Raw genomic sequence first — 56,553 nt, forward strand, 5'->3', positions numbered from 1 at the left:
ATGGTGAGTGAATCAATATCGATCTACAACCACGAGCGTCCGCACCAGTCTTTGAAATACAAAACGCCCGATGCGATGCATCGGGCGCTGGGATGAAACAGGTGTAAACCTATTTCAGGACTAGACAATTGCGCAGAGATGTGGTGTCTGGGCGGACGCCTTCGCGGGCAAGCCTCGCTCCTACAAATCATGCGCGCCCCCTGTAGGAGCGAGGCTTGCCCGCGAAGGGGCCCGTCAGAGCAACCCATCACTCTCGGGTAACTCATACTCAGCCGCGACCTTGCCTGCCACACCGGGTTTACCCGGCTTGCTCAACGTCGGCTCCTTCCCAAGACATTCCACCAGATAGTCGATCAACACCCGCAGCTTCGGCGGCATGTAACGCGTCGGCGAATGCAGCAACCAGGCCCCGCCGTGGTACGACGCCAGAAACGTCCAGTCCGGCAACACCTGCACAATCAAGCCCTGCTCCAGCGCATAACGCGCGGTGAAGTACGGCAGGCTGCCAATCCCGATGTGCTGCAACACCGCGCCCAGTCGCACACCGGTGTGATTGGCGGCATATCGCCCACGCACACCGACGGTGACGGCCTTGGTGCCTTTCTTGAATTTCCAGCGCGCATCGCTCGGGGTCTCGCCCAGGTAGATGCAACTGTGGTTGAGCAAGTCATGGGGATGGGTCGGCGTGCCGTGTTCGGCCAGGTACTGCGGGGTAGCACAGAGCAAATGGTCGATGGTCAGCAATTGCCGCCCGACCAGCCCGGCAGGCGGCCGATCAGTGATACGAATCGCCAGATCGACGTTGTCGTCGATCAAATCCACCTGACGGTCTTCAAGTAACAACTCCACATCCACTTTGGGATAACGCCGCAGAAATTCCGGCATATGCGGGTGAATCACGAATCGTCCTACGGCTTTGGGCACGCTGACTCGCACCAGCCCTTCCGCTTCATGGGTGAACTGACCGCTGATTTCCATCACCGACTTGGCTGCGCTGACCATCTCCTGGCAACGCTTGAATACTTCCTCGCCACCGTCGCTCAGCCGCAGTTTGCGCGTAGTGCGTTGCAACAGGCGCGTGGCGAGTGCCTTCTCCAGACGCGAGATGCTGCGACTGACCGCCGACGGTGAAGAGCCCAGTTGACGCGCCGCTTCGGAGAAACTGCCGGTCTCGACAACCTTGACGAATATCGCCATTTCACCGAGCAACGGCAGAGGAAGATTTATGCTCACAGCGCAACAGTCCTTTGATGTTTGAACGGATTATCACGCAATTCCACGCTTCATATAATAAAAAACAAAATTTTTAATGAGGACATGGAATATGACGCTTCGCCTCTTTTTCCATAGTGATGACCTCAAGGCTAACGTGGAAGTCCTCGATTGCACGCCGCACGAGAACGAATTCGCCGTGGTGCTACGCGCCACACTCTTCCACCCTCAGGGCGGTGGACAACCCTTTGACACCGGCTGGATCGGCGAAAGCCAGGTACTGCGCGTGGTCCAGGACCCGGACCGGATCATCCATTTCGTCGACCGCCCCGTCCCTCTCGGCATGACCCAGATTCGCATCGATGAGCAACGTCGCCAGTTCAACGCACGGATGCATTCCGCCGGCCATTTGATCGGCCATTTCGTCCAGGCCATGGGCTGGATGCCGATCAAGGCGCATCACTGGCCGGGCGAGGGACGCGTGCAGTTCAAACCGGTGGATTGCGCGCAGGAGATTGACGCCCGGACCATCGAGTCCGGCATAGAACAATGGATCGCCCACGACCTGCCGCGCCTGACATCGTTGCGCGAAGGCGCCCGGGAAATCGGTTTCGGTGAACTGCCCGCCTATGGCTGCGGCGGCACCCATGTACGTAGCCTGAAGGAATTGGGCACGGTCACGATCGCTTCCGTTTCGCAGAAGAAAGGAACGCTGTCAGTCCACTACAGCGTGGACTGAGCATTTGGGCGATGCCGACTCCGGCATCGCCTGGCGCCGGGGGGGCCTGCATTCGCGGGTTCCGTTGACTATCCGATAGATGGACCTGAACCATGATGCTTGACGTCGAGCGTCTCGATGAGACGTGCATAAAAAAACTGGCCAACGAAGAAGTCCTCGCCATCCGGGTCAAAAGTTTCCTGGCCCCGCCGCTGGCGATTCAGATCGGCGACAAGATTCTCGAGCCCGGTTTCGAAGGCTATATCAACGCACCGAGCATCGGTCGTATCGGCATGGCGTTTTATGAGGCCGAAAACCAGCCACTGCTGATCGAAGACTATTTCGAACGCGCCACGCGCAACATCGCGGAATTGCGCAACCGTTGCGCGCCCTACTCGTCCCCGGTCGACACCCTGCGCTGCATGCTCGATGAGTCCTGGCCGGCGGGTGCGCATCTGGAAAACCTCTACGGCCGCAAGATGTATGTCGGCTTGTCCCGAGTGGTGAAACCCGGCGTGTGCTTTCTGGCCCACCACGACATCTTCGCCAAGGACGCTCCCGACAGTTACCAGGCCAGAAGCCTCGATGCGCAATTCGCCTGCAATGTTTACCTGAACATGCCCACCGAAGGCGGCGCGCTGCAGATGTGGGACCACGACATTTCTCCCGACCAGTTCGACGAAATGCGTGGCGACAGTTACGGCATCGATCCGGCGTTGCTCGGCGCTCCGATCCTGGAGGTCCTTCCGCAACCCGGTGACTTCATCATGTTCAATTCGCGCTGCATGCACTCGGTGACACCGGGCGTGGCCGATCCGCGCCTGAGCCTTTCTTTCTTTGTCGGCTATCGCGGCAATGCTTCACCCCTTACTTTCTGGAGTTGAGATGCAGTTTTCGAATTACCTGGGCGAATTCCTGGCGCTGGCGACAATTCACTTTCTGGCCGTGGTCGCCCCCGGACCGGACTTTGCGGTCACCATCCGCCAGAGCGTGCGTTTCGGTCGGTGGGTAGGCATCTGTACGGCGCTGGGCATTGGCGCTGGCATTTCCGTGCACGTGCTTTACACCCTGCTTGGCGTCGGCGCGCTGATGCACACCACGCCCTGGCTGCTGGCTGTGGCCAAGGTGATCGGCGGTGCCTACATTTTGTACCTGGGTGTGAGCCTGTTGCGCAGCAAGCCCAAATCCGCGCTGGAGGGTGATAAAGAAGCCGACGAGCCGGTCGTCGAACAAACACTGCTGAAGGCGTTCACCACCGGGTTTCTGACCAACGCGACCAATCCCAAGGCCACGCTGTTTTTCCTGGCGATCTTCACCACCCTCATCAGCGCCACGACCCCGCTGAACATTCAGGCGCTTTACGGCCTCTGGATGTGTTTCGTGAACGCACTGTGGTTTGTCATCGTTGCCCTGTTCTTCTCCAGCAGCCGGGTGCGCGTGCTGTTCATGCGCATGGGGCATTGGTTCGAACGCACCATGGGGGTGATTCTGATCCTGTTCGCCGGGCGCCTGATTCTGTCGATGTAAAAACCCGCCCACGCAAAAGGCCCGCTCAGTCTGACTGGCGGGCCTTTTTTTTGGCTTGGATATAAATTTTGCACAAACAAAAACGCCGCTCAATGAGCGGCGTTTTTGTGAATTTGGAGCGGGAAACGAGACTCGAACTCGCGACCCCGACCTTGGCAAGGTCGTGCTCTACCAACTGAGCTATTCCCGCAAATGGCGTCCCCTAGGGGACTCGAACCCCTGTTACCGCCGTGAAAGGGCGGTGTCCTAGGCCACTAGACGAAGGGGACACGCTGCCCGGAACACATGGTGTGTGTTTCGGTGCCCAGACCCGCATCCGAAGACTTGGTTCTGGTTTCACTCAGCCCTGCCCGAAAGCAACGCTGTTTAAAATTGGAGCGGGAAACGAGACTCGAACTCGCGACCCCGACCTTGGCAAGGTCGTGCTCTACCAACTGAGCTATTCCCGCATATTGGCGTCCCCTAGGGGACTCGAACCCCTGTTACCGCCGTGAAAGGGCGGTGTCCTAGGCCACTAGACGAAGGGGACACACGTACAACATTCACTCCCTACCGCGTTTCGCTGTGTGCTTTACGCTGTAAGTGGCGCGCATTCTATGGATGGATTGAGGGGTCGTCAACCCCCAGATATAAATTTATTTAAATCAATGACTTCGCCCTGCTTTAAGCAGCGAATACGGCTTTTTGCTCGCCCTGTGTTTGACGCCTATATTCTGACACCCGCCAAGACGTTATAGTCCACCCACGCAACAGATGATGGCAATGTGCACCAAGCACACTATTACTTATATAAGCAGGTTTGCGGTCGATACAGGCATAAGCCTGTTCGTTTCAACCCGTCGAGCGGCCCTATGCGCTCCCCTGCCAAGCCACTACACTCGCACGCGAATCCCATAAAGAGGTCTTACCGGTGACACCACTCATGATCACCCTGCTAGTCGTAGCCGGGATCGCACTATTGATCGCCATTGGGTACATGAACCATGTGGTGGAAAACAACAAACTGGAAAAGGCCCGCACCAAGGTTGAGCTTAACGACCGCCTGCGTCGCTGTGGCGAAATTACCGAAACGTTCCCTGGCCAGCTGATGACTCCGGCTCTCAAGCTGTTGTTGACTCGCCTGGAACTGAACGTCTGCCAGCGCCTGTTGAATCTGGAAAAATCCAGCGCCAACCTCAAGGTGCGGATCAGCGAACTGAACACCCTGGTCGCGCAGGGCGAATCGATCCCGGTCAACAACCCGCCGGCACCGATCCAGACCGAAGCCAAGGCCAAGGATGTACGCTTCCTGCTCGAGGCCCTGCACGGTCAGATCACCCGCGCGGCACAGGACGGTTTCCTGCCAACCAACGAAGCCAAACGCTGGATCCGCGAAGTTCGCCACATCCTGGTTCTGTTGCACATCGAATTCTTCAACAACCTCGGCCAGCACGCCCTGCAACAAAACCAGCCTGGCCAGGCTCGCCTGGCGTTCGAACGTGGTGTGCAATACCTGCGCAAACAACAGGAACCTCAGGTCTACGCCGAACAACTCGAATACCTGGAAAAACTCCTGGCCCGCGCGAATGCACAAGTCATGGACAAAACTGCGCCGGCTGAAGGCGAAGTGAACCAATTGACCGAAGGCCTCAAAGACGTCGAGGCGGATGCGGACTGGAAGAAGAGAGTGATTTACGACTGATCACGCAAAGATGAAGAGCCACCGACAAGGTGGCTTTTTTTTGCGTTGGGTTTTAGCGGCGGGTACATCCGGGGAAGATTGGGCGGCTGTCAGGCCGTCATCGCCGGCAAGCCGCCCGCAGCAAGCCGGCTCCTACAAAGGGCGTGGTATATCCGCGAGAATCAGGTCGGTTGTCAGGCCGCCATCGCCAGCAAGCCGGCTCCTACAAGGGCGTGGTACATCCGCGAGAATCAGGTCGGTTGTCAGGCCGCCATCGCCGGCAAGCCGGCTCCTACAGGGGATCGCGTTTGCTTTCGCTTCTCACCACTCATCAGGCCGAGCGTTAGCTCGCCTTGCGCTTTTGATTTTGATCTGCCCGCCCCTTCGGGAGGCTGAGTGGAGGTTCTGCGCAGTGGGCAACCCGGCATGGATGCCGGGTTAGCCGCGCACGGCCAGGGATGGCCGATCGCGGCGGGCCCACGGAGCAGGACCGGAGCGAGGGAACGCCGAGCCTTAGCGAGGGGCCGGACGCCGGGGCGAGACCTTTTGGTTCCTTTTGGGGCGTTTGCCAAAAGGGACTCGCCGTAAGGGCGAAACCGTGAGCGGCCGTTACACCAAGAATGGATATGTACACCAACAAGAGAAGGTCGGCTGTCAGGCCGCCATCGCCGGCAAGCCAGCTCCTACAAGGGCCAGACCGATCAGAGCCGGAAATGCCCGACCATCCCCTTCAACTCAACCCCCAACTGCGCCAACTCGATACTCGACGTCGCATTCCCCTGCATCGCCAACGAAGACTGATCCGCACTCGCACGAATACTGGTCACACTGCGATTGATCTCCTCCGCCACGGAACTCTGCTCCTCGGCAGCCGCTGCAATCTGCTGGTTCATCTGCTGAATCAACGACACCGCCGCAGCAATACTGCCCAAGGCACTTTCGGTCTGAAGCGCATCACTGACCGCCAGCTTCACCAATTCGCCACTGCTCTGAATCTGATGCACCGACGACTGCGCCGCCGAACGCAAGGCGCTGACCAGACGTTCAATCTCCTCGGTCGATTGCTGGGTCCGCTTCGCCAGCGCCCGCACTTCATCGGCAACCACCGCAAACCCCCTGCCCTGCTCGCCGGCCCGTGCCGCCTCGATGGCCGCGTTCAGCGCCAACAGGTTGGTCTGCTCGGCCACACTCTTGATCACGCTGAGCACCGTGCCAATATTCTGAATCTCCGCACTCAGGCTCTCGATGCTGGAACTGGCCGAGGACGCCGAGTCGGCCAGCTGCTCGATCCGCGCCATGCTCTGGCGCACCACCACCTGGCCACTTTCAACCTTGTCGTCCGCCGTCTGCGCAGCCTGGGCAGCTTCTTCCGCGTTACGTGCAACATCGTGCACGGTGGCGGTCATCTGGTTCATTGCGGTTGCGACCTGCTCGGTTTCTTCTTTCTGACTGCTGACTTCAAGATTGGTCTGTTCGGTCACCGCCGACAGCGATTGCGCGGAACTGGCCAATTGCTCGATGCCCGCCTGCAAACCGCTGACAATGCTGCTGAGCCCCGCGCCCATTTGCTGCATGGCCTGCATCAGCTGGCCGATCTCGTCCCGGCGGGTCACTTCAACCGTCGCACTCAAATCGCCCGCGGCAATCTGCTGAGCCACACGGATCACACTGCGCAACGGCCCCACGATCAATCGGGTAATCACCCACGCTGCGATCAGCCCGACCAGCAAGGCCAGGGCCGATGAACCGATAATCAGCAGCGAATTCTTTTTCAGCTCGGCCTGCATCGACTGGTCTTCGGCAACATAGGCCTGATCCACCCGCTCCACCACCTGCGCGGCACGCTGATGCAGCTGTTCATAGACGGTTTTTTCCTGGGCCAGCAGGCCGGTGTACTCGGCAAGTTTTTCGCTGAAACCGCCAATGTGCCCAACCACCTCATTGAGGACCGTCTGATAGCCCTCATCCTTGACCGTGGTTTTCAACTGCTCGGCCTGAGCCAGCGCCTGGTCGGCCTGCTCGATCTTGCCTTGGCTGGCACTGTCATCGCCCTTGCGGCTCTGGTCCAGACGCACGCGCGCCTCGTTCATGGCTTGCAACATCAGCCGCGATACCTGGCTGACTTGATTGGCCTGTTCGATGAACTGGCTGCCGTCCTTGCCCTCGGAGTCCTTCAAGGTATAAGCGCCATCGTCGGCGAGACCGGCCTGCAACACATCAAGGTTGTTGGCGACGCTGGACACCGACCAACTGGCCATTTCCAGCGCCAGGTCCTTGGCCTGACTCAGCGAGACAAATTCGTCAAACGCCTTGCGGTAAGCTCCCAGCGATTGCTCGACGTCGTTCATCACCGGAACGTTGGCCGGTGATTGCGCCTTGAGCTGATTCGCCAAGACAACCAGGCCTTCAACGCCCTCGTGCAACGCAGTGACGATTTTCGGGTTGCCGTGCAAGGCGTATTCCTGCTCAAGCAACCGCACCTTGAGCAGGCCACTGTTGAGCGACGACATCTGTTTGAGCCCGTCGAAGCGCTGGCTGATGGTTTGCAGGGACCATACGCCGATGGCCGCCACCAGGGCTGTCAACAGCAGCACCAGCAGAAACCCGACACCCAGTTTTTTTGCCATACCGAGGTTGGCAAAACGTCCTTGCACGGCCGAAATCATTGCACTTAGTCCCCTGACATAGTCTGTTAACGCAGATTCGCAACGGGCCTGTGTCAACACAAGTCTCTGGCGTCGGAATAATGGCAAAAAGCTACGCCAACGTCGTTTTCAGAACGCTTGAGGTCGATTCAAAGCGGTGGCCTGAAAAAACGCCCGGGCTCGCGGATCACAGGCATAGGCCACATTGATACGCTGCCAGTCACCGGCCTCGCCGGCGGGACTGAAGGCTGTCGCGCAAGACAGCAGGACACCGTGGCGTCGAGCCTGAATCCGCAGGTGAGCGTAGTCGGACTTGCGCGATCGCGCCCAGATGAACAGGCCCCCGACGGGTTTGCCGAAGACCTCCCACTCGGCGTCTTCCAGCATCTGCAATGCGGCCTCTCGGTCACCGCTCAAACGCTGTCGCAGGCGCAGCACCAACTTGCGATAGGCACCGCTCGCCAACAGGCAGGCCAGCACCGACTCGCAAAACCCGGAAGTACCCAGGCTGCTGATCCTCTTGACCTCGGCCAGCCTCGATATGACATCCGCGCCAGCCACTACAAAGCCGACCCGCAACGAACTGCTGAGAATCTTGGAGTAGCTGCCGAGGTAAATCACATTGTCATCGGTCTCCAGGGCAGCGAGTCGCACGCCCGGGCCACTGTGCAAATCCGCGTACACATCGTCTTCGATCACCAGCGCGCCATGGGTTTTCGCCAGTTGCAGGACCCGCTCCGCCACCGCCGGCGCCAGGCTGCTGCCCGTCGGGTTGTGATAGAAGCTGTTGATGAACAATGCCCGGGGCTTGTTCTCCCGCAGCAGTACCGTGAGCGCTTCGATGTCCGGCCCGCGCGGCGTGCGCGGTACCTCGAGCATGTTGACACCGCGCAGCCTGAGCAACTCGAACAGCAAGGAATAACCGGGGCTTTCCACCACCACGCAATCACCCGGCTTGAGCAAGGTGCGCACGATCAGGTCAAGCCCCTGACTGGCGCCCGCCGTTGTCATGATTCGACTTTCTTCTGCGGCGATATCCAGCAGCCTCAGGCGCTTGAGGATTTGCTGACGCAACGCCCGCAAACCCAACGGCGTGCTGTAGCTGAACAGCGCAGCCATGTCCGTGCGACTGACCTCACGGATCGCGTAGCTCAGGTCGTCGGTTTCACGCCAGCTTTCGGGAAGCCCGCCACTCCCCAGCGGCAGCTCACTCTCCCTGCTGCGTGAATTGACCTCTGTACCTTCTGACCACGGCGAGTCCGCAGCGACCAACGCCGGGGTTGCGACGACGAACCCCGCGCCATGACGTGGCGCCAGCATGCCTTGGGCCACCAGCCGCTCACAGGCCTCAACGACGCTGGTCTGACTGAGCAAGTTGACCCGTGCGATTTGCCGCGCAGAAGGCAAACGCGTCCCCGGCTCTATTTCGCTCTGACGCAGCCAGCAAGCCAGCGCGTCGACGATTTGCTGTACGACCGGCACCATTGCCTGTCGATCGATTCTCAATTCCATGAGCAAGCAAACTCCTGTTTGTTTCGCGGAAAACAGTTAATCACAGCAACGCGGGATGGGCTGTGCGACAACGCCGCCAAAACTCACGGATCTAACCATTTGAAACACATTGCCCGAGCCATTCCCCAGGCAAAAAAAAACCCGCACACGTGGCGGGTTTTCTTGCGGTGCATGGCCCGGCTTCAGAACGCCGTGACGCCACCGTCCACCGCCAGCGAATGACCGGTGGTGAACGCGGCACCGTCGCTACACAGGTACAGCACGGCACTGGCGATTTCTTCGACCTTGCCGATGCGACCCACCGGGTGCATGGCGCTGGCGAACTCGCCCTTCTTCGGATCCGCTTCATAGGCGCGGCGGAACATGTCGGTGTCGATCACCGCCGGGCACACCGCGTTCACGCGAATCTTTTTCTTGGCGTATTCGATTGCCGCCGATTTGGTCAGGCCGATCACCGCGTGCTTCGACGCCGCATAGATGCTCATCTTCGGCGCGGCACCGAGGCCTGCCACCGAAGCCGTGTTGACGATCGCACCACCGCCCTGAGCCAGCAACAACGGCAGCTGATACTTCATGCACAGCCAGACGCCTTTGACGTTGACGCCCATGATCGCGTCGAATTCGTCGACCGTGCCTTCGGCCAGTTTGCCTTTCTCGATTTCAATGCCCGCGTTATTGAAGGCGTAGTCGAGACGGCCGTAGGTATTCACCACTTCGTCCATCAGATTTTTTACATCGCTTTCCAGGGTGACGTTGCAACGCACGAAGGTCGCTTCGCCGCCCGCCGTACGAATCAGCGCCACGGTGCCTTCACCGCCTGCGGTGTCCATGTCGGCCACCACCACTTTCAACCCTTCGGCGGCGAACGCTTGGGCGGTCGCGCGGCCGATACCATTGGCGGCGCCCGTGACTACAGCGACCTGGCCGGAAAACGTCATGCTCATTGTGATGCCCTCGAAGTGAAGAATGTGCAGGTTAGCGTGCGACCAGTCTAGCCACAGGCACGACCCGCGCGGCAGCACTATCAGAAGCCCGGTTAAGCGACCATGAGTTGCAGTGATAAAACCACCGGACCGACTATCACTGCACTGGATCGATGTGCATTCGCCGCATCAGCCAAACTTGCGGGGTCGTCCATGAAGGTCTATCAACAAGGCTTCATTCATCTTGAGTGCCTGTCATGACTACCCAGACCAATCGCCAGTTCCTGCTCGCCAAACGTCCGGTGGGCGCGGCGACCCGCGAGACATTTACCTATCAGCAAGTCCCGGTCGGCGAACCGGCCGCGGGTCAGATCCTGGTCAAAAACGAATACCTGTCCCTGGACCCGGCCATGCGTGGCTGGATGAACGAGGGCAAGTCCTACATCCCGCCGGTCGGTATCGGCGAAGTCATGCGCGCACTGGGCGTAGGCAAAGTCGTGGCGTCCAGCCATCCGGGGTTTGCGGTCGGGGACTACGTCAACGGCGCCCTGGGTGTGCAGGATTACTTCCTCGGCGAGCCGCGCGGCTTCTATAAAGTCGATCCGAAACTGGCACCGCTGCCACGTTACTTGTCCGCGCTGGGCATGACCGGGATGACGGCCTACTTCGCTCTGCTCGATGTCGGCGCACCGAAGGAAGGTGACACCGTGGTGCTTTCCGGCGCGGCCGGTGCGGTAGGCAGCATCGCCGGGCAGATCGCCAAGATCAAAGGCTGCCGCGTGATCGGCATCGCGGGCGGCGCGGACAAGTGCAAGTTCCTGATCGACGAACTGGGTTTTGACGGTGCCATCGATTACAAGAGCGAAGACGTCGTCGCCGGCCTCAAGCGCGAATGCCCGAAAGGTGTGGACGTGTATTTCGATAACGTCGGCGGCGATATTCTCGACGCCGTGCTGAGCCGTCTCAACTTGAAGGCACGGGTGGTGATTTGCGGCGCCATCAGCCAGTACAACAACAAGGAAGCGGTCAAAGGGCCGGCCAACTATTTGTCGCTGCTGGTTAACCGCGCACGCATGGAAGGCTTTGTGGTGATGGACTACGCCGCGCAGTTCGCAGCGGCCGGGCAGGAAATGGCCGGGTGGATGGCCAAGGGGCAGCTCAAGAGCAAGGAAGACATTGTCGAAGGGCTGGAGACGTTCCCGGAGACGCTGATGAAGTTATTCAGCGGCGAGAATTTCGGCAAGTTGGTGCTGAAGGTATAAAAAGCTTCGCGGGCAAGCCTCGCTCCTACAGGTCAGTGTCGTTCGCGGAGTACGTGCACGACGTGATACCTGTAGGAGCGAGGCTTGCCCGCGAATGGTTTTAGCAGGCGCCGCTTAAGCGATTTCGGCTACGACGTCAGCCAACGCCTTGGCCGGATCCGCCGCCTGGCTGATCGGACGGCCGATCACCAGGTAATCGGAACCGGCATTCAGCGCCTGACGCGGCGTCAGAATGCGGCGTTGATCGTCCTGGGCGCTGCCCGCCGGACGAATCCCCGGAGTCACCAGTTGCAACGACGGGTGAGCCGATTTCAAGGCCTGGGCTTCCAGCGCCGAGCACACCAGACCGTCCATCCCGGCTTTTTCCGCCAGCGCAGCCAGGCGCAACACTTGCTCCTGCGGTTCGATGTCCAGACCGATGCCGGCCAGATCTTCACGCTCCATGCTGGTCAGCACGGTCACGCCAATCAGCAGCGGTTTCGGACCGGTACGCTGATCGAGCACTTCACGGCAAGCCGCCATCATGCGCAGACCACCGGAGCAGTGCACGTTGACCATCCACACGCCCATTTCCGCCGCGGCTTTTACCGCCATGGCGGTGGTGTTCGGGATGTCGTGGAACTTGAGGTCCAGGAACACTTCGAAACCCTTGTCGCGCAAGGTGCCGACGATTTCCGACGCGCAGCTGGTGAACAGTTCCTTGCCGACTTTGACCCGGCACAGTTTCGGGTCCAACTGGTCGGCCAGCTTCAGTGCGGCGTCACGGGTGGGGAAATCCAGGGCGACGATGATAGGAGTCTGGCAGACGGACATGTGCGGGCTCTCAGGCAGGACGAAATCGGCGCGCATTGTAGCGGAACCAGCGCGGCTGCGGGACCCGATGATCGGTAAATCGTCGTCGGCGCTCAGCCAAGCCTAGCCCTTTCGCCGATTGTGTCGAGACCGATACACTCACGACACGCCCACAACACCCTTCCCCGCTACCCTCGGCAGCCGCAACACGTCCTTACAGCACTTCCCGCCTCCGGGCCGGACGCCTATGCTGAAGCCACAACCTCGCAGCCCATCTTTGTGGTTGGCAGCCTACCTGGCAGATGAACGCACGCATGCACAACACCCACGCACCTGTGAACGACGATCAAAAAGCGCCCGGCGATGACAAACGCTGGAGCATTCGCGCCCTGATCGTCGACGATGACGTCCCGATCCGCGAACTGATGATCGACTACCTGGCCCGTTTCAACATCCACGCCAGCGGCGTCACCGATGGCGCGGCCATGCGCCTGGCGCTGCAAGCGGAGCATTTCGACGTGGTGGTGCTCGACCTGATGCTGCCCGGCGAAGACGGTCTGTCGCTGTGCCGCTGGTTGCGCGCCGAATCGGACATTCCGATCCTGATGCTCACCGCGCGTTGCGAACCCACCGACCGGATCATCGGCCTGGAACTGGGCGCCGACGATTACATGGCCAAACCGTTCGAACCACGGGAGCTGGTCGCACGGATTCAGACCATTCTGCGTCGGGTGCGCGACGATCGCACCGAACAGCGTGCGAATATTCGCTTCGATAACTGGCGCCTGAACAGCGTGCTGCGCCAGTTGATCGCGGCGGATGGCCTGGTGGTGCCGCTGTCCAACGCCGAGTTCCGCTTGCTCTGGGTGTTCATCGAACGTCCGCGCCGGGTGCTCAGCCGTGAACAATTGCTGGATGCGGCGCGCGGTCGTTCGATAGAAGCCTTTGATCGCAGCATCGACCTGCTGGTTTCGCGTCTGCGCCAGAAACTCGGGGACGACCCGAAAGCCCCACAGTTGATCAAAACCGTTCGCGGCGAGGGTTACCTGTTCGACGCACGAGACATCGGCTGATGCGTGCGCGCTTCGATACGCTGTTCGGTCGCCTGTTTGGCGTGCTGCTGGTGGCGATCATCCTGGCGCATCTGCTGGCGTTTGCCTGGTTTCATCATTACGGCCCACCTCCGCCGCCGCCCCCGCCCGAGTTCGCCCAAGGCTTCGACGGACCACGCCCGCCGCCGGACCCGCGTTTCGAAAACCGGCCACCACGGCCATGGTTCGGCGGGCCGCTGGTGCCACTTACCTTCCAGCTGATTTCGCTGATCATCGCCGCCTGGTACGGCGCCAAACTGTTGAGTCGGCCGATCCAGCGCCTGAGCGACGCCGCCGAGCGCCTGAGCGAGAACCTCGACAGCCCGCCGCTGGATGAGTCCGGCCCACGGGAGGCCCGGCAAGCGGCCTACACCTTCAACCTGATGCAAAAACGCATCATCGAACAGATGCAGCAGCGTTCGCGGATGCTCGGCGCGGTGTCCCACGACCTGCGCACGCCGCTGTCACGCCTCAAGCTGCGGCTGGAACAGATCGACGACGACAAGCTGCAAGGCCAGATGCGCCAGGATCTGGACGACATGATCAGCATGCTCGACGCCACCCTCACCTATCTGCACGAGCAGCGCACCAGTGAGGCACCGCAGTGGATGGACGTGCAGGCGCTGGTCGAATCCTTGAGCGAAAACGCCCAGGACCAGGGCTCCGATGTCCAGGCCAGCGGCCATTGCGCACCACTGCAGGTTCAACCGATGGCCCTGCGTTCATGCATCAACAATCTGCTGGATAACGCGCTGCGTTATGCCGGGCAGGCGCAGGTCGTGCTTGAGGACAATCGCGAGCACCTGGTGATCCGGGTCATCGACCATGGGCCGGGGATTGCGGCAGATAAACGTGAAGCCGTGTTTGAACCGTTCTTCCGCCTGGAAGGTTCGCGCAACCGCAACTCCGGCGGTGTCGGTCTGGGCATGACCATTGCCCGTGAAGCGGCTGAACGATTGGGTGGGCAATTGAATCTGGAAGAAACGCCTGGTGGCGGTTTGACCGCCGTTATCTGGTTGCCCCGCACCTGAATCCCCACATAAATCCACTGTGGGAGCGGGCTTGCTCGCTCCCACAGGTTCTGAGTCTGACCCGAGACCTGTGTGTACCAATCGGTACAAACCCCACATACCCACGACAACTTGCTCCTTGAGGCTGCATAAGCCGGTGCACCCACCGGTTTTCCATTCCAGGGAGTGAGCCCAATGATCGGTAGCGTCAGCAACTACACGAGCTATACCAGCACCAGCAGCACCACAACCAGCAATGCTCGCAGCCAGCAATTCCAGAAAGAACTGCTCTCCAGGCTCGACACCAACAGCGACGGTTCGGTGGATCAGGACGAGCTCACCAGCGCTCTGTCACAGAAAACCGAGGACGGCCTGCTGGTCAGCCTGAGCAAGAACTTCGCCGATCTGGACAGTGACGACAGTGGCAGCCTGAGCAGCGAAGAAATGGCTGCGATGGCACCACCGCCACCACCACCGCGTGATCAGGCACCCAACACCGAACTGGCCGACGCGCTGATCAGCGCACTGGACACCGACAGTGACGGCGCCATCAGCAGCGATGAGCTGAGCAGCGGCCTGACCAACGCCGGCAGCAGTGCCGACAGCACAAAGATTTTTTCGGCGCTGGATAAAAACGAAGACGGCGTCGTCAGCAAGGACGAACTCGCCGCCAGCCTCGCCCCGCCGCCGCCACCGCCGCAACAGGTGTCCAGTGACGAATTGTTCAGCCAACTCGACGCGGACAGCGATGGCAGTGTCAGCGCCGGCGAATTGAGCAGTGCGTTGCAGGCCAGCAGCACTTCAACCACCAGCAGCGACACCAGCGCCGCGTTGCTCAAGGTGCTGGACAGTGACAGCAGTGGCGGCGTCAGCAGCGACGAATTGGAAGCCGCGCTGCAGGCCGGTCGCGAGAAAAACAGCAACAGCGCCACCGATCAGGCGAACGTGACTGAAGCGCTGAATAAAATGATCGCCAACCTGAGCAAGCAGTACTCGCTCGACAAGGTGGCGACGGTGGGCAAGTACCTGAACGTTACAAGCTAAGGCAAAGGCTTCGCGGGCAAGCCTCGCTCCTACAGGTTTTGTGTCGCTCACAAATGCCCCGAACGACACAATACTTGTAGGAGCGAGGCTTGCCCGCGAAGGGGTCATTCGCCTCAACACAAAAACTCACGGCCGGCGATCTTCCACCCGCGCCTGACTCTTGCTCCAGTCGGTCAACAGGCTGTACGCCACGGCCAGCAACGTCGGTCCGATAAACAGGCCGATGAACCCGAACGCAATCAACCCGCCAAACACGCCCAACAGCACGATCACCAACGGTAAATTACCGCCACGACTGATCAGGTAAGGCTTGAGCACGTTGTCGACCCCACTGATGATGAACGTCCCCCACATTCCAAGGAACACCGCCATCCCGTATTCGCCCTTCCAGGCGAGCCACGCCGTGGCCGGAATCCACACCAGCGGTGGCCCCATGGGAATCAGGCTCAGCAAGAAGGTGACGATGCCCAGCACCAGCGCCCCCGGCACCCCGGCAATCAGGAAGCCGATCAGCGCCAGCACCGCTTGCGCCGCCGCAGTCCCGATCACGCCGTTCACCACCCGTTGCACCGTACCCGCCACCAGTTCGATGTAATAACCGGCGCGGTCACCGATCAACCGTTGCAGCAGCCCATGGACAAACGCCGCCAAACGCGGTCCGTCCCGGTAGAAAAAGAACACGAACACAATGCTGAGCGTCAGCTCGAGAATGCCGCCGCCAATCTGCGCACTGCGCGCCAGCAACCAGTTGCCGACCTGCCCCAGATAAGGTTTGAGCGACACCATCATCGCCGCGCCCTGCTGATCGATGCTGTTCCAGATCACCACCAGACGCGCACCCACCAAAGGAATACTGCCCAGCCATGTCGGCGCCTCGGGCAGGCCATCCATCTGCACGTCCTTGATGAACGCCGTGGCATCACGCACATGGTCCGCGAGGTTGAAACCCAGCCACACCAGCGGCACCGCCACCAGCAACATCCAGCCGAGGGTCAGCAATGCCGCCGCCAGGGACTCTCGCCCATTGAGCCAACGGGTCAGCAAGCGCATCAGCGGCCAACTGGCGAACGCAAGCACCGCGCCCCAGAACATGGCCGACCAGAACGGCGCCATCACCCAGAAGCTCGCGCCAAACAGCACCAGCAGCAGGATCTGCACCAACAGTCGATCGTTATTGATCATCCACGTCTCGAAAAAAGTCAGTCAGCCAATAAGAGTAGGCGAACGTGGCAAGCACGTCCGCCTGCCACAGCTTATCGCAACAGTTCGATGTGCAGGCCAGAGCCTTCGACGCTGCCGGTTTCCATCCTGGCCGTACGCACACCCTGGCCGATCAGGGCCTGGCGCCAGGCTTCGGCCTTCGGCCCGGACACACTGACCCGCAACGTGGTGTCCAGGTTCAGCCCACGGGAGATCAGACGCAGCCAGGTATCGTCAGGGTCGCCGGTCAGCTTGGGGAAATCGAGCTCGCCGGTGCTCTTGAGCTCTCGAAGCAAGGTGGCGGAAGTCGGCAGCAAATCACCCAGCGGTGCTGCGGCGTCGAACTGCTCGACGTGCAAATAGGCTTTGCGATTGCCGCGAGTGATGCTGTAAAGCGCCACCAGGGTGTTGTCCCGCGGCGCCGCCAGACGCAACAACAGGTAGGCCTGCTGATCGTCGGCCCCATAGAGCTTGGCATTGCCGAAGACCTCATTGGCCCACAGGCTGCTCTCGCCGCAATCGCGGGCCTGGCACCAGAACAGCAACTGGGCGTCCTGCTTCTGCAAGGCTTCGCGAGCGGCAGTGAAGGCTTCGGTGGAGGAATGCTCCGCAGGCAGCTCGTAGGTCACCGAGGTGGTTTGGCCGCGGGCGCTGACCTGACCGTCGAAACGTAACTGCCCACTGATCTTGCGGATCGAGCCCAACGGGTAGATCCGTTCGAGTTCAGCCGTGGGGCGATAGTCGACGATCTGCGAATCGGCCAGGCGCGGCACGATCGGCAGGTCCTGACTGCCCGGCACATCGGCGGCAAACAGAGAAGGACTGAAACAACACAGCATTAGCAGACTGAGTGATCGCATGGACAGGCTCATCGGATCAGCATGGCCTGGGCACCCTTGACGACACTGGCGTCGTCGATGCGCTCGGGCACCAGCAAACCGCGCTGCACCGCCGGACGCGCCGCCATCGTCGCCATCCAGCGTTGCAAGGCCGACAAGCCGTCCACTGCCACACCGGACCACTCGTGACCACGGACCCACGGATAGGTCGCGATGTCGGCAATGCTGTATTCGTCCGCCAGAAACTCTACGTCTTGCAGGCGCGTGTCGAGCACTTCATACAGGCGTCGGGTTTCATGCTGATAACGGTCGATGGCGCCCTGGAGCTTTTCCGGAAAGTAACGGAAAAACACGTTGGCCTGGCCCTGCATCGGACCGATTCCACCCATCTGGAACATCAGCCACTGCAGCACCACCGAGCGCCCCTTCGGGTCCTTGGGCAACAGTTTGCCGCTCAGTTCTGCCAGATAAATCAGGATGGCGCCGGATTCGAACACGGCAAAATCGCCGTTGGCGCGGTCGACAATCGCCGGGATCCGGCCATTGGGGTTGATCTTGAGGAAGTCCGCGGACTTCTGTTCCTTTTTGTCGAAACTCAACGCATGCACCGTGTAGGGCAGGCCGAGTTCCTCGAGCACGATAGAGACCTTGTGGCCATTCGGGGTCGCAGCGGTGTAGAGATCTATCATGGTTGTCTCCCATTTCAACCCGCCCAGCCTCGACAGTTGCCCGGCGCAAGTCAAGGAACGGCGAAGAACCGATTGAAACAGTCTGCGACAAGGTCGGCACCGGATTCGTCATTCAGGTGCAAATGATGACCGCCAGGCAGCTGTTCACGGCTAAAGGGTAGACGCTCCAGCAACTCGGGATGTTTGGCGAGCATGCCGTCGGCCGCAACGACCAGCAGCGCAGGACAACTGACGCGCTGGACGAAGGCCATGGCTTGTTCGGTGGTCAGACGCAGCGGCGATGGCAGCGTCAGACGGCTATCGGTGCGCCAGGTGTAACCGCCCGGCACTGGCATCAAACCGCGTTGCGCCAGCAATTCGGCGGCCTCGCGACTGACCGCCACCAAACCTTTCATACGCGCTTCGATGGCGCGATCCAGGGTGTTGTAGACCGGTTTGCTTTTCTCTCGCAGGTCCAGTTGCGCTTGCAGGGCCATGCCCATGCGCTCGGCAGCATTTTCGCCTTTGTCTGTAGGAGGAATGATGCCGTCGATCAAGGCCAGGTGCGTAACCCGCTCCGGCAGCGACCCGGCGATGATCAGCGAAGCGATCGCCCCCATGGAGTGCCCCATCAGCGCAAAACGCTTCAAGCCCAGCTGTTCGGCGACTTGCAGCACATCATGGGCGTAGTCCCACATCGCGTAGCCGGCCCCCGTCGGGCGATGCCCGGAATGACCGTGACCGGCCATGTCCAGCGCGATGATGCGCAGCCCTTTGAGCTTCGGCGCCAACCGGGCAAAGCTGTTGGCGTTGTCCAGCCAGCCGTGCAAGGCAATCACCGGCAAACCGTCTTCGGGGCCGAACAGGTGCGCCGCCAGCTCAATGTGCGGCAGGCTCAGGCGGACTTCTTCGACGGCATGGTTCATGCGCAATCCTGCTGATGACGAGCGTCCCAGCGGCTGAACAGGTTTTTCAGCAGCGTGGCGGTGTCCTGGGGACGTTCGAGGGGAAACATGTGGCCGCCAGGCATGGTCAGGGATTCGCCCAACGGCATGCGCCCGACAGAATTGGCGTGATGGCGCATCACCACGCGGCTTTTGTGCCCACGCACCACCGCCAGCGGCACTTTCAGTTGCCGTGCGCGACCGGGACTGGTGTGGGGAACGCCCCGGTAGATGCTGATTTCCGTGGCGGGGTCGAAACGCAGACGCAGTTTGTCGCCGACCTGATGCAGGCCGTGTTGCAGGTAAGCGTCGAAACACTCAGGGTCGAAACCGCGGAACAGCGTTTTACCGGCGAAATAACGGCGGGCACTCTCGATATCGGCGAACTCTTCGCGACGCCCCAATGTGCGGCCGGCCGGGGTCAGGCGGTCGATAAAACCGAAACGCTTGGCCGCGAGGATCACCCATTGATCGGCGCGGGTCAGCACCGGTGAATCGAGCATCACCACGCCGCGATACAGCTCGGGACAACGCAATGCCGCATGCAGGTGCAGCACGCCGCCGAAGGAATGGCCGACGCCCCACACCGGTTCCGCCTGTTGCTTGAGGTGATGAATCAGCTCGTCCACCAGGTTGTGCCAGTTGTCATCCGCCGGGAAACGCGGGTCATGGGCGTGCTGCTCCAGATGCGTCACCTGATACTCGGGCGCCAGCGCCGCGAACAACTTGCCGTAGGTCCCGGAGGGGAACCCATTGGCGTGGGCGAAAAATATCTGCTGCGACATACCGGTCGTTCCATCAAACGAAAAACAGAACCTGATTGTCCGCAAGCCCACCGGGAACCGCAATGACCGTAACTGCCAGGAATGATGACAGTCGTGCCGTGGCTATGAGCGGCACGTTAGGTCGGACCTGTTATTTATGACAGTTGACAGTCAATCCTCATGACGCGGATAAGAGCACTGTCGCCAAGCTTCGGGCAATGCCTGTCATGACCCACGCCAACACGCCCGCTATTGCAGTGATCGACTCCCGCGGTCTGGGCGTGCGTGCCGTGGCGTATCACCGCCGCGACAACTCTGCAGCCGAAAGCTGCATCACCCAGCAGGTCCACGATGTTGCCGGGCGTGCCGTGCTGAGCCGCGATCCACGGTTGTTTCGTTTACATCAGGCAGGCCAGAGCGCCGCCAATCAAATCAGCGTGTTCAGCCTGTCGGGCGCCCTGTTGTTGTCCGAAAACAGTGATGCCGGCTGGCGCCTGGGCTTGCTCGGCGAGGACGGACAAGGCGTCGAAGGATGGGATCAGAAGCTCACCCATAGCCGCCTGCACTTCGACGGGCAGCGCCGGCCGATCGCTTCATTCGAGAACGCCCACGGTGAAGCGCAACGCTGCATCGCAAGGTTTGCCTACGCCGCTGCCAGCGCCGATGAAAGCCTTAACCTGTGTGGCCAACTGATTCGCCAGGACGACACCGCAGGCACTTTGCACTACCTCTCGTTCGGCATTGGCGGCACACCGCTGCAACACAGCCGAACTTTTGTCGAAGATCCGCAATGGTCCGTGGATTGGCCCGCGACGGAGAGCGAACGCGATGGTTTTCTGGAGGATGATCCAGCGATCACTCGCCTTCACTGCAACGCCGTGGGCGACCCCATCAGGCAGACCGATGCAAAAGGTAATACTCAAGCGTTCATTCAGACCCGTGCAGCCGAGCTGAAAGAAGTTCGCCTGACACTGGCCGGGCAGACCGAGGAAAAAACCCTGGTCAGTGACATCCGGTACAACGCTTTCGGTCAGGTCGAGCGGCAACGTGCAGGGAATGGCGTTGTTTCGTGTGCGACTTTTCGCCCTGAAGACGGACGCCTGGAACATCTGAAGGCTTACGTGCCAGATCAACCTGCCTTCCAGGACCTGACTTACGAGTACGATGCAGCAGGCAATATCACTGGCCTGACCGACACTGCCGACCCGACTCGCTATCACCGCAATCAGCGGATCGAACACACCCATCGCTACCGTTATGACAGCCTCTACCGACTGATAGCCGCCACCGGCCGACAGCTTCGCAATGCTTCCGGCGGGCCGCAGTTACCGGTGTTCCAATGTGCGCCCGACCCCGGACAACTGGAAAATTACTCGCGCATTTACACCTACGATGCTGCCGGCAACCTGGAGGTCATGCAGCATCAGGCCGACAGTGCCAGCCGCACCGAACGTACAGCCATCGCCGCTTCCAGCAATCGCAGCCTGCCTCAAAAGACCAATGGCGAGTTACCCGACGACAACGACATTGCCGCCGGTTACGACCTGAACGGCAACCGCATGACCCTGCAACCGGGACAAGACTTGCTGTGGAATCTGCGCAATCAATTGCGCCAGGTCGATCGAGTGGTTCGCGAGGACAAGCCTCACGACACCGAGATTTACCTCTATGACGGCAGCGGCCAACGCCTGCGAAAGATCCGTCAGGCCTACACCGGCACGTTGACCCGCATCCACGAAACCCGCTACCTGCCGGGTGTGGAAATTCGCTCGTGCGCTGACGAAATCCTTCATGTCATCACGGTGGAGGCCGGGCGCGGCAAGGTGCAGGTACTTCATTGGGAGAAAAAACCTGCGTCAGGCATTCCCCAGGACCCGCATCGCTACAGCTTCACCGATCATCTGAAGTCCAGCACCGTCGAGCTGGATGAAGCTGCGCGATTGATCACGTGGGAAAGCTACTACCCGTACGGTGGAACCTGCTGGTGGGCGGGACGCAGCAAGCTGGAAGCCAGTTACAAAACCATTCGTTATTCAGGGCAGGAACGGGATGCCACGGGTTTGTATTACTACGGATTTCGCTACTACATGCCTTGGTGCCAGCGGTGGCTCAGTGCGGATCCTGCGGGAGTGTCAGCCGGGTTGAACCTGTATGCCATGGTCAGTGGTAATCCGATACGTCACGTCGATATGCAAGGTTTGGTAGAAGTAGACCCCAACCGTCTAAGCGCAGCGTCGGCGGCCGGCATGCACAGATTTGCAGCTGCGGCTGCCAGTTTTACGGTGCAATTGGCAGTGCGCTATGCGCTCGAACTGATTGAACCGAACCACGAGTACAACCTGGCCTTACATGTGCTCGCTTCATCTCTGGAAGGAGCAGCAGCCGGCTACACGGGCTACGGACTGACAAAAAGCGCTGGTGCACATGACGGTGTCGCCTCCATGGTTGCCGCGACAGCAGGTATCGGTTTCACAATCCCTGTATGGATGAGTGAACAAGGGCTTCCACCTCCAGGTACAGATCCGGAACTCCATCGAGATGCCATCGGACGCATCGCATCCGTTATCGGTGGATTGACTTACCAATTGACAATGGACGCGTTCACGGCGGGCCCCGAGATCAAATTCAACGCCTCTGCCAGCTTCTCTGACAAATTCAAAACGGCTGCAAAGGCATCGATTGGGTATGCGGGTGCTAGAGCAGGCATAGGCGCACTCAACTCCTTTTTGCCCGCGCCGATCAGCGGAATTCTGAACCCGGTGGGAGAATACGCGGACGGGTTTCTGGAGACCTACATGAAGCCCTACCCTTCAGAAACAACCGATTACTCCGAAAATACCCAAGCAGCCCTGCCAAGCAGTTGGAAGAGCACCTTTCAAGGTGCAGTAACACGTTCGGTAGGGGGATCCATCAACCGTTTTTTGGGCGGACTCATATCCTCTGATATGTCTTCCGTGGCACGGGGAGCGCTCGGTAACGCAATAGGATTTTTCACTGAGTTCCGCGCTCTGGCCACGAATCAGATGAAGAAAGGATTCATCAAGGACTCTCTGTCCCCGGCTTTCGACATTGAATCTCCGTCTTCAAGACGAAGCAGTACCACAAAACCTTCGGGCCGAGGATATTGGGAAGGGAGCTTGCATCTGGATCGGTTGTTTCGTGAAGCTTGATATGAAGCGGACCGGCGCGCGCCCTGTTTCATCAGTCCGCCGTCCATGTCTTCACTGCCTTGGCGGTGCTTCCCCCAACGGCACCACCGCCATGGTCAACCGTGACACACAACTGGCCTTGCCCTCATCGCTGGTCAACCGAATGTCCCAGACATGGGTCGTGCGCCCGATGTGAATCGGTTTGGCCACCGCCGTCACCCGTCCGCTGCGCAGCCCCCGCAAATGGTTGGCGTTGATCTCAAGGCCTACGCAGTAAAACCTGCTGGCATCGATGCACAGATAACTGGCCATGGAGCCGACAGTTTCGGCTAACACCACCGAGGCACCACCGTGCAGCAAACCATAAGGCTGGTGAGTGCGGTGGTCGATGACCATGCTCGCGGTCAGGGACTCTTCGTCGAAGGCTTCGAAGCGGATATCCAGCACTTCGCCGATGGTGTTTTTCTGAGTTGCGTTCAACTGCTCGATGTTGGGAGTGGTACGCCACAAACTCATTGCACACATCCTTTGTTGGTTTTATTCGTGGCTCAATCCTGCCACAGCACCGCTTCGTTATGCTCGCTCCATTCTTCGAACCGGGGGCCGTAAGCCGCTTCGATCACGTTGCGCTTGATCTTCAGGGTTGGCGTCAGGAAGCCGTTTTCCACGGCCCAGCTGTCTTTGACGACAACGAGCCGGCGCAGGCGCTCATGTTTGTCGAGGGCGCCGTTGACCTCTTCGAGAAGTTTTTCCAGGCTTGAATGCAGGCCTGCACGCGCGGTTCCGCCGGCGTCCTGCTGCCCGACCGCCGAAAGCACGCACAACCCCAGCGGCGCACTCAACCCATCGCCGACCACGCACACTTGCTCGATGCGTGAATGCACCGCCAAACGATTTTCGATTGGCGCCGGTGCCACGTATTTGCCTTTACTGGTCTTGAAGATTTCCTTCAGGCGGCCGGTCAGGCGCAGGTTGCCTTCGGCGTCCTGTTCGCCCTTGTCACCGGTGCGCAGGAAGCCGTCCTCGGTGATGGTGTCGGCGGTTTTTTCCGGTTCCTTGAAATACCCGAGCATGGTTGCGCCACTGCGCACCAAGACCTCGCCCGATTCGGCGATCTGCACTTCAACGTCGGGGCAAGGCTTGCCGATCCAGCCCGGTTTGTTGTCGCCGGGCCGGCCGATGTGGGAATACCCGCAGCTTTCGGTCATGCCGTAGACCTCCAGCACGTCCAGCCCGAGTTTGCGGTACCACAGCAACAACGTCTGCGGCACGGGCGCGGCGCCGGACAACGCGACGCGCAAGGCGTCCAGCCCCAGCCCGGCGAGCACTTTGTGCCCTACCCGTTTGCCGATGAAGGGCAGCCCGAGCAGGAAGTCGAGGCGTTTTGCCGGGATCTTGCCGTACACGCCCATCTGGAATTTGGTCCAGATGCGCGGCACGCCGAACAGCGCAGTCGGCCGCGCACGCTGCAAATCAGTCAGGAAGGTGTCGAGGCTCTCGGCAAAGAACACGGTTTGCCCGGTGTAGATAGACGCCAGTTCGACGAACATGCGTTCGGCGACGTGGCACAGCGGCAGGTAAGACAGCAATCGATCCGACTCATTGAGGCCGAACAACTGCGTGCCACGGGTGGTGGCGAACCCCAGATTACCGAAGCTGTGCATGACGCCTTTGGGCATGCCGGTGGTGCCGGAGGTGTAAATGATGGTCGCCAGTTGGTCAGCGGCAGGCTTGGGGTCGTCCTGGATCGGTGAGCAGGCTTGCAGGTCGGCCCAACTGAAATCGAAGGTACCCGGCGGGTGCAACGGCAGGCTGATGGTCGGCAAGTCGGGATTGACCCCGCGGGACATGCCGGGCCAGTCGTCGAGTTTGCCGATGAACGCCAGCGCCGCTTCGGAGTGTTCGAGTACTTGCGCGACGGATTCGGCAGTGAGGTTCGGGTACAACGGCACCGACACATGCCCGGCCATCCAGATCGCCAGGTCGGCGATGATCCAGTGGGCGCAGTTTTTCGAGATCAGGGCGATGTGGCTGCCTTGCGGAAGTTCACGGGCGCGCAGCCAGTGCGCGGCGCAGCGAGCCTGATGGCCGACGTCTTCCCAGGTCAGGGTCTCGACCTGGCCACCACCCGTGGGCTGGACCAGAAAGCGCTGACGGGGATGACGGGATTCGCGCTCGTAGAAGACGTCCAGCGGCAAACGAAAAGCAGCAGACATGCGACTCGCTCCTTTATTTTTGGTCTGGAGCAAGCGTAGTCAACCAAGCGGTTGCTTGGTTGACTATTTCATTACAAAAAATCAGTAACGCCGCCGAACACTGTAGGAGCGAGGCTTGCCCGCGAAGGGGCCCTTGAAGGCGCTAAAAGCTTCGCGGGCAAGCCACGCTCCTACAAAAGCAAAAGCAGCAATAAGCGCTAAGGGTGCTTGAGGCTGTTGAGCTTCATCGATCCGATCAACAACTCATTGTGCTCAAGTTCGGCCAGGCCGGCGGTGCTGACTTTTTCCGGTGGATAGCCGGCGCCATGTTGCAGGTAGCTCAGCAAGTTACCCACCAGCGGGTTGTGACTGACCAAAAGGACGTCACTCACCGACACCAACTGCTCGGCCACTTTATCCGGGTCGGTTTCCGGGGTCAGCCAGTCGACTGTACGAATCTCCGGTTCGAAGCCCAGAGCCTCACGGACCAGTTGCGCAGTTTCCTGCGCTCGCAGGTAAGGGCTGGCATAGATCGCGGTGACGGGCTGCCCCATCAACCGCGCAGCGCTGCGCAGCACTTCTTCACGACCGTGGGTAGTCAATGTCCGTTCGGAGTCCGGACGCGAGCCGTAAGGCTCGGCTTCCCCATGACGCAATACCCAGAGTTTCATAGCTTGGGTTCCTCATCTCGGGCCGGATGCGGCGCAGGCGCCACGACGTGTGGCGCTTCACCTTCCGGTGTACGCGGCGTCGGCCAGTCGGCGAACGGCCAGGGTTTCTGGTCGCTGTGAAACGTGCCGAAACGACCGATCTGCGCCAGGAACTGGCTCAGGCTGTCGCCGAAATTCATCAGGCTGGCGCTCGGGGCGCCATAGATCAAACGATAGACCAGTTGCACCAGCACCACGGCGCCGAGGATGAACTGCGCCACCTGCCAGACCAGCAGGAAGACGATCATCCACAACACCCGCAGCAGGATGGATTCGTATTGGGCTTCTGTTTTCGGATCGTTCATGTCTCGCTCTCCTGCTCCTTATGAGGAGCGTGATCAGTTAAAACCACTGGTGGAAATAAAGTCGACGTCAGTTTTCGGTTCGCCACGCATCAGCAGTTCAATGACCTGATTCAGCGTGCGCCCTTCGAACAGGATCGCGTGCAGCCCGGCGACCAGCGGCATATAGACACCAACTTCCTGGGCCTTGGCCTTGAGCACTTTCAAGGTGTTCACACCTTCGGCGACTTCGCCCAGGCGTGTCACCGCGTCTTCCAGGCTCAAGCCCTGGCCGAGGGCGAAGCCGACCTGGTAGTTACGGCTTTTTGGCGACGAACAGGTGACGATCAAGTCCCCCACCCCGGCCAGTCCCAGGAACGTCATGGGGTTGGCGCCCTGATTCACCGCGAAGCGGGTCATTTCCGCCAGCGCCCGGGTGATCAGCATGCTCTTGGTGTTTTCGCCCATGCCCAGCGCCACCGCCATGCCGGCGATGATCGCGTAGACGTTTTTCAGCGCCCCGCCCAACTCCACGCCGAAACGGTCGGCGCTGGCGTACACGCGAAAGGTGCGCCCGTGCAGCGCTTCCTGAACCCGTTGGCAGAGTTCTTCGTCTTCGCTGGCGACTACCGTGGCGGTCAGCGCGTGCTCGGCGATTTCACGGGCCAGGTTCGGGCCGGACAGCACGCCGATGCGCGCTTGTGGGGCGATTTCTTCGAGGATCTCGCTCATCAGTTTAAAGGTGTGGGCTTCGATGCCTTTGGTCAGGCTCACCAGCAATTTGCCGCTCAAGCGATCGGCGTGCGGAACCAGCACCGCGCGCAGCGCGCTGGAAGGCAGCGCGACAAAACACAGATCGCAGGCGTCCAGCGTGGCTTGCAGGTCGGTGACTGCTTCCACTCCCGGCAGAATCTTGATGCCCTTGAGGTAACGCGGATTCTCGCGATTGACCCGAATGGCCTCGGCCTGCTCGGGGTCACGCATCCACTGCCGGACCTGATGCCCGTTCTCGGCCAGCAGATTAGCCACGGCGGTACCAAAACTTCCGCCTCCCAGGACCGCAATTGGGCGCTGTTCAGTCATATGCAATCCGTTAATCCATACCAATGGCGATGTCGGCATTATACGGAGCGGCCCAGTGGCGGCCAGCCCCCGCGTCAATTACCGGCACTTGTAGAAAGAAGACGGATAAATCCGAGGAAAATGCCGGCATCGTGACTGAAAAAGTCGACCCGCTCGGTTAACATGCGCGCCCATTAATCGCTATCAAGGATGTGTTGTGTCGTTTGGCCCCGCTGCACCTCGCTCTCCGCTGGTCCTGGCGCTGATATTCAGCCCGCCATTGCTGGCCGACGACCTGTTTCTCGACAACGAGCCGGTGCCGCAAGTGCTGACGGCTACGCGTCTTAAACAATCGCCGGCGGCGGTTCCGGGAAGCATGACGGTGATCGACAGCGAACTGATCAACGCCAGTGGCGCCCGTGACATCAGTGAATTGCTGCGGCTGGTGCCGGGGATGATGGTCGGCAACATCAGCGGCAATCAGGCGGCGGTGAACTATCACGGCACCAACGCCAGCGAAGCGCGGCGCATGCAGGTGCTGATCGACGGGCGCTCGGTGTACCGCGCTGGCCTGGCCACGGTCGACTGGAGCGACATTCCGGTGGCCATGGAAGACATCGAGCGCATCGAGGTTTTCCGCGGCCCGAACACGGTCAGCTATGGTGCCAATGCGTTGATGGCGGTGGTCAACATCATCACCCGCAACCCGGCCGACAGCCATGGTACGCGGGTCAAAGTCACCCGTGGCCAGCGCGGCATCGATGACTTTTACGCCAGTCAGGGCGTGGGTTGGGATGGTGGCGACATGCGCCTGTCGCTGTCCGGCCAGCAGGACGACGGCTTTGACTCGGACCGCAGCGGCGCCGATTACCGCGACAGCCGCCGCTTGAACCGTTTCAACCTCGCCGTCAGCCAGGCGCTCAACGAACAGCAAAGCCTCGATTGGCAATTGAATGCCAAGGACGGCAGCAACCAGCGGCCTTATACCTACCGCCCGGTGTTCTCGGGGATTACTGCCGCCGGGAACAATTCCGACGTTGTGGCCAAGGACTATGCCGGTTCCCTGCGCTGGAATCTCGATGTTAATCCTGATCACAGCCTGTATATCCAGGGCTCGGCCCAGCACTGGGATCGTCAGCAGACCTGGCGCGCCTGCGACGCCGAGGTTTCGTTCAGCCCTGAACTGACCGAACTCTGGCAGCTCAATCCAAATTACACCGAGCGCCTGGCGCGCAATATCGAGCGCTACGTCGGCCTCGGCGCACCGTCCGGCACGCCGACAGAAAAAGCCTTGGCCAGTAAAGTGCTGGACCAGTGGCGCAACGGTGCCCGCCAAACCTTGTGCGGCGACATCGACCAGAGCACCCGCGAGACGCGCTACGACCTCGAACTGCAAGACACCCTCAGCCTGTCCGACAGTCTGCGACTGGTCAGCGGCCTGAACTATCGTTACGACCGGGCAGATTCCGAGACCTACTTCAATGGCACGCTTGACGACACGACATGGCGCGCGTTCGGCCAGCTCGAGTGGCGCGCAAGCGAACACTGGCTGTTACAGGGCGGTGCAATGTTCGAAGACACGCAATTGATCGGCAGCTCGCTGACGCCGCGCGTGGCGGTCAACTATCTGATCAATCCGCGCCACGGCTTGCGTGCGGTGTATTCGGAAGCCATCCGCTCGCCGGACATGTTCGAGAACAACGTCAACTGGAGTTACCGGGTGACCAACCTGCAACCCGCTGCCTACGGCCAGAACAGCGCCCGCTATTTCGTCAAGACCCGCGGTCCCGGCAATCTCGACCAGGAACACATGCGCTCGCGGGAATTGGGCTACAACGGCTACTTCGCCGAGTGGAGGCTGGCGGTGGACGTGAAGGTGTTTCACGACGAAATCACCGGCATGATCAGCGAGCCGCTACGCAACAATCAGTACATCGCCAGCAACGCCAACAGCTCGCGCTTCACCGGTACGGAAACCCAGCTCGACTGGCGCCTGAGCAGTGCCGATCGCTTGCGCCTGACCTACGCCTACGTCGATGCCGAGGCGAGCAACCCGCTGGATGCGCAACAGACCGCGCGCAACAGCGGCTCCGCCGGTTGGCTGCACGATTGGGGCCACGGCTGGAACAGCGCGCTCTTCTACTATGGTGACGACGCGCTCAACGGCTATCGTTTTGAGCGGGTCGACACGCGCATCGCCAAGCGCGTTGGCCTGGGCAAGGCCAGCCTGGAACTGGCCGGCGTCCTCCAACAGCGCCTGGACAATCAACCCACGACGTTCATCGACAACCGCTACGACGAGCGGCGAGTGCTCTACTTCAGCGCGGAGCTGGCGTTCTAAATGTTGCGCTCTCTATCACGGATGATGCCAAACCCTGGCCGCCTGCTGGCCGGGTTGTGCCTGGTGTTTGCCGGGTGGCTGGGTAGCCTTTCGGTCAACGCTGCCGAAATTCTGCTGACCGGCGCCGACGACAGCGCGGGCATGCAGTCTTTTGCCAAGGCCCTGAGCGACCTGCGCCCGGCTGACAACGTTCGTTTTCAGCCACTGGCCAATCTGCCGACACCGGACAAATTGCCCGCCGGCACCCGGTTGATCCTGCTGGATCTGCCGAGCCTCGACTGGCGCCTGCAAGACGCCCGAGGCCCGGCGACGCTGGTGCTGCGCATCAGCCGCCTGCAAGCCCGCCAACGCCTGGGGGCAACCGTGCCGGCGCATTTGAGCCTGTTGTGGAGCGACCCGCCGCTGGATCGGCAATTACGCCTGACCCGAATCCTGTTGCCTCAGGTCAAACGGGTCGGGGTGCTTTACGACAGCCACAGCGAATTCCTCCTGGGCGAACTGCGCGATATCGCCAAGCCCCTGGGTTTCGAAATCGTCACCGAGCGCTGGGACAATACCCATGACAGCCGACCGTTACAGACGCTGCTGAAAAACAGTGACGTGCTGCTGGGCCTCGACGATCCCGACCTGTACAACCCCAAAACCGCGAAAAACCTGCTGCTCAGCAGCTACACACGGCAAACCGCACTGATCGGCCCCAACGCCGGGTTCGTCAAGGCCGGAAGCCTGACCAGCACCTACAGCGACCAGAGCGACTGGCTGGCGATTCTCGACGATCTGCTCGACCGGCCACCGGCCACGTGGCCGCGCACGCACTACGCCAATCGCTTCAAAGTATTGAGTAACCCACAAGTGGCTCGTTCGTTAGGCATTGAACAGATTAATGAAGCGTTGGTCGCAACACAGCTGGCCGAAGGAGAACGCCGCCCATGACTTTCCGTCGTCGTTGGGACATCAACACGCGAACCCAGATCATCAGCCTCGGCCCTGCCCTGCTGCTGACCTTGCTGCTGATCAGTTTCTTCACCTTCGTGCGGATCCAGGACCTGCGTCAGGAGCTCAATCACACCGGTCAACTGATCGCCAACCAACTGGCGCCGGCCGCCGAGTACGGGGTAATTTCCGGCAACAACGAGGTGCTTGAAAGTTTGCTCAAGGCCACCCTGGCCACGCCCAATGTGCGCTTTCTGGAAGTCCAGGACAGCGCCAACCGGATTCTGGTGTACGTCGAGCACCCCTCGGAAACCTACACCCGCTCGCAACAGGTCGAAGTGTTCCAGGCGCCGGTGCGCTTGCAACGCATCGCACTGCACAATGATTTCTTCCAGGGCGGCAAAGTCACTGGCGCCGCCCCCGCCGAGGATTATCTGGGGCGGGTGATCGTCGGCCTGTCGAATGACGCCTTCAGCAAGCGTCAACAGGAAATCCTGTTCAAGGCCGGTGTCCTCGCGCTGTTCGCCTTGCTGTTCACTTTCCTGATTGCCCGGCGCCTGGCCGGCAGCCTGTCGCAGCCGATCCGCGACATCGGCAACGCGGTCAAGGCGATCCAGAGCGGCGACTACAAAACGCCATTGCCGATTGTCGACGACACCGAACTCGGCGCGCTGTCGCAGCACATCAACAACCTCGCCAGCGGTTTGGAACAGGCCAGCCGCGAACAGCATCAGGCCATGGCGCAGTTGATCCAGACGCGCGAAGAGGCGGAAAAAGCCAACAATGCCAAATCGGACTTCCTGGCGATGATGAGCCATGAATTGCGCACACCGATGAATGGCGTGCTCGGCATGCTGCAACTGCTGGAAACCACCGACATGACCGCAGAGCAGGTCGAGTACGCGGCGCTGGCCTCGGAGTCCACCGAGCACTTGCTCAAAGTCATCAACGACATTCTCGATTTCTCGCGCATTGAACGTTCGGAGCTGGAACTGGAGCACATCCCGTTCAACCTCGCGGACCTGATCGGCAGTTGCGCCCAGTCGTTCTCGCACAGCGCGATGCAGCGCGGGCTCGATCTGGCGTTGCTGATTCCCGAGGACATGCGTGACTTGCAGGTGCAGGGCGACCCGACGCGGATCCGGCAAATCCTGGTGAACCTGGTGGGCAATGCGCTGAAGTTCACCGAAAAGGGACGCGTCAGCATCGAGCCGCAATGGCAGTCGCTGGATCACGAGTTGTTGTGGTTCACCTGCACCGTGCGCGACAGCGGGATTGGTATCTCGGCCGAAAGCCTGGAATTGATGTTCAACGCGTTCCAGCAGGCCGACAGTTCTATTTCAAGGCGTTACGGCGGCACCGGGCTGGGGCTGCCGATTGCCCGCACCCTGGCAGAACGCATGGGCGGAACCTTGCGCGCCCAGAGCGAGGAAGGTCGCGGCTCGGTGTTCACCCTGGAAATCCCGCTGGCGCTGTATAAACAGAAGCTGCCGGTACGGACACCGCGCACACCGACCGGCAGCGGTGACGGTGAAGGGCGCAATGTGCTGTTGGTCGAGGACAACCCGGTCAACCAGACCGTTATCGAAGCAATGTTGCGCAGTCTGGGCTTTACTGTCAGCGTCGCCACCGACGGCGCTCAAGCGGTGCGAAGTGCCGAAAGTCTGATTTTCGAAGCGATTCTGATGGACTGCCGACTGCCGATCATTGACGGCTACGAGGCCACCCGCCAGATCCGCCAATTACCCGGCTGCACTGACCTGCCGATCATCGCGCTGACCGCCAACGCCTTGCAGGGCGACCGCGAAGCCTGTTTATCGGCAGGAATGAACGATTACCTGGCCAAGCCCTTCAAACGCACTGATCTGCAGCAGATTCTGCAACGATGGGTGCAGTAGTGCAGGCCTTTCGACCATCTGCGACTGGCGTGAAAGGCGAAAGTGCGGCAGTCTTAGGCACCCGAACAGGCCCGAAAAGGGGCTTGAATAATAATTTCAGTGCACAAGTGTACATTCATGTCCTTGGTGCTGTGACTTTCACCACAACGCAATAGTCTATGAGTAGGCTGCCGATTCGAGGCATGAACGCTTCGATCGGTCGGGAAGATTTGCCCCACCTGCCGCATGGGACTATTGAGGAGCTCGCATGACCAAACAAAACGCCTTTACTCGGGAAGACCTGCTGCGCTGCAGTCGCGGTGAGCTGTTCGGCCCAGGTAACGCGCAACTGCCCGCCCCGAACATGCTGATGGTGGATCGCATCACCCTGATCAGCGAAGAAGGCGGCAAGTACGGCAAAGGTGAATTGGTCGCCGAGCTGGATATCACTCCGGATCTGTGGTTTTTCGCCTGTCACTTCGAAGGTGACCCGGTGATGCCAGGCTGCCTGGGCCTCGACGCCATGTGGCAACTGGTCGGTTTCTTCCTCGGCTGGCAAGGCCTGCCGGGCCGTGGCCGCGCCCTGGGTTCGGGCGAAGTGAAGTTCTTTGGTCAGGTTCTGCCGACCGCGAAGAAAGTGACCTATAACATTCATATCAAGCGCGTCCTCAAAGGCAAACTGAACCTGGCCATCGCCGATGGTTCGGTGACTGTCGACGGTCGCGAGATCTACACCGCCGAAGGCCTTCGGGTCGGCGTTTTCACCTCCACTGACAACTTCTAAGGGTTATCCGCATGCGCCGCGTCGTTATCACTGGTCTGGGCATCGTTTCGTGCCTGGGCAATGACAAAGAGACCGTCTCCGCTAACCTGCGTGCAAGCCGCCCTGGCATCCGGTTCAACCCGGAATATGCCGAAATGGGTCTGCGTAGCCAGGTTTCCGGCTCCATCGACCTTCCCCTCGAAGAACTGATCGATCGCAAGATCTATCGCTTCGTCGGCCACGCGGCGGCTTACGCCTATCTGGCCATGAAAGACGCCATCGCTGACTCCGGTCTGACCGATGAGCAAGTCTCTAACCCGCGTACCGGCCTGATCGCCGGTTCCGGTGGCGCCTCCACGCTGAACCAGATGGAAGCGCTGGACATCCTGCGCGAGAAAGGCGTGAAGCGCGTTGGTCCATACCGCGTGACGCGGACCATGGGCAGCACCGTTTCCGCCTGCCTGGCCACGCCGTTCCAGATCAAGGGCGTGAACTACTCGATCTCCTCCGCCTGCGCCACCAGTGCTCACTGCATTGGTACTGCGGTCGAGCAGATCCAGTTGGGCAAGCAGGACATCGTATTTGCCGGTGGCGGTGAAGAAGAACATTGGAGCCAGTCGTTCCTGTTCGACGCCATGGGCGCCCTGTCCACCCAGTACAACGAAACCCCGGAGAAGGCCTCCCGCGCCTACGACGCCAAGCGTGACGGTTTCGTCATCGCCGGCGGTGGCGGCATGGTGGTGGTCGAGGAGCTGGAACACGCTCTGGCTCGCGGCGCGAAAATCTACGCGGAAATCGTTGGCTACGGCGCGACCTCCGACGGCTACGACATGGTTGCCCCAAGCGGTGAAGGCGCCATCCGTTGCATGCAGATGGCCATGTCCACCGTTGACGCACCTATCGACTACCTGAACACCCACGGTACCTCGACTCCGGTCGGCGACACCAAGGAAATGGAAGGCGTGCGTGCGGTATTCGGCGACAAGGCTCCGGCCATCAGCTCTACCAAGAGCCTGTCCGGTCACTCCCTGGGCGCCGCTGGCGTTCACGAAGCGATCTACTGCCTGCTGATGATGGAAGGCAACTTCATGGCGGGTTCCGCCAACATCGACGAGCTGGACCCAGCAGTGGCAGACATGCCGATCCTGACCAAGACTCGCGAAGACGTCGCCTTCAACACCGTGATGAGCAACAGCTTCGGCTTCGGTGGTACCAACGCTACTTTGGTACTGAAGCGCTGGCAGGGTAAGTAATACCCCGCCGCTACGCTGCACACAAAAACGCCCCGACTGGTTCGGGGCGTTTTTTTATGCCTGAAGAATATGCACAGCAATGCTTTTTGTAGGAGCCAGCGATGCGGCGGTCCGACTTGCCGGCGAAGGCGCACTCAAGGACGCCTTCGCCGGCAAGCCTGGCTCCTACAGGTGCCGTGCTCTACCAGCGATATATTCACGACGAACATGAAGCTTTTGTCATGAAACTCAAAGCCCTGCGACCGAATGTCGCGTATTACGCGGGCTGCAGCACTTTTGCAGAATTGGCAAGAGTGCGTTACCAAACACAGTCGTTTACTTAGCAAGCTAACCAAACATATAACTGAGTCCTGCACACGCCTTGCTGCAGATATCACAGAGATTGGAGCTAGCAGATGACTGTAAAAGTAACTGAACGCGACGATTCACATAAATCCCACGAGGGCGTAGCCGCCGGCATCCGGATCTGGGACGTACACCAACAAGGCATGTTGGTAGGGATGTTCCACTCCGAAATCGACGCCCACAGCTACAAGGCCGAACTGGAAACACTGGAGCAACAACGAGAGCTCCGATCCGCATAAGCAACGACAGCATTGAAAACGACAAACCCCGCCATGAGCGGGGTTTGTCGTTGTAGCAGTCGTTAACCGCTTACCACATCAGATCATCAGGAATCTGATAGGCCGCGTACGGATCGTCTTCAGCCGCCGCTTCTTCGGTCTGCACATTCAGCTGCACGATGCGCTGCGGATCGCGCTCCTGGATCTTCAGGGCCGCCTCACGCGGGATCACTTCGTAGCCGCCGGCATGGTGCACGATCGCCAGCGAGCCGTTGCTGAGCTTGTTGCGCATCAGCGCGTTGACCGACAGGCGCTTGACCTTCTTGTCGTCAACGAAGTTGTAGTAGTCCTCGGTGGTCAGCTTCGGCAGACGCGAGACTTCGATCAATTGCTTGACCTGCGCGGCACGGGCCTTGGCCTCGGCCTTCTCTTGCTGCTGACGGTTCAGCTCCTGGTCACGCTTGACCTTCTCGGCCAGTGCTTCCTGCGCCAGACGCTGCTGGGTGTCATCCTGTTCAATCTGACCTTTATGGACCAGACGCTGCTGCTTCTGTTTCTCTTTGCCGACCTGTTTGGCCTGCTTTTGGTTGACCAGCCCTGCCTTTAGCAACTGGTCGCGAAGGGAAATGCTCATGGTGCTTATTTCTCACTTAGGCCACTGCTCAACCGCAGCTGGGCAAATTCTTTTCCTGACGTTTGGCTTCGCCCCACAAGGCGTCCAACTCTTCGAGGGTGCAATCTTCTATGGGACGGTGGGTGTCGCGCAATGCCTGTTCGATAAAACGGAAGCGTCTTTCGAATTTGCTGTTGGCACCGCGCAAGGCGGTTTCCGGATCGACCTTTAAATGACGCGCCAGATTGACCACGGAAAACAGCAGGTCACCGACTTCATCGGCAATCGCTGCCGAGTCATTGTCGGCCATGGCTTCGAGCACTTCATCGAGCTCTTCGCGGACCTTGTCCAGCACCGGCAACGCATCCGGCCAGTCGAAACCGACCTGCCCTGCGCGCTTTTGCAACTTGGCCGAACGGGATAACGCCGGCAGCGCGGCGGGCACGTCGTCGAGCAAGGACAGTTGTTGCGGCACCGCAGATTTCTCGGCGCGCTCTTCAGCCTTTATTTCTTCCCAGCGCTGCTTGACCTGCTCTTCACTCAGACGCGGAACATCCATCGGCGCGTACAGATCGCCGGTGGGGAACACGTGGGGATGACGACGGATCAACTTGCGGGTGATGCTGTCGATGACGCCGGCGAATTCGAAGCGCCCTTCTTCCCGGGCCAGTTGGCTGTAATAAACCACCTGGAACAGCAAATCGCCCAGCTCACCCTGCAAGTGATCGAAGTCACCGCGCTCGATGGCGTCGGCGACTTCGTAGGCTTCCTCAAGGGTGTGCGGGACGATGGTCGCGTAGGTTTGCTTGATGTCCCACGGGCAGCCGAACTGCGGGTCGCGCAGACGGCTCATCAGGTGCAGCAAATCTTCAAGTGAATACATCTTTTATTAATCTCTACGCTCTGTAGGAGCGAGGCTTGCCCGCGAAAGCTGCATGTCTGACACACCGTTTTCGCGGGCAAGCCTCGCTCCTACAGATATCACCATCAATTTCCGTGAAGGTTTCTCACGGCGTGCGGTTACGCCGGGTTTCGATGATGTTCGGCAACTGGGATATCCGCCCCAGCAACCGCCCAAGCGCATCCAGCCCCGGGATCTCGATGGTCAGGGACATCAACGCGGTGTTGTCCTCTTTGTTCGAGCGGGTGTTGACCGCCAGCACGTTGATCCGCTCGTTGAGCAGCACTTGCGAGACGTCACGCAGCAAACCGGAACGGTCGTAGGCACGGATGATGATGTCCACCGGATAGGTGAGCACCGGCACCGGGCCCCAGCTGACCTGGATGATCCGTTCAGGTTCGCGACCGGCCAGTTGCAGCACCGAGGCGCAGTCCTGACGGTGAATGCTCACGCCACGGCCCTGGGTGATGTAACCGACGATGGCATCGCCCGGCAACGGCTGGCAGCAGCCCGCCATTTGCGTCATCAGGTTGCCGACGCCCTGGATCTGAATGTCGCCGCGCTTGCCCGGTTTGTAGCCGGTGGCCTTGCGCGGAATCAGTTCCAGCTGCTCGTTGCCGCGTTCCGGCTCGACCAGTTGCTGCGCCAGGTTCACCAGTTGCGCCAGGCGCAAATCGCCTGCGCCCAACGCGGCGAACATGTCCTCGGCAGTCTTCATGTTGGCCTTGTCGGCCAGCTTGTCGAAATCCACCGCCGGCAAGCCAAGGCGACTGAGTTCGCGTTCGAGCAGGGTTTTACCGGCCGCGACGTTCTGATCGCGCGCCTGCAATTTGAACCAGTGAACGATCTTCGCCCGCGCCCGCGAGGTGGTGATGTAACCCAGGTTCGGGTTCAGCCAGTCGCGGCTCGGGGTGCCGTGCTTGCTGGTGATGATCTCGACTTGCTCACCGGTTTGCAGGCTGTAGTTGAGCGGTACGATGCGCCCGTTGATCTTCGCGCCACGGCAGTTGTGACCGATCTCGGTGTGCACGCGGTAGGCGAAGTCCAGCGGCGTCGCGCCTTTCGGCAAGTCGATGGCGTGACCGTCGGGGGTGAAGATGTACACCCGGTCCGGCTCGATATCGACCCGCAGCTGTTCCGCCAGGCCGCCGATGTCGCCCAACTCTTCGTGCCACTCGAGCACCTGACGCAGCCAGGAGATTTTCTCTTCGTAGTGGTTGGAGCCGGACTTGACGTCGGTGCCCTTGTAGCGCCAGTGCGCGCAAACGCCCAACTCGGCCTCTTCGTGCATGGAATGGGTGCGGATCTGCACTTCCAGCACCTTGCCCTCAGGCCCGATCACCGCCGTGTGCAACGAGCGGTAGCCGTTCTCTTTCGGGTTGGCGATGTAGTCGTCGAACTCTTTCGGGATGTGCCGCCACAAGGTGTGGACGATACCGAGCGCGGTGTAGCAGTCGCGCATTTCCGGCACCAGCACGCGAACGGCGCGAACGTCGTAGATCTGGCTGAACTCCAGACCCTTGCGTTGCATTTTGCGCCAGATCGAATAGATGTGTTTGGCCCGGCCGCTGATGTCGGCATCGACGCCGGTGGCCTGCAATTCGACTTTCAGCTGGTTCATCACATCGGCGATGAAACGCTCGCGATCCAGGCGCCGCTCGTGCAGCAACTTGGCGATCTGCTTGTACTGATCGGGCTCGAGGTAGCGGAAGGACAAGTCCTCCAGTTCCCACTTGATGTGACCGATGCCGAGACGGTGGGCGAGCGGCGCGTAGATGTCGAAGACTTCCCGGGCGACGCGGTTGCGCTTCTCGTCGTCGGCAGTTTTCACCGCACGGATCGCGCAGGTGCGTTCGGCCAGTTTGATCAGCGCGACACGCACGTCGTCGACCATGGCCACGAGCATCTTGCGCAGGTTTTCCACTTGGCCCTGAGTGCCCATCACCATGGATTTACGCGGGCTCAGGCTGTCGCTGATCGCCGCCATGCGTTGCACGCCGTCGATGAGTTTGGCCACCACGGGACCAAAGCGCTGGCTGACCGCCGGCAACTGGATCTGGCCTTCGCGCACGCCTCGGTACAGGACCGCGGCGACCAGCGAATCCTGATCGAGCTTGAGGTCGGCGAGGATCTCGGCAATTTCAAGGCCGGTGCGGAAACTGGAGTTTCCCTCGGACCACAAATTCTTCGCCGCATTGGCTTGTTGTTCTGCCTCGCGAGCGTACTCGCAGGCTTCTTTCAAGGCTTCGCGATCCAGTGCCAGATCGACACTGACCGCATGATCGAGCCAAGCCTCGAGATTGATACTGCCGTCGGTGTTGATCGGCTGGTGTGCTCTCACCTGTACCATCTTGCTTACCTTCCCTACGACGCAGATTCAATGCGTCAAATCGCTGACCTTCGCTGCCCATGAGCCCACGTCGGGCTGGTACGCGGCTGCACGGGCGGGCCAGTCGGACCAGACGAGCCTTCCTAACTCGCTTCAAATAACGCCATGGCTTCGACATGTGCCGTCTGAGGAAACATATCGAGAATCCCGGCACGTTTTAACCGGTAGCCCTGCTTGATCAATTCCACTGTGTCGCGCGCCAGCGTTGCCGGATTGCATGACACATATACCAACCGCTCGGCACCCATCGACTTGAGCTTGCGCACCACCTCGAAAGCGCCGTCACGGGGTGGGTCCAAGAGTACCGCACAAAAGCCTTCGCGCGCCCATTCGGCATCGGTCAAAGGCTGGGATAAATCGGCCTGAAAAAACTTCGCATTATGAAGATTGTTGCTAGCGGCGTTCGCGGCTGCGCGCTCGACCATCGCCTGCACACCTTCGACTGCTACCACTTCGCGAACCGCTTTGGCCAGCGGCAAGGCAAAGTTACCCAACCCACAGAATAGATCGAGAACGCGCTCATCCGCTGTCGGCTTCAACCAGTCCAGCGCCTGGGCAACCATCGCTTCGTTGACCGCCGCGTTGACCTGAATGAAGTCTCCCGGCCGGTACGCCAGGTCCAAATCCCACTGTTCAAGGCGATAGCCCAAAGACTGATCGGCTTGAACCGGTTGTGGCTCGCCCTCTCCATGCAGCCACAATTGAGCTTCATGAAACGAGCAGAAATCCTTGAGGATCGTCAGATCGGATTCGGACAACGGCGCCATGTGCCGCAGCAAAACCGCCAACGACGAACCACTGAACAATTCCACATGCCCCAACGCCTGAGGCTTGCTCAAGCGGCGGAGCATTTCCGGCAAGCGGGTCATGATCGGTTGCAAGGGCTGTACCAGCACCGGGCATTCGTTGATCGCAACGATGTCCTGACTGCCAGCGGCGCGGAAACCGACTTCGAGCTTTTTCGCTTTCATGTCCCAGCGCACCGCTACACGGGCGCGACGGCGGTAAGCGAATTCCGGACCGCTTAACGGCGCGGCCCATTCTTCGGGCTCGACACCGGCGACCTTCGACAATTGCTCGGCGAGCATGCGCTGTTTCAGGGCAAGTTGTTCGGTGTGCGGCAGATGTTGCACGCTGCAACCGCCACAGCGACCGGCATGCGGACACGGTGCCGGGCGACGCAGTTCGCTGGCCTGGAACACACGCTCGGTGCGCGCCTCGACTATTTTGCCGTGGGCGCCCAACACGCGCGCCTCGACTTCTTCACCGGCCAATGCGCCGATGACGAACCAGGTGCGACCTTCGAAAAACGCGATACCGCGACCGTCATTCGCCAGACGCTCTATAGTCAGGCGCTGCTTTTTGCCGGTCGGAATTTGCGGGGCCTTGCTGCCGCCGGTGGGCTGGAAGCGCAGGCCTCTCTCGTGCTTGGCCATCAGTTGGGCGCGTCGAAAATGCCGGTCGACAAGTAACGGTCGCCACGGTCGCAGATGATCGCGACGATCACCGCGTTTTCAACTTCTTTGGACAGGCGCAGCATCGCTGCCACGGCACCGCCCGAGGACACGCCGCAGAAGATGCCTTCTTCGCGAGCCAGACGACGGGTCACGTCCTCGGCTTCGCTTTGCGCCATGTCGACGATGCGGTCCACGCGATCTGCCTGGTAGATCTTCGGCAGGTATTCCTGCGGCCAGCGACGGATGCCCGGGATCGCCGAGCCTTCCATCGGTTGCAGACCGATGATCTGCACGTTGTCGTTCTGCTCTTTCAAGTAGCGCGACACGCCCATGATGGTGCCTGTGGTGCCCATCGAACTGACGAAATGAGTGATGGTGCCCTCGGTCTGACGCCAGATTTCCGGGCCCGTGGTGGTGTAGTGCGCTTCCGGGTTGTCGCCGTTGGCGAACTGGTCCAGCACCTTGCCACGGCCTTCGGCTTCCATTCGCTGAGCGAGGTCGCGTGCGCCTTCCATGCCTTCTTCCTGGGTGACCAGGATCAGCTCGGCGCCATACGCCGTCATCGCGGCTTTGCGCTCGGCGCTGGAGTTGTCCGGCATGATCAGGATCATCTTGTAACCCTTGATCGCGGCGGCCATGGCCAGGGCGATCCCGGTGTTGCCCGAGGTCGCTTCGATCAGCGTATCGCCGACGTGGATCTGCCCACGCAACTCGGCGCGGGTAATCATCGACAGCGCCGGCCGGTCCTTGACCGAACCCGCCGGGTTGTTCCCTTCGAGCTTGAGCAAAAGGGTATTGCTGGTGGCGCCGGGCAGGCGCTGCAAACGGACCAGCGGAGTGTTGCCGACGCAATCGGCGATGGTTGGGTACTGCAAGGTCATGGCGTATTCGCAATCCAGACTGCGGGGGCGCCTATCATACCGGCAAACGTTGGAAGGCCATATCACGCAAAGTGCGGTGCTTATGGCTTATGGGAATAAGCGACTGATTCAGCCTTCTTTTGCCTGTGCAGCATTCAAGGCATAGAACTCATGCAGCTTGGCCTGAAGCAATTGTTTGTCCGGTAGCTGAACCTGGTACTCGGCTATCAGTGCTGGCGACAGACTGCGATTAAGGGCGTACTCGACCACTTCATCTTCCTTGCTGGCACAAAGCAATACCCCAATGGCAGGGTTTTCGTGGGGCTTGCGCTCACCACGATCCAGCGCTTCCAGATAGAAATTCAGCTTGCCCAGGTACTCCGGTTCGAAACGACCGACCTTTAGTTCAATGGCCACCAGACAGTTGAGCCCACGGTGGAAGAACAACAGGTCCAGGGCGAAATCCCGGCCGCCAACTTGCAGCGGGTATTCGGAACCGACAAAGCAGAAATCGCGGCCAAGCTCGATCAGAAACTCCTTGAGGCGTGCCAGTAAACCCTGATGCAGATCGGTTTCAGCGTGGGTGCCGGGCAGGTCGAGAAACTCGATCATGTAGGCGTCGCGGAATATCTCAAGTGCCGAGGGGTGAGTTTGTTTCAGCGCGGCGGAGGCTTTTGCCGGTTGGGTGATACTGCGTTCGAACAGTGCAGCCTTTAACTGGCGCTCCAGCTCGCGCTTCGACCACTTTTCCTGAACGGCCATACGCACGTAGAACTCCCGCTCTTCCTCGCGTTTACACTGGCTGAAAATGATCAGGTTGTGCGACCAGGACAATTGTCGCACCAGTGGTGCGACTTTCTCTTCTCCATGGTAGGTCTCATAGAACTGACACATGCGAAACAAGTTGGACCGGGTAAAGCCACGCAATCCTGGCTGCGTCCGGGCCAGATGCTCGGCCAATTGGCTGACCACCGCATCTCCCCATTCAGCCAGTTCCAGCTTGCGACTGATGTAAGCACCAACCTGCCAGTACAACTCGATCAGCTGGGTATTCACCGTCTGTATCGCCTGTTGCCTGGCACCGTGAATCAGTGCAAGCACTTCATTGAAACGGTCGTCGGTTGTGTTGCCGGGAGCGTGGATTGCAGTCATGCCTGATTCCTTGAACATGAGTTAAAGCGTGAGCTTAAACCGTCAAAGATGCTTGAAATGACCGGTGATACCCTTTGGGAAATGTCGTACAGAAACCCCGGAACGCTCCGGCAAAATCAAAACGTTGGCGGACGGGAGGGCCTCTTCGCGGGCAAGCCCGCTCCCACAGGGATACGAGGTGATCACACCATTTGCGGCTGACATGCATCCACTGTGGGAGCGGGCTTGCCCGCGATGGCGTCATCATGGACAACACCATCATCAGCCAATAGCCGGATATTCAGTCGCAACCCCTTCCCGTTGTTTTCAGCCCAAAGCCGTCCGCCCTGGCGCTGCACCGCATTCCTCGCAATGCTCAACCCCAACCCGAACCCGCCATTCCCCGGCCGCGAACCATCGAGTCGAGTGAACGGCGAGAAGATCCGCTCAAGATCCTCTTCAGCCACCCCGCCCCCTTCATCCTCCAGCCACAGATGCCAGTAACCGCCTTCACGTCGTCCATCCAGACGCACGATGCCACCCTTCGGTGAATGGCGAATGGCATTGCGCAGGATGTTTTCCAGCGCCTGGGCCAGGGTGTTGAGATTGCCGCGCACCCAACAGGATGAATCCACCGCGCACTGCAATTGGTCGGTGGGGCAGCAACTTTCATAGCAGGCGTTGTCCGTGAGCATTTCCCACAGTGCCTGAATCTGGATTGCCTCGTCGGGCAAGGGCGTGCGCTCGGTGTCGAGCCAGGCCAGTTGCAGCGTGTCTTCGACCAACCGTTGCATGCCATCGACTTCGCGGCCAATGCGTTCGCGCAGTTGCACCAGACTTTGCTCACCCTCGCTCGCCACGCGCAAACGGCTCAAGGGTGTACGCAATTCGTGGGACAGGTCGCGCAGCAGCTGTTGTTGCAGGGCCACCGTGCTTTGCAGGCGCTCGGACATGTGATCGAACGCGCGGCCCAGTTCACCCAGTTCATCGCAGCGATTGGTCGTGCGGCTCGACAGGCGCACGCCCAACTGGTCGGCGCGCCACGCATTGGCCTGCTCGCGCAGTTGATTGAGGGGCACGACCAGCAATCGATACAGCCCGACACACAACAGCAAGGTGAACAGCCCGGGAATCACGCCGTTGGTGATGACGCGCCAGAACACCCGGTAGCGCCCCGGCTTGAACCGCTGGGGCAGTTCGATCACCAGGCTGCCGACGGATGAGTCGCTGGGAAACGGCACGCGCAGCCACGGCAGGCGTTTTTTGTGAATGGGCCAGTCCAGGCCACGCAGAAAAGTCAGGCGCTGGATTTCCTGGTCCGTCAGCGATTGGCTGCTCAACGACTGCAAATCGCCGCCAATCACACCCACCCAGCCCTTTTCACGCTGTCGCATATCCTGCAGCCAGGCATCGACACCTGCGCTCTGCCCCTGCTCCCATGCCTGTTCGGCTTCGGCAGCAAAGCGCGTCAGAGTGCCTCGGGCTTCGTCAGAGAGAAACTGGTTGCGCTGCTCCATGTAGCGGCCCCAGGACCAGCTCAGCCAGATCATCAGCAGACAGAACGCCACCAGCAGACAGGCGAGTTTCCAGAACAGCGAATGCCTGCCCGGCAGGTCAGACCACTTCATGGTCAGCACTCAGGACATAGCCCTTGCCCCACACGGTGCGCACTTCCCGTTCGGTGTAGCCGATGGCCTTGAGCTTGCGACGGATCTGGCTGATGTGCATGTCGAGGCTGCGGTCGTGAGCCGCGTAACCCCGTTGCAACACGTGCTGATAAAGGAAGGCTTTGCTCAGCACCTCATCGCCGTTGCGGTGGAGAGTGTCCAGCAACCGGTACTCGCTGCGGGTCAGGCCGGCGGCGTGTTCGCCATAGAACACCTCGAAGCATTCATCGTCGAAACGCAGACTGTCCGCCACCAAGGCAACCGGCGCCACGGCCGGGCGACGATCCAGTGCAACGCGCCGCAGGATCGCTTCGATGCGCACGCGCAACTCGGCCATGCTGAAGGGCTTGGGCAAATAATCATCGGCGCCGAGGCGGAAACCGCTGATGCGATCGGCTTCGGCGCCCAGTGCCGACATCAGCACCACCGGGGTGGAATGGCTCTGGCGCAATTGGGTCAGCACGTTCAATCCGTTCATGCCCGGCAGCAGAATGTCCATCAGCACCACATCGAAGGCTTGCTCACGGGCAATCGCCAAGCCTTCCTGGCCGTTTTGGCACCAGGTCACCTGGAAACCGCTACGGCCCAGTTGCTCGTGCACATAAGCACCGAGCACCAGGTCGTCTTCGATGGAGAGGATTCGGGGATGGCCAACAGAGATGGGAGTCATGAGTATCTGCAAATAATTCTCAGTTGATGATTATTCAAGATTGCCTCGCCGGGGGCAACCCAAGGTTTGCCAGCCACGCAAAAGCGCTGGACTGCCCGACGAATGACGTCATCAATTTTACGAGGATTGCCCGCAAGCAAATCGCTACACTGCGCAAGTGGCGTGTACCGGATGTACGCGCAGGTTCTTAAATGGCTGGATGCAGGAGAGAGGCGTGCTCAAGAAACTGGGAATAAAAGGCCGCGTGCTGTTGCTGACCTTGCTTCCGACCAGCCTGATGGCTTTGGTGCTGGGCGGCTATTTCACCTGGATGCAGCAATCCGACCTGCAAACCCAACTCATGCAGCGTGGCGAGATGATCGCCGAACAGCTCGCGCCCCTTGTCGCGCCGGCCATGAGCCACAAGGACACCGAACTGCTGGAGCGCATCGCCACCCAAGCGCTGGAAACGCCCGATGTGCGCGCGGTGACGCTCCTCGCCCCGGACCGCTCGTCGCTGGCGCATGCTGGCCCGACCATGCTCAATCCGGCGCCGCTGGGCAATGGCTCGCAAATGCTGCGCCGCAGCGGCAACGATGCGACGCGTTACCTGCTGCCGGTGTTCGGCAAGCACCGCAACCTGGCCGGTGACCTGATACCCGAGGAATCTGACCGCCTGCTGGGTTGGGTCGAACTCGAACTGTCCCACAACGGCATGCTGCTGCGCGGTTATCGCAGCCTGTTCGCCAGCCTGCTGTTGATCGGCGCGGGCCTCGCCGGTGCGGCGCTGCTGGCATTGCGCATGGGCCGTACGATCAATCGGCCGCTGAGCCAGATCAAGCAAGCGGTGGCGCAACTCAAGGACGGTCACCTGGAAACCCGCCTGCCACCGCTCGGCAGTCAGGAGCTCGATGAACTGGCGTCCGGCATCAACCGCATGGCCGGCACCCTGCAGAACGCCCAGGAAGAATTGCAGCACAGCATCGATCAGGCCACCGAAGACGTGCGCCAGAACCTGGAAACCATCGAAATCCAGAACATCGAGCTGGACCTGGCGCGCAAGGAAGCCCTGGAGGCGAGCCGGATAAAATCCGAATTCCTCGCCAACATGAGCCATGAAATCCGCACGCCGCTCAACGGCATTCTCGGTTTCACCCATCTGCTGCAAAAAAGCGAGTTGACCCCGCGTCAGCTCGACTACCTGGGCACCATCGAAAAATCCGCCGACAGCCTGCTGGGGATCATCAACGAGATCCTCGACTTCTCGAAAATCGAGGCCGGCAAACTGGTGCTCGACCACATTCCGTTCAACCTGCGCGATTTGCTTCAAGACACCCTGACCATCCTCGCCCCGGCCGCCCACGCCAAACAACTGGAACTGGTGAGCCTGGTCTATCGCGACACGCCACTGTCGCTGGTCGGCGATCCGCTGCGCCTGAAGCAGATCCTCACCAACCTCGTAAGCAACGCGATCAAGTTCACCCGCGAAGGCACCATCGTTGCCCGCGCCATGCTCGAAGACGAGCATGAAGACAGCGTGCAACTGCGCATCAGTATTCAGGACACCGGCATCGGCCTGTCGAACGAGGACGTGCGCGCGCTGTTCCAGGCCTTCAGCCAGGCCGACAACTCGCTGTCCCGGCAACCTGGCGGCACCGGCCTGGGGCTGGTGATTTCCAAGCGCCTGATCGAACAGATGGGCGGCGAGATCGGTGTCGACAGCACGCCGGGCGAAGGCTCGGAATTCTGGATCAGCCTGAGCCTGCCGAAAACCCGCGACGACGCCGAAGACCTGCCCGCTCCGCCGCTGCTCGGACGCCGCGTCGCCGTACTGGAGAACCACGAACTGGCCCGTCAGGCGTTGCAGCATCAACTGGAAGACTGTGGCCTGGAAGTCACCCCGTTCAATACCCTGGAAAGCCTGACCAATGGCGTGACCGGCGCACACCAGACCGATCTGGCGATCGACCTCGCCGTGCTCGGCATCACCAGCAACGACATGCCGCCGGAGCGCCTCAACCAGCATATCTGGGACCTTGAGCACCTCGGCTGCAAAGTGCTGGTGCTGTGCCCGACCACCGAACAGACACTGTTCCACCTCTCGGTGCCGAACCCACACAGCCAGCTCCAGGCCAAACCGGCCTGCACGCGCAAGTTGCGCCGGGCTTTGTCCGATCTGGTCAATCCGCGCCAGCAACGTAGCGATCCCGGCGAGCCGGTGTCCAGCCGCGCGCCGAAGGTGCTCTGCGTCGATGACAACCCGGCCAATCTGTTGCTGGTGCAAACCCTGCTCGAAGACCTTGGCGCCAAGGTGCTTGCAGTGGAAAGCGGCTATGCCGCCGTCAAAGCGGTGCAGACCGAGACCTTCGATCTGGTGTTGATGGACGTGCAGATGCCTGGCATGGATGGTCGTCAGAGCACCGAAACCATTCGCCAGTGGGAAAGCGAACGGCATTGCACGCCGCTGCCGATCGTAGCCCTCACCGCCCACGCCATGGCCAACGAAAAACGCGCGCTGCTGCAAAGTGGCATGGATGATTACCTGACCAAACCGATCAGCGAGCGGCAATTGGCTCAGGTGGTGTTGAAGTGGACCGGCCTGGCGCTGCGCAATCAGGGGCCCGAGCGTTCCAGTGACAGTCACGGCGGCAGCCACGAGCTGCAAGTGCTGGATCACGAAGAAGGGTTGCGGCTGGCGGCGGGCAAGGCGGATCTGGCGGCGGACATGCTGGCGATGTTGCTGGCATCGCTGGAAGCCGACCGCGAAGCCATCCGCTTCGCCCGGGAAACCAACGATCACAACGCGTTGATCGAACGCGTGCACCGCCTGCACGGCGCCACCCGTTATTGCGGCGTGCCGCAGCTGCGCGCTGCCTGCCAGCGCAGCGAAACCCTGCTCAAGCAACAGGACCCGAAGGCTCCGGGTGCATTGGAAGACCTCGACCGGGCCATCAATCGCCTCGCGGCGCATGCCCGTATCAATGCTTGATACAACGCAATCCGTTTGATTGCCACGGGCGTAAGCTCACCGCAATCCCTTGTAGGAGCATGGCTTGCCAGCGAAGGGGCCCTCAAACCCTTCTTCATTCTGGAGGGCGCCTTCGCTGGCAAGCCATGCTCCTACAAGGTATCCGGCAGGCCTGAAGTTTTCGGCAACAGGCTTACCGCGTGTTTTTTCCAGGAGGACGCCATGCGTACGATTCTTTTCAGCAGCCAGACCTACGACCGCGACAGTTTTCTCGGCGCCGACCTCCCTGCCGGCATCGAGCTGCACTTTCAATCGGCGCGACTCAGCCTCGACACGGCAGCGCTGGCGGAACATCACGAAGTGGTCTGTGCCTTTATCAATGACGACCTCAGCGCCCCGGTGCTCGAACGCCTTGCAGCGGGCGGCACACGCCTGATTGCCCTGCGTTCGGCCGGCTACAACCATGTCGACCTGGCGGTGGCGAAGCGCCTGGGGTTGTCGATCGTGAGGGTTCCGGCCTACTCGCCCCACGCGGTGGCCGAACACGCGGTGGCGCTGATCCTGGCGCTCAACCGTCGTTTGCACCGTGCCTACAACCGCACCCGCGAAGGGGATTTCAGCCTCCACGGGCTGACGGGGTTCGACCTGGTGGGCAAAACGGTCGGCGTGGTCGGCACCGGGCAAATCGGCGCGACCTTCGCGAAAATCATGAACGGTTTCGGCTGCCGGCTACTGGCCTATGATCCTTACCCCAATTCACAGGTCGAAGCCCTCGGCGCACGTTATTTGAGTTTGCCCGAGCTGCTGGCCGAGTCGCAGATCATCAGCCTGCACTGCCCGCTCAATGAGCAGAGCAAACACCTGATCAACCGCGAGTCACTGGCGCACATGCAAGCCGGCGCCATGCTGATCAATACCGGTCGCGGTGGTCTGGTGGACACGCCGGCGCTGATCGACGCGCTGAAGGACGGCCAACTCGGTTATCTGGGGCTGGATGTGTATGAAGAAGAGGCGCAGCTGTTCTTCGAGGACCGTTCCGACCTGCCGCTGCAGGACGATGTGCTGGCGCGCCTGCTGACCTTCCCGAACGTGATCGTCACCGCGCATCAGGCCTTCCTGACCCGTGAAGCCCTGGGTGCAATTGCCGCGACGACGTTGCAGAACATTGCAGCCTGGGCGGCAGGCACGCCGCAAAATCAGGTCGAGGGCTGAGCGGATCAGATCTTGGACAACAGGATCATCAAGGCCAGCCAGCCAAAACCGAGCAAGCGTTGGCCTGTTGAATGCCCGGGACGCAGCAGGAACCAGACAAAAAACGGTGGCAGAAAGAAAATCATCAGTTTCAGCCAAAGCTCCACCGGACGCGAACCGTTGAGCGTCGGTGCGGGAACCGCGGCCTCGACGTCGGCTTTGCGTTTACGCCCGAACGCGGCCGGCGAAACCTTGGCCACGCTCTCGTCTTGCGGTAAACGTCCGAAAGACAGTGGCGCCTTCGACGTTGCCCCTTGCGCCGTTGTCGGCGCACCGCAATGAACACAAGCAGGCGCCGTTGAACTGATGCGTTGCTTGCACTCAAAACATTCGATTAACGCCATGTCCGTTCCTTAGAAATGCAAAAGCGGCAGTTTGCCATGAGTCGGCAGGTCATTTGAACCTGATCGAAGGTCATCTGCTTGCGCAATGCTGCGTGCAGGCCCGTGCTAGCATACCGCGCATATTTGGAGGACCCATGGTCGAACACGATTTCCGCTATAGCCTGATGAACCCGCAACACACCCTCACCGAATGCCGCGCCCTCGTGCCGGGGCGTTATCAAGTCACCGGCAACGGCGGCTCGATTCGCAACAATGACGTGCTGGTCGTGACCCTAAAAGGTGCCAAGGACTTGTCCATGCGCCTGACCGTCGAAACGGTTCGCCATTTGATCAACCCGCCCGGTCAATGGGTCGCGGTGGCCAGTGGTCCGGTGTTCGGTGAACTGGCGATCCACACCTGGAAAGTCAACTGCGACAGCTGCGCCAAAGAGCTGAGCTTCGAGTTCGCGGTCGACGCCAAACTGGGTAACAAGGCTGAAAAGCCTGCCGCCACCGCGCGGATCGCCGAGTTGGGCTGGACCGCCGTCGGTGAGAAGCACCTGTGCCCGAAATGCCAGGAGCCTGCGTGATGAAACGCCTTGCTCTGACCGCAATGGTCGGCGCCAGCCTGCTGGGCTGTGCCGCCGAGCCGGTAAAATTGCAGCAGAACCGCAGCTACATTCTGGAATGGATCGGCGAACGCCCGCTGATGGATTACAGCCACCTGACCGTCACCCTCGGCGAAGATGGCCGGGCCTATGGCAATGGCGGCTGCAACCACTGGTTCGCAGCGTATACGCTCGAAGACGACAAGCTGAGTTTCGGCAAGGTCGGCAGCACGCGCAAACTGTGCGCGCCGGCGTTGATGGAACAGGAAAAGCGCTTCCTCCAGGCCCTGGAAAACGTGCAGCGCTGGGATGTTTCGCCAATCGACCAGATGCGCTTCTGGCCGGCCGAAGGCAAGCCGCTGCGTTGGTGGCTTGAAGAAGGCTAAGCCTTGCCGGCGATAACGGCGGGTCATTCACCATTGATTCCGCCTGATGCACGTTCCCCTGTAGGAGCCGGCTTGCCGGCGATGGCGGTGGATCCATAAACATTGATGGTGTCTGACACTCCGCTATCGCCGGCAAGCCGGCTCCTACAAAGTATTGCGTTCAGTTTTTAGCCTGTAGCGCCTCAAGCTTTGCCATCACCCCCGCCGCTGTCTGCTCGCCCATCAACTGTTCCCGCACCTTGCCCTTGTTATCGATGATGTACGTCACCGGCAACGCCTCGCTGCGCGGCAGTTCAAACAACTCTGCCGGATCCGAAGCCAATACAGTGAACCTGATCCCCAGTTTCTCGCTGGCGCTTTTCAGCTCTTCGCCCTGCACATTGTCGAAGTTGACCCCGAACACACCGATCTTCTTGTCCTTCAACTGCTCGGCCAGCCCGTTCAATTCCGGGATCTCGGTCCGGCACGGGCCGCACCATTCGGCCCAGTAATTAAGCACCAGCCATTGTTTGTCCAGACGTTCGGCGGCGACTTTTTGGCCGTTCTGATCGATGCCATAGTCATTGCCGCAGCCCCCCAACATCAGCGCACCGATGATCGCCAATGCCGCTGCCAATCGCCTTGTCATGTCGTGATCCTTGTTCAAAATTGAATGCGCCTGCGACCCATCGCCTCCCAAGGTTCTGGATTACGCGCTGCACAGTTAGAATAGCCGTCACCTTACGCAAGATGCGACCCGCACATGACCGATCTGACGCTTTATCACAACCCGCGCTGCTCGAAATCCCGCGGTGCGCTCGAACTGCTCGAAGCCCGTGGCCTGACGCCGACCGTGGTGCGCTACCTCGAGACCCCGCTGGACGCCGCGCAATTGCAGAGCCTGCTGAAAAAGCTCGGCCTCGGCGCCCGGCAATTGCTGCGCACCGGTGAGGACGAGTACAAGACCCTCAACCTCGCCGACGCGAGCCTGAGCGAGGCGCAATTAATTGCTGCCATCGCTGCGCACCCGAAACTGATGGAGCGACCGATTCTCGAAGTCGGCGACAAAGCCGTCATCGGCCGTCCGCCGGAGAACGTGCTGGAGTTGCTGCCGTGAGCGCGCCGTACATTCTGGTTCTGTATTACAGCCGCAGCGGTTCGACCAATGAAATGGCGCGGCAGATCGCCCGTGGTGTCGAGCAGTCCGGGATGGAAGCGCGCCTGCGCACCGTGCCGGCGATTTCCACCGAGTGCGAAGCAGTGTCGCCGGACATTCCGGACGAAGGCGCGCTGTACGCCAGCCTCGACGACCTGAAGAACTGCGCAGGCCTGGCACTCGGCAGCCCGACGCGTTTCGGCAACATGGCCGCACCGCTCAAATACTTCCTCGACGGCACCAGCAACCTGTGGCTGACCGGCGCCCTCGTCGGCAAACCGGCCGGCGTGTTCACCTCCACCGCGAGCCTGCACGGCGGTCAGGAAACCACGCTGCTGTCGATGATGTTGCCGCTGCTGCACCACGGCATGCTGATCACCGGCCTGCCGTACAGCGAGTCCGCGTTGCTGGAAACCCGTGGCGGCGGCACGCCTTATGGCGCCAGTCATCACGCCGGCGCCGACGGCAAAAGCGGCTTGAATGAACATGAAGTGGCGCTGTGCCGGGCCTTGGGTCTGCGCCTGGCGAAGACCGCACAAAAGTTGGTGAGCTGAGATGGCGAAAAAGCCGAAGATCCTGCCTTCCATTGAATGGCTCGAACCACGGGTTCGGGCGATGCGCGTCATCAGTCTGCTGTGCTACTTCGGCCTGGTGGGATTGCTCTGCGCTTATTACCTGGTGGTCGCCGACCTGCATGGCGCGCGGCCGTGGGTGATTCTGCTGATCGAACTGGTGCCGCTGCTGTTGCTGGCGCCGGGGATGATCGTCGGCAGCGCGCGCGGGCATTCGTGGATGTGTTTTGTGGTGAACCTGTATTTCATCAAGGGCGCACTGGCGGCGTATGACCCGAACCGGCAGCTTTTCGGTTTGCTGGAGATGGGTGCGAGCCTGGCGGTGTTCTGCTCGGCGCTGTTGTATGTGCGGTGGCGGTTTCAGTTGAATCGCAAACTGGCTGGCGAGGGCGAGATTAGCGTCGCCTGATCGGGCCTCTTCGCGGGCAAGCCTCGCTCCTACAGGAATCTGAGAAACCTGTAGGAGCGAGGCTTGCCCGCGAAGGGCATCACTCGATATCAATGATTGACGGTGTACGCCAGCATCATCGAGATCTGGCTCATCGGCCGCCCGCCGCTTTCTTCATGCCACTGGTTGAACACGCCCTGCACCGTGGCCAGGTCCCGCAGGCTGGTTGGCACTTTGTCGACGATCTTCTGCGCATTCAGCGCCGCCACCACGTCATAACTCGGCACGAAGGTATCCTTGCCGACCATGCGCAGGAAGCGCGGCGCCGACAAACCACCCAATTGATGACCGTGTTTTTTCAGGTAGGTCCACAAGCCGACGATATCGGTCACCGGCCAATCGGCGATCAACTCGCCAAAGCTGCCTTTCTCATGGGCCACGTCCAGCACGAACTGCGCATTGCGCGGCACGCTCTTGAGCTTGCCCAGGTGGCGGATGATCCGCGCGTCCTGCATCAGGCGTTCAAGGTGTTCGGCGCTCATCAGCACGACTTTTTCCGGGTCGAACTTGAAGAACACTTCTTCGAAGGCCGGCCACTTGGCGTCCACCAGGCTGTGCTTGAGCCCGGCGCGGAACACACGCAGCGCCATGGTCGAGAGGTAGCGATCGTCGCTGATATCGCGCAATTGCGCGGCAGTCTTCGGAACGGGCAGATGGGCTTCCAGTTCGGCTGCGGAACCGAAGCGGTTCAGACAGTATTCGTGCAGCCACTTGTAATCGCGCATGCCCTCTCCTGAGGAGTCAGTGAGTAGACCAATGTGGGAGCCAGCCTGCTGGCGATAGCGGTGGGTCAGTCAACGTCTGACTTACCGCTATCGCCAGCAGGCTGGCTCCCACAGTGATGGTGTTTAGAGATTTACTACGTTAACGAACCGCGACATGGCGGTTTCGTCGATCCGCAGGTTGGTGAAGTCGAACAGGTTGCGGTCCGCCAATTGCGACGGGATCACGTTCTGCAAGCTGCGGAAAATGCTTTCGGTGCGGCCCGGCGTCTTGCGCTCCCATTCCTGCAGCATTTCCTTGACCACCTGACGTTGCAGGTTTTCCTGGGAACCGCAGAGGTTGCACGGGATGATCGGGAATTGCTTGAGATCCGAGTAAGCCTGAATGTCTTTTTCGTTGCAGTAGGCCAACGGGCGGATCACCACGTTGCGGCCGTCGTCGGCGCGCAGCTTCGGCGGCATGGCCTTGAGCGAGCCGTTGAAGAACATATTGAGGAAGAACGTTTCGACGATGTCGTCGCGGTGGTGACCGAGGGCCATTTTGGTCGCGCCGATTTCGTCGGCAAAGGTGTAGAGCGTGCCGCGACGCAGGCGCGAGCACAGCGAGCAGGTGGTCTTGCCTTCCGGAATCAGCTCCTTGACCACCGAATACGTGTCTTTCTCGACGATGTGGTATTCGATGCCCAGGGTTTTGAGGTACGCCGGCAGCACGTCCTCAGGGAAACCCGGCTGCTTCTGGTCCATGTTCACGGCCACGATCTCGAACTTGATCGGCGCGACCTTCTGCAAATGCATCAGCACATCGAGCATGGTGTAGCTGTCCTTGCCTCCGGACAGGCAGACCATGACCTTGTCGCCGTCTTCAATCATGTTGAAATCGGCGACAGCCTCACCGGCCTGACGGCGAAGGCGCTTTTGCAGTTTGTTCTGGTTGACCGTGAGAGTGCCCATGACGCGAGATCCGTGAGGTGTGACGAAAGGCCGGCATTTTACGCAAAAACCCGCCTCCGGCGAAGAGCCCCCTATCTCCTGTAGGAGCGAGCCTGCTCGCGATGGCGGTGTGTCAGTCCAAACAGTCATGCCTGATACACCGCCATCGCCGGCAAGCCGGTCTCGCTCCCACAGGGGATTGTTTGTGACAGTCCTAGTGGCGATTAACAGCCTTGTTTACAGCGCGATTTGCTCTAACGCCCTACAACCTGCGGGGTTAAGACCTTTCTATACTGCGTCATAAGGTCGCACACATATCCAGACCTTTACTTACTTGGCCACTTTGGCCTGTAGGCGCTCCACTGGGGGGCGACGGTAAAAACAAGAGGAGTGACTGGCATGATCCATCACGTAGTGGGGCTCTTCACCCACCCCGACCAGGAATGGAAAGAAATCCGTGGCGACCAAGAGGAAAGCATCAGCCACATGTACCTGACCCACACGCTGATTCTGGCGGCGATCCCCGCCGTGTCGGCGTTTATCGGCACCACGCAGGTCGGCTGGGTAATTGGCAGCCGGGCACCGGTGATGCTGACGCAGGAAAGCGCGCTATGGATGACGATCATGTCGTACGTGGCGATGCTCGGCGGCGTTGCCGTAATGGGCGCGTTCATCCACTGGATGGCCCGCACCTATGACGCCAACCCGAGTCTGGCACGTTGCGTTGCGTTTGCGACTTACACCGCGACCCCGCTGTTCATAGGCGGCCTTGCGGCACTGTACCCACACATGTGGCTGGGGATGATCGTCGGGACGGCGGCCATCTGCTACACGGTGTACCTGCTGTATGTGGGGCTTCCAACTTTCATGAACATTCCATCTGACGAGGGATTTCTGTTTTCAAGTTCGGTGCTCGCCGTCGGTTTAGTCGTACTGGTGGCGATCATGGCGTTCACTGTCATTGTCTGGGGACTCGGCGTGGGGCCGGTCTACACGAACTAGTTACGCTCTCCACCCAAAATCAAGATCTGCCAATACAGGCCGCCGCAAGGCGGCCTTTCAATGTGGGGGGGTAACGACCATTCGGCGCCCTGGCGATTCGCAAGGCCCGAGCGTTGCGGCATACTCGACGTCTCTGGAGATCCATCAAGCATGCCCGAGCAACTCAATACCCGCGTCGAAGACTGTTACCAACAAGCCGAATCCTTTTTCAAACGAACCTTCAAACGCCCCGTGGTGAGCCTCAAGCTGCGCGGGCAAAAAGCCGGTGTCGCGCATCTGCACGAGAACCTGCTGCGCTTCAATCCGCAGCTGTACCGCGAAAACACGGAAGACTTCCTCAAGCAGACCGTGGCCCATGAAGTCGCCCACCTGATCGCTCATCAGCTGTTTGGCGATCGCATCCAGCCCCACGGCGAAGAGTGGCAATTGATCATGCGCGGTGTGTACGAACTGCCGCCCAATCGCTGCCACACCTACGACGTCAAGCGCCGCAGCGTGACGCGCTATATCTACAAATGCCCGTGTGCCGACAGTGATTTCCCGTTTTCGGCGCAGCGCCATAGCCTGGTGCGGCAGGGGCGGCGGTATTTGTGTCGGCGGTGTCGGAGCACATTGGTGTTCAGTGGGGAGATGCGGGTCGAATAAGTCGGATTTGTGGTGTTTTGGCGGGCCCCTTCGCGGGCAAGCCTCGCTCCTACAGGTGATCTCGATGCGTCTGTAGGAGCGAGGCTTGCCCGCGAAGAGGCCATCGAAAACCCTACATAATCACTTTGGCACGCCGCAATTCTTCAATTCGCAGCGAACTAAACCCCAACTCCCCCAACACCTGATCCGTATGCTCACCCAGCGCCGCACCGATATGCCGATGCTCGGGCAACCCATCCGAGAACTTCAACGGACACGCCATCTGCGCCTGGCTCGTGCCATCCCCTCGCGGCACGTCGGTCACCAATTCCCGTGCCTGCAACTGCGGATGCCGAATCGCCTCACCCAAGGTCAGCACCGGCTCGACGCACGCATCGAGCTCGGCAAACAGTGCGCACAATTCGGCAAAGTCGTGTTTCTCGAATTCAGTCTGCAGCGCGTCCTTTAGCTTCTTTTGCTGGGCAGGCTGAGGTGACAGGCCCAACGCCGCCAACTCCTCCAGCCCCAGTGCCGTGCACAGTTGCTTCATGAACGGCGGCTCCAGGCTGCCCACCGATAACCAGCGGCCATCCCGCGAACGGTAATAGTCGTAAAAGCTGCCGCCGTTGAGCATCTGGTCTTCCCGGCCCGGCTCCTCGCCGCAGGCCAGGTACCCGGCCCCGGCCATGGCGTTCAGGCTGAATGCGCAGTCGGTCATGCTCACATCCAGATGCTGCCCCAACCCGCTTTGTTGCCGGGCGATCACCGCCGCCAGCAGGCCGATGACGCCGTGCAGCGAACCGCCGGCGACATCCGCCACTTGCACGCCCAAGGGCAGCGGGCCGTTGTCGGCGCGGCCGGTGTAGCTCGCCAGCCCCGCCAACGCCAGGTAATTGATGTCGTGGCCGGCGCGATCCTTGTAGGGGCCGGTTTGCCCGTATCCAGTGATCGACACGTAGATCAGCTTTGGGTTGATGGC

52 protein-coding genes, 4 tRNA genes and 2 pseudogenes (1 of these 58 only partly in view) are annotated in these 56,553 nt (G+C 60.4%); 25 read left to right on the forward strand and 33 right to left on the reverse strand.

Going from position 1 to position 56,553, the window contains the following annotated elements:
- Window positions 1-124: pseudogene (locus tag IB246_RS10795) on the forward strand (integrase core domain-containing protein); the annotation flags it as partial.
- A gap of 110 nt (window positions 125-234) precedes the next feature.
- Here the strand turns inward: IB246_RS10795 and IB246_RS10800 are convergent.
- Entirely contained in the window at window positions 235-1,233 is a 999-nt protein-coding gene (locus IB246_RS10800; RefSeq protein WP_008036719.1) for a LysR family transcriptional regulator, read from the reverse strand.
- A 91-nt stretch (window positions 1,234-1,324) separates the two neighbouring features.
- Between IB246_RS10800 and IB246_RS10805 the strand changes: the two genes are divergently transcribed.
- The 3 genes from IB246_RS10805 (at window position 1,325) to IB246_RS10815 (ending at window position 3,457) form a co-directional block, all read left to right on the forward strand.
- Window positions 1,325-1,951: a hypothetical protein gene (locus IB246_RS10805; protein ID WP_008036717.1), complete on the forward strand. Its 627-nt coding sequence runs from the start codon at window positions 1,325-1,327 to the stop codon at window positions 1,949-1,951.
- 92 nt (window positions 1,952-2,043) lie between these two features.
- On the forward strand, window positions 2,044-2,814 hold the full coding sequence (locus IB246_RS10810; protein WP_008036716.1) for a 2OG-Fe(II) oxygenase: 771 nt from the start codon (window positions 2,044-2,046) through the stop codon (window positions 2,812-2,814).
- Between the two features lies 1 nt (window position 2,815).
- Complete coding sequence (locus IB246_RS10815) at window positions 2,816-3,457, forward strand: LysE family translocator (RefSeq protein WP_008036715.1); 642 nt, start codon at window positions 2,816-2,818, stop codon at window positions 3,455-3,457.
- A gap of 114 nt (window positions 3,458-3,571) precedes the next feature.
- Here IB246_RS10815 and IB246_RS10820 read toward each other — a convergent pair.
- From IB246_RS10820 to IB246_RS10835, 4 genes are all read right to left on the reverse strand, one after another.
- Window positions 3,572-3,647: transfer RNA gene (locus IB246_RS10820), tRNA-Gly, on the reverse strand.
- Window positions 3,648-3,650: 3 nt separating this feature from the next.
- A tRNA-Glu gene (locus IB246_RS10825) sits at window positions 3,651-3,726 on the reverse strand.
- A 104-nt stretch (window positions 3,727-3,830) separates the two neighbouring features.
- Window positions 3,831-3,906, reverse strand: a tRNA-Gly gene (locus IB246_RS10830).
- Window positions 3,907-3,910: 4 nt separating this feature from the next.
- A tRNA-Glu gene (locus IB246_RS10835) sits at window positions 3,911-3,986 on the reverse strand.
- A gap of 393 nt (window positions 3,987-4,379) precedes the next feature.
- On the opposite strand from IB246_RS10835, the gene IB246_RS10840 reads away from it, so the two are divergent.
- The gene (locus IB246_RS10840) at window positions 4,380-5,138 is read left to right on the forward strand and encodes a hypothetical protein (RefSeq protein WP_032832315.1); all 759 of its coding nucleotides are present in this window, start codon (window positions 4,380-4,382) and stop codon (window positions 5,136-5,138) included.
- A gap of 680 nt (window positions 5,139-5,818) precedes the next feature.
- Here the strand turns inward: IB246_RS10840 and IB246_RS29035 are convergent.
- The 4 genes and pseudogenes from IB246_RS29035 to IB246_RS10855 all read right to left on the reverse strand — a co-directional run bounded on the left by IB246_RS29035 (window position 5,819) and on the right by IB246_RS10855 (window position 10,218).
- Entirely contained in the window at window positions 5,819-6,700 is an 882-nt protein-coding gene (locus IB246_RS29035; protein WP_412548149.1) for a methyl-accepting chemotaxis protein, read from the reverse strand.
- A pseudogene (locus tag IB246_RS29040) lies at window positions 6,680-7,783 on the reverse strand (HAMP domain-containing protein); the annotation flags it as partial. The gene IB246_RS29035 and the pseudogene IB246_RS29040, both read right to left, overlap by 21 nt.
- Before the next feature lie 108 nt (window positions 7,784-7,891).
- Window positions 7,892-9,274 (reverse strand): PLP-dependent aminotransferase family protein, encoded by a 1,383-nt coding sequence (locus IB246_RS10850; protein ID WP_008041585.1) that lies wholly within the window; start codon window positions 9,272-9,274, stop codon window positions 7,892-7,894.
- 182 nt (window positions 9,275-9,456) lie between these two features.
- Window positions 9,457-10,218, reverse strand: a complete 762-nt coding sequence (locus tag IB246_RS10855) for an SDR family oxidoreductase (RefSeq protein ID WP_008041586.1) — start codon at window positions 10,216-10,218, stop codon at window positions 9,457-9,459.
- 236 nt (window positions 10,219-10,454) lie between these two features.
- Here IB246_RS10855 and IB246_RS10860 point away from each other — a divergent pair, with 236 nt between their 5' ends.
- Window positions 10,455-11,459: an NADP-dependent oxidoreductase gene (locus tag IB246_RS10860; RefSeq protein ID WP_008041587.1), complete on the forward strand. Its 1,005-nt coding sequence runs from the start codon at window positions 10,455-10,457 to the stop codon at window positions 11,457-11,459.
- A 114-nt stretch (window positions 11,460-11,573) separates the two neighbouring features.
- Here the strand turns inward: IB246_RS10860 and pyrF are convergent, their stop codons facing one another.
- On the reverse strand, window positions 11,574-12,272 hold the full coding sequence (gene pyrF, locus IB246_RS10865) for an orotidine-5'-phosphate decarboxylase (protein ID WP_008041588.1): 699 nt from the start codon (window positions 12,270-12,272) through the stop codon (window positions 11,574-11,576).
- A 293-nt stretch (window positions 12,273-12,565) separates the two neighbouring features.
- Between pyrF and IB246_RS10870 the strand changes: the two genes are divergently transcribed.
- The 3 genes from IB246_RS10870 to xopAW all read left to right on the forward strand — a co-directional run bounded on the left by IB246_RS10870 (window position 12,566) and on the right by xopAW (window position 15,396).
- Entirely contained in the window at window positions 12,566-13,324 is a 759-nt protein-coding gene (locus IB246_RS10870) for a response regulator (protein WP_008029291.1), read from the forward strand.
- A complete protein-coding gene (locus tag IB246_RS10875) occupies window positions 13,324-14,373 on the forward strand; it encodes a sensor histidine kinase (protein WP_008041589.1) in 1,050 nt (349 codons plus the stop codon). Before IB246_RS10870 ends, IB246_RS10875 begins: the two co-directional genes overlap by 1 nt.
- Window positions 14,374-14,547: 174 nt before the next feature.
- Complete coding sequence (xopAW, locus tag IB246_RS10880; protein WP_008041605.1) at window positions 14,548-15,396, forward strand: XopAW family type III secretion system calcium-binding effector; 849 nt, start codon at window positions 14,548-14,550, stop codon at window positions 15,394-15,396.
- A gap of 126 nt (window positions 15,397-15,522) precedes the next feature.
- Here xopAW and IB246_RS10885 read toward each other — a convergent pair whose 3' ends face one another.
- From IB246_RS10885 to IB246_RS10905, 5 genes are all read right to left on the reverse strand, one after another.
- Window positions 15,523-16,578, reverse strand: a complete 1,056-nt coding sequence (locus IB246_RS10885) for an AI-2E family transporter (protein ID WP_008029297.1) — start codon at window positions 16,576-16,578, stop codon at window positions 15,523-15,525.
- A 71-nt stretch (window positions 16,579-16,649) separates the two neighbouring features.
- On the reverse strand, window positions 16,650-17,456 hold the full coding sequence (locus IB246_RS10890; protein WP_008029299.1) for a DUF4892 domain-containing protein: 807 nt from the start codon (window positions 17,454-17,456) through the stop codon (window positions 16,650-16,652).
- 8 nt (window positions 17,457-17,464) lie between these two features.
- Window positions 17,465-18,124, reverse strand: a complete 660-nt coding sequence (locus tag IB246_RS10895; RefSeq protein WP_008029301.1) for a glutathione S-transferase family protein — start codon at window positions 18,122-18,124, stop codon at window positions 17,465-17,467.
- Window positions 18,125-18,174: 50 nt separating this feature from the next.
- Window positions 18,175-19,029, reverse strand: a complete 855-nt coding sequence (locus IB246_RS10900) for an alpha/beta hydrolase (protein WP_008029303.1) — start codon at window positions 19,027-19,029, stop codon at window positions 18,175-18,177.
- On the reverse strand, window positions 19,026-19,832 hold the full coding sequence (locus tag IB246_RS10905; RefSeq protein WP_008029305.1) for an alpha/beta fold hydrolase: 807 nt from the start codon (window positions 19,830-19,832) through the stop codon (window positions 19,026-19,028). Before IB246_RS10905 ends, IB246_RS10900 begins: the two co-directional genes overlap by 4 nt.
- 206 nt (window positions 19,833-20,038) lie before the next feature.
- On the opposite strand from IB246_RS10905, the gene IB246_RS10910 reads away from it, so the two are divergent.
- The gene (locus IB246_RS10910) at window positions 20,039-22,981 is read left to right on the forward strand and encodes an RHS repeat-associated core domain-containing protein (RefSeq protein ID WP_008041609.1); all 2,943 of its coding nucleotides are present in this window, start codon (window positions 20,039-20,041) and stop codon (window positions 22,979-22,981) included.
- Between the two features lie 51 nt (window positions 22,982-23,032).
- Here the strand turns inward: IB246_RS10910 and IB246_RS10915 are convergent, their stop codons facing one another.
- The 5 genes from IB246_RS10915 to IB246_RS10935 form a co-directional block, all read right to left on the reverse strand.
- Window positions 23,033-23,476, reverse strand: a complete 444-nt coding sequence (locus tag IB246_RS10915; RefSeq protein ID WP_008041611.1) for a hotdog fold thioesterase — start codon at window positions 23,474-23,476, stop codon at window positions 23,033-23,035.
- A gap of 32 nt (window positions 23,477-23,508) precedes the next feature.
- Window positions 23,509-25,176 (reverse strand): AMP-binding protein, encoded by a 1,668-nt coding sequence (locus IB246_RS10920; protein ID WP_008041613.1) that lies wholly within the window; start codon window positions 25,174-25,176, stop codon window positions 23,509-23,511.
- A 197-nt stretch (window positions 25,177-25,373) separates the two neighbouring features.
- Window positions 25,374-25,826 carry a phosphohistidine phosphatase SixA gene (gene sixA / locus IB246_RS10925; protein WP_008041615.1) on the reverse strand — a complete coding sequence of 151 codons (453 nt, stop codon included), beginning with the start codon at window positions 25,824-25,826 and terminating at the stop codon, window positions 25,374-25,376.
- Window positions 25,823-26,170, reverse strand: coding sequence for a DUF4389 domain-containing protein (locus tag IB246_RS10930; protein ID WP_008029309.1), 348 nt, complete (start codon window positions 26,168-26,170; stop codon window positions 25,823-25,825). Before IB246_RS10930 ends, sixA begins: the two co-directional genes overlap by 4 nt.
- A 33-nt stretch (window positions 26,171-26,203) precedes the next feature.
- Complete coding sequence (locus IB246_RS10935; RefSeq protein ID WP_008029310.1) at window positions 26,204-27,229, reverse strand: NAD(P)H-dependent glycerol-3-phosphate dehydrogenase; 1,026 nt, start codon at window positions 27,227-27,229, stop codon at window positions 26,204-26,206.
- Window positions 27,230-27,425: 196 nt separating this feature from the next.
- On the opposite strand from IB246_RS10935, the gene IB246_RS10940 reads away from it, so the two are divergent.
- From IB246_RS10940 to IB246_RS10965, 6 genes are all read left to right on the forward strand, one after another.
- The gene (locus tag IB246_RS10940; protein ID WP_008041618.1) at window positions 27,426-29,549 is read left to right on the forward strand and encodes a TonB-dependent receptor plug domain-containing protein; all 2,124 of its coding nucleotides are present in this window, start codon (window positions 27,426-27,428) and stop codon (window positions 29,547-29,549) included.
- A complete protein-coding gene (locus IB246_RS10945) occupies window positions 29,550-30,482 on the forward strand; it encodes an ABC transporter substrate-binding protein (protein WP_008041620.1) in 933 nt (310 codons plus the stop codon). It abuts the gene before it with no gap.
- Window positions 30,479-32,380 carry an ATP-binding protein gene (locus tag IB246_RS10950; RefSeq protein WP_008041622.1) on the forward strand — a complete coding sequence of 634 codons (1,902 nt, stop codon included), beginning with the start codon at window positions 30,479-30,481 and terminating at the stop codon, window positions 32,378-32,380. Before IB246_RS10945 ends, IB246_RS10950 begins: the two co-directional genes overlap by 4 nt.
- A 247-nt stretch (window positions 32,381-32,627) precedes the next feature.
- On the forward strand, window positions 32,628-33,143 hold the full coding sequence (gene fabA, locus IB246_RS10955; RefSeq protein WP_003179264.1) for a 3-hydroxyacyl-[acyl-carrier-protein] dehydratase FabA: 516 nt from the start codon (window positions 32,628-32,630) through the stop codon (window positions 33,141-33,143).
- An 11-nt stretch (window positions 33,144-33,154) separates the two neighbouring features.
- Window positions 33,155-34,375 (forward strand): beta-ketoacyl-ACP synthase I, encoded by a 1,221-nt coding sequence (gene fabB / locus IB246_RS10960; protein WP_008029314.1) that lies wholly within the window; start codon window positions 33,155-33,157, stop codon window positions 34,373-34,375.
- Window positions 34,376-34,770: 395 nt separating this feature from the next.
- A complete protein-coding gene (locus tag IB246_RS10965) occupies window positions 34,771-34,959 on the forward strand; it encodes a hypothetical protein (RefSeq protein ID WP_008041626.1) in 189 nt (62 codons plus the stop codon).
- A 70-nt stretch (window positions 34,960-35,029) separates the two neighbouring features.
- Here the strand turns inward: IB246_RS10965 and IB246_RS10970 are convergent, their stop codons facing one another.
- The 8 genes from IB246_RS10970 to IB246_RS11005 form a co-directional block, all read right to left on the reverse strand.
- Window positions 35,030-35,572, reverse strand: coding sequence for a DUF2058 domain-containing protein (locus tag IB246_RS10970; protein WP_008041629.1), 543 nt, complete (start codon window positions 35,570-35,572; stop codon window positions 35,030-35,032).
- 28 nt (window positions 35,573-35,600) lie between these two features.
- Window positions 35,601-36,434 (reverse strand): nucleoside triphosphate pyrophosphohydrolase, encoded by an 834-nt coding sequence (gene mazG, locus IB246_RS10975; protein WP_008041631.1) that lies wholly within the window; start codon window positions 36,432-36,434, stop codon window positions 35,601-35,603.
- A gap of 124 nt (window positions 36,435-36,558) precedes the next feature.
- Window positions 36,559-38,802 carry a GTP diphosphokinase gene (relA, locus tag IB246_RS10980; protein ID WP_008029318.1) on the reverse strand — a complete coding sequence of 748 codons (2,244 nt, stop codon included), beginning with the start codon at window positions 38,800-38,802 and terminating at the stop codon, window positions 36,559-36,561.
- A 122-nt stretch (window positions 38,803-38,924) separates the two neighbouring features.
- Window positions 38,925-40,277, reverse strand: coding sequence for a 23S rRNA (uracil(1939)-C(5))-methyltransferase RlmD (gene rlmD / locus IB246_RS10985; protein WP_008041634.1), 1,353 nt, complete (start codon window positions 40,275-40,277; stop codon window positions 38,925-38,927).
- Complete coding sequence (gene cysM / locus IB246_RS10990; protein ID WP_008029320.1) at window positions 40,277-41,179, reverse strand: cysteine synthase CysM; 903 nt, start codon at window positions 41,177-41,179, stop codon at window positions 40,277-40,279. Before cysM ends, rlmD begins: the two co-directional genes overlap by 1 nt.
- Window positions 41,180-41,287: 108 nt before the next feature.
- On the reverse strand, window positions 41,288-42,310 hold the full coding sequence (locus IB246_RS10995) for a PDDEXK nuclease domain-containing protein (RefSeq protein WP_192230035.1): 1,023 nt from the start codon (window positions 42,308-42,310) through the stop codon (window positions 41,288-41,290).
- Between the two features lie 182 nt (window positions 42,311-42,492).
- Window positions 42,493-43,917, reverse strand: coding sequence for a sensor histidine kinase (locus IB246_RS11000; RefSeq protein ID WP_008041636.1), 1,425 nt, complete (start codon window positions 43,915-43,917; stop codon window positions 42,493-42,495).
- Window positions 43,904-44,626, reverse strand: a complete 723-nt coding sequence (locus IB246_RS11005) for a response regulator transcription factor (protein ID WP_008041637.1) — start codon at window positions 44,624-44,626, stop codon at window positions 43,904-43,906. The genes IB246_RS11000 and IB246_RS11005 overlap by 14 nt, the downstream gene beginning before the upstream one ends.
- Window positions 44,627-44,840: 214 nt before the next feature.
- Between IB246_RS11005 and IB246_RS11010 the strand changes: the two genes are divergently transcribed.
- The gene (locus IB246_RS11010; protein WP_008029326.1) at window positions 44,841-47,594 is read left to right on the forward strand and encodes a response regulator; all 2,754 of its coding nucleotides are present in this window, start codon (window positions 44,841-44,843) and stop codon (window positions 47,592-47,594) included.
- A 201-nt stretch (window positions 47,595-47,795) separates the two neighbouring features.
- A complete protein-coding gene (locus tag IB246_RS11015) occupies window positions 47,796-48,785 on the forward strand; it encodes a 2-hydroxyacid dehydrogenase (protein ID WP_008041638.1) in 990 nt (329 codons plus the stop codon).
- A gap of 5 nt (window positions 48,786-48,790) precedes the next feature.
- Here the strand turns inward: IB246_RS11015 and IB246_RS11020 are convergent, their stop codons facing one another.
- Complete coding sequence (locus tag IB246_RS11020) at window positions 48,791-49,168, reverse strand: hypothetical protein (protein WP_008041639.1); 378 nt, start codon at window positions 49,166-49,168, stop codon at window positions 48,791-48,793.
- 134 nt (window positions 49,169-49,302) lie between these two features.
- Here IB246_RS11020 and IB246_RS11025 point away from each other — a divergent pair, with 134 nt between their 5' ends.
- The gene (locus tag IB246_RS11025; protein ID WP_008041640.1) at window positions 49,303-49,737 is read left to right on the forward strand and encodes a hypothetical protein; all 435 of its coding nucleotides are present in this window, start codon (window positions 49,303-49,305) and stop codon (window positions 49,735-49,737) included.
- On the forward strand, window positions 49,737-50,141 hold the full coding sequence (locus IB246_RS11030) for an META domain-containing protein (protein ID WP_008041642.1): 405 nt from the start codon (window positions 49,737-49,739) through the stop codon (window positions 50,139-50,141). Before IB246_RS11025 ends, IB246_RS11030 begins: the two co-directional genes overlap by 1 nt.
- A gap of 160 nt (window positions 50,142-50,301) precedes the next feature.
- Here the strand turns inward: IB246_RS11030 and IB246_RS11035 are convergent, their stop codons facing one another.
- Complete coding sequence (locus IB246_RS11035) at window positions 50,302-50,769, reverse strand: TlpA disulfide reductase family protein (protein WP_008041644.1); 468 nt, start codon at window positions 50,767-50,769, stop codon at window positions 50,302-50,304.
- 114 nt (window positions 50,770-50,883) lie between these two features.
- On the opposite strand from IB246_RS11035, the gene arsC reads away from it, so the two are divergent.
- From arsC to IB246_RS11050, 3 genes are read left to right on the forward strand one after another with little or no spacing between them, the layout of a single operon-like run.
- A complete protein-coding gene (gene arsC / locus IB246_RS11040; RefSeq protein WP_008029340.1) occupies window positions 50,884-51,237 on the forward strand; it encodes an arsenate reductase (glutaredoxin) in 354 nt (117 codons plus the stop codon).
- On the forward strand, window positions 51,234-51,830 hold the full coding sequence (wrbA, locus tag IB246_RS11045) for an NAD(P)H:quinone oxidoreductase (RefSeq protein WP_008011647.1): 597 nt from the start codon (window positions 51,234-51,236) through the stop codon (window positions 51,828-51,830). The genes arsC and wrbA overlap by 4 nt, the downstream gene beginning before the upstream one ends.
- Before the next feature lies 1 nt (window position 51,831).
- Complete coding sequence (locus IB246_RS11050) at window positions 51,832-52,257, forward strand: DUF2069 domain-containing protein (RefSeq protein ID WP_008029342.1); 426 nt, start codon at window positions 51,832-51,834, stop codon at window positions 52,255-52,257.
- 89 nt (window positions 52,258-52,346) lie between these two features.
- On the opposite strand, the gene IB246_RS11055 is transcribed toward IB246_RS11050, so the two are convergent.
- Both IB246_RS11055 and ttcA read right to left on the reverse strand, forming a co-directional pair.
- Window positions 52,347-53,021 carry a DNA-3-methyladenine glycosylase I gene (locus tag IB246_RS11055; RefSeq protein WP_008041646.1) on the reverse strand — a complete coding sequence of 225 codons (675 nt, stop codon included), beginning with the start codon at window positions 53,019-53,021 and terminating at the stop codon, window positions 52,347-52,349.
- A 123-nt stretch (window positions 53,022-53,144) separates the two neighbouring features.
- A complete protein-coding gene (ttcA, locus tag IB246_RS11060; RefSeq protein WP_008029346.1) occupies window positions 53,145-53,969 on the reverse strand; it encodes a tRNA 2-thiocytidine(32) synthetase TtcA in 825 nt (274 codons plus the stop codon).
- Window positions 53,970-54,347: 378 nt separating this feature from the next.
- Between ttcA and IB246_RS11065 the strand changes: the two genes are divergently transcribed.
- Window positions 54,348-54,950 (forward strand): Yip1 family protein, encoded by a 603-nt coding sequence (locus IB246_RS11065; RefSeq protein WP_008029348.1) that lies wholly within the window; start codon window positions 54,348-54,350, stop codon window positions 54,948-54,950.
- A 150-nt stretch (window positions 54,951-55,100) separates the two neighbouring features.
- The gene (locus tag IB246_RS11070) at window positions 55,101-55,595 is read left to right on the forward strand and encodes a SprT family zinc-dependent metalloprotease (RefSeq protein ID WP_008029350.1); all 495 of its coding nucleotides are present in this window, start codon (window positions 55,101-55,103) and stop codon (window positions 55,593-55,595) included.
- 112 nt (window positions 55,596-55,707) lie between these two features.
- On the opposite strand, the gene IB246_RS11075 is transcribed toward IB246_RS11070, so the two are convergent.
- On the reverse strand, window positions 55,708-56,553 hold the 3' portion of the coding sequence (locus tag IB246_RS11075) for a CaiB/BaiF CoA transferase family protein (RefSeq protein WP_008041751.1). The gene runs 336 nt beyond the window's last position; only the last 846 of its 1,182 coding nucleotides appear in the window; the start codon falls outside the window, past its right edge; it ends in the stop codon at window positions 55,708-55,710.

This window comes from Pseudomonas sp. PDM01 (assembly GCF_014852325.1).
GTDB lineage: Bacteria > Pseudomonadota > Gammaproteobacteria > Pseudomonadales > Pseudomonadaceae > Aquipseudomonas > Aquipseudomonas migulae.

What these genes read in the sequence shown, in the direction of transcription:
- pyrF (WP_008041588.1), bottom strand. Translation starts at nt 12,272, where the DNA reads ATGTCCGTCTGCCAGACTCCTATCATCGTCGCCCTGGATTTCCCCACC.
- arsC (WP_008029340.1), top strand. Translation starts at nt 50,884, where the DNA reads ATGACCGATCTGACGCTTTATCACAACCCGCGCTGCTCGAAATCCCGC.
- fabB (WP_008029314.1), top strand. Translation starts at nt 33,155, where the DNA reads ATGCGCCGCGTCGTTATCACTGGTCTGGGCATCGTTTCGTGCCTGGGC.
- IB246_RS10805 (WP_008036717.1), top strand. Translation starts at nt 1,325, where the DNA reads ATGACGCTTCGCCTCTTTTTCCATAGTGATGACCTCAAGGCTAACGTG.
- IB246_RS10890 (WP_008029299.1), bottom strand. Translation starts at nt 17,456, where the DNA reads ATGCGATCACTCAGTCTGCTAATGCTGTGTTGTTTCAGTCCTTCTCTG.
- IB246_RS10860 (WP_008041587.1), top strand. Translation starts at nt 10,455, where the DNA reads ATGACTACCCAGACCAATCGCCAGTTCCTGCTCGCCAAACGTCCGGTG.
- IB246_RS11015 (WP_008041638.1), top strand. Translation starts at nt 47,796, where the DNA reads ATGCGTACGATTCTTTTCAGCAGCCAGACCTACGACCGCGACAGTTTT.
- IB246_RS10935 (WP_008029310.1), bottom strand. Translation starts at nt 27,229, where the DNA reads ATGACTGAACAGCGCCCAATTGCGGTCCTGGGAGGCGGAAGTTTTGGT.
- mazG (WP_008041631.1), bottom strand. Translation starts at nt 36,434, where the DNA reads ATGTATTCACTTGAAGATTTGCTGCACCTGATGAGCCGTCTGCGCGAC.
- ttcA (WP_008029346.1), bottom strand. Translation starts at nt 53,969, where the DNA reads ATGGGCACTCTCACGGTCAACCAGAACAAACTGCAAAAGCGCCTTCGC.
- IB246_RS10910 (WP_008041609.1), top strand. Translation starts at nt 20,039, where the DNA reads ATGACCCACGCCAACACGCCCGCTATTGCAGTGATCGACTCCCGCGGT.
- IB246_RS11025 (WP_008041640.1), top strand. Translation starts at nt 49,303, where the DNA reads ATGGTCGAACACGATTTCCGCTATAGCCTGATGAACCCGCAACACACC.
- IB246_RS10945 (WP_008041620.1), top strand. Translation starts at nt 29,550, where the DNA reads ATGTTGCGCTCTCTATCACGGATGATGCCAAACCCTGGCCGCCTGCTG.
- xopAW (WP_008041605.1), top strand. Translation starts at nt 14,548, where the DNA reads ATGATCGGTAGCGTCAGCAACTACACGAGCTATACCAGCACCAGCAGC.
- IB246_RS10815 (WP_008036715.1), top strand. Translation starts at nt 2,816, where the DNA reads ATGCAGTTTTCGAATTACCTGGGCGAATTCCTGGCGCTGGCGACAATT.
- IB246_RS10885 (WP_008029297.1), bottom strand. Translation starts at nt 16,578, where the DNA reads ATGATCAATAACGATCGACTGTTGGTGCAGATCCTGCTGCTGGTGCTG.
- IB246_RS10915 (WP_008041611.1), bottom strand. Translation starts at nt 23,476, where the DNA reads ATGAGTTTGTGGCGTACCACTCCCAACATCGAGCAGTTGAACGCAACT.
- IB246_RS11030 (WP_008041642.1), top strand. Translation starts at nt 49,737, where the DNA reads ATGAAACGCCTTGCTCTGACCGCAATGGTCGGCGCCAGCCTGCTGGGC.
- rlmD (WP_008041634.1), bottom strand. Translation starts at nt 40,277, where the DNA reads ATGGCCAAGCACGAGAGAGGCCTGCGCTTCCAGCCCACCGGCGGCAGC.
- IB246_RS10930 (WP_008029309.1), bottom strand. Translation starts at nt 26,170, where the DNA reads ATGAACGATCCGAAAACAGAAGCCCAATACGAATCCATCCTGCTGCGG.
- IB246_RS11000 (WP_008041636.1), bottom strand. Translation starts at nt 43,917, where the DNA reads ATGAAGTGGTCTGACCTGCCGGGCAGGCATTCGCTGTTCTGGAAACTC.
- IB246_RS10900 (WP_008029303.1), bottom strand. Translation starts at nt 19,029, where the DNA reads ATGAACCATGCCGTCGAAGAAGTCCGCCTGAGCCTGCCGCACATTGAG.
- IB246_RS11070 (WP_008029350.1), top strand. Translation starts at nt 55,101, where the DNA reads ATGCCCGAGCAACTCAATACCCGCGTCGAAGACTGTTACCAACAAGCC.
- IB246_RS10840 (WP_032832315.1), top strand. Translation starts at nt 4,380, where the DNA reads ATGATCACCCTGCTAGTCGTAGCCGGGATCGCACTATTGATCGCCATT.
- IB246_RS10855 (WP_008041586.1), bottom strand. Translation starts at nt 10,218, where the DNA reads ATGAGCATGACGTTTTCCGGCCAGGTCGCTGTAGTCACGGGCGCCGCC.
- IB246_RS10920 (WP_008041613.1), bottom strand. Translation starts at nt 25,176, where the DNA reads ATGTCTGCTGCTTTTCGTTTGCCGCTGGACGTCTTCTACGAGCGCGAA.
- IB246_RS11065 (WP_008029348.1), top strand. Translation starts at nt 54,348, where the DNA reads ATGATCCATCACGTAGTGGGGCTCTTCACCCACCCCGACCAGGAATGG.
- fabA (WP_003179264.1), top strand. Translation starts at nt 32,628, where the DNA reads ATGACCAAACAAAACGCCTTTACTCGGGAAGACCTGCTGCGCTGCAGT.
- IB246_RS11020 (WP_008041639.1), bottom strand. Translation starts at nt 49,168, where the DNA reads ATGGCGTTAATCGAATGTTTTGAGTGCAAGCAACGCATCAGTTCAACG.
- IB246_RS11050 (WP_008029342.1), top strand. Translation starts at nt 51,832, where the DNA reads ATGGCGAAAAAGCCGAAGATCCTGCCTTCCATTGAATGGCTCGAACCA.
- cysM (WP_008029320.1), bottom strand. Translation starts at nt 41,179, where the DNA reads ATGACCTTGCAGTACCCAACCATCGCCGATTGCGTCGGCAACACTCCG.
- IB246_RS10850 (WP_008041585.1), bottom strand. Translation starts at nt 9,274, where the DNA reads ATGGAATTGAGAATCGATCGACAGGCAATGGTGCCGGTCGTACAGCAA.
- IB246_RS10905 (WP_008029305.1), bottom strand. Translation starts at nt 19,832, where the DNA reads ATGTCGCAGCAGATATTTTTCGCCCACGCCAATGGGTTCCCCTCCGGG.
- IB246_RS11055 (WP_008041646.1), bottom strand. Translation starts at nt 53,021, where the DNA reads ATGCGCGATTACAAGTGGCTGCACGAATACTGTCTGAACCGCTTCGGT.
- IB246_RS10995 (WP_192230035.1), bottom strand. Translation starts at nt 42,310, where the DNA reads ATGACTGCAATCCACGCTCCCGGCAACACAACCGACGACCGTTTCAAT.
- IB246_RS29035 (WP_412548149.1), bottom strand. Translation starts at nt 6,700, where the DNA reads ATGCAGGCCATGCAGCAAATGGGCGCGGGGCTCAGCAGCATTGTCAGC.
- sixA (WP_008041615.1), bottom strand. Translation starts at nt 25,826, where the DNA reads ATGAAACTCTGGGTATTGCGTCATGGGGAAGCCGAGCCTTACGGCTCG.
- IB246_RS11005 (WP_008041637.1), bottom strand. Translation starts at nt 44,626, where the DNA reads ATGACTCCCATCTCTGTTGGCCATCCCCGAATCCTCTCCATCGAAGAC.
- relA (WP_008029318.1), bottom strand. Translation starts at nt 38,802, where the DNA reads ATGGTACAGGTGAGAGCACACCAGCCGATCAACACCGACGGCAGTATC.
- IB246_RS10965 (WP_008041626.1), top strand. Translation starts at nt 34,771, where the DNA reads ATGACTGTAAAAGTAACTGAACGCGACGATTCACATAAATCCCACGAG.
- IB246_RS11035 (WP_008041644.1), bottom strand. Translation starts at nt 50,769, where the DNA reads ATGACAAGGCGATTGGCAGCGGCATTGGCGATCATCGGTGCGCTGATG.
- IB246_RS10895 (WP_008029301.1), bottom strand. Translation starts at nt 18,124, where the DNA reads ATGATAGATCTCTACACCGCTGCGACCCCGAATGGCCACAAGGTCTCT.
- IB246_RS10875 (WP_008041589.1), top strand. Translation starts at nt 13,324, where the DNA reads ATGCGTGCGCGCTTCGATACGCTGTTCGGTCGCCTGTTTGGCGTGCTG.
- IB246_RS10970 (WP_008041629.1), bottom strand. Translation starts at nt 35,572, where the DNA reads ATGAGCATTTCCCTTCGCGACCAGTTGCTAAAGGCAGGGCTGGTCAAC.
- IB246_RS10810 (WP_008036716.1), top strand. Translation starts at nt 2,044, where the DNA reads ATGATGCTTGACGTCGAGCGTCTCGATGAGACGTGCATAAAAAAACTG.
- IB246_RS10950 (WP_008041622.1), top strand. Translation starts at nt 30,479, where the DNA reads ATGACTTTCCGTCGTCGTTGGGACATCAACACGCGAACCCAGATCATC.
- IB246_RS10870 (WP_008029291.1), top strand. Translation starts at nt 12,566, where the DNA reads ATGCACAACACCCACGCACCTGTGAACGACGATCAAAAAGCGCCCGGC.